The organism is Marinomonas transparens (assembly GCF_016463975.1).
GTDB lineage: Bacteria > Pseudomonadota > Gammaproteobacteria > Pseudomonadales > Marinomonadaceae > Marinomonas > Marinomonas transparens.
On record NZ_JAEMNX010000025.1, the window covers coordinates 1 to 57,671 of the forward strand.

The following is a 57,671-nucleotide window of genomic DNA, read 5'->3' on the forward strand; positions in this document are numbered from 1 at the left end:
CTTGGCAAGGTTGTGCTCTACCACTGAGCTATTCCCGCAAACACTTCTCAAACAACACAAAATATGATTAAAATACGGCCAGCCTTGCGAAAGGATGGCGTCCCATAGGGGGTTCGAACCCCTGTTACCGCCGTGAAAGGGCGGTGTCCTAGACCTCTAGACGAATGGGACAGCGTTATAATCTTGCTGTGTGAGCGGGTGCGTATATTACTGTTACTATTTTTAAAATCAATAGTTTTCTGCATTAATTTAAGTAACTTACACAAAAAAGCACTTTATAAATCAATTGAATTGGAGCTCTTATGTTAAACAAGCAATTTTTTTTAACCCTCACGCTTTCGGCGGCTTTATTGACTGGCTGTTCAACCACTCATTACATAAACATAGTGCCGCAAGTTAATGTAAAAAATGAAAGCGTATCTAATGATAGAGTCATTAATGTCACTACCGATACCAAACTTACTAATGCTATCGGCTCAATTAAGACTGGACTCAGTGAAAAAGCAGACATTTTTACCGTTAACGACGTAAAGCTAAGTGTAAAAGAAAGTGTTATCGCTGGCCTTCGCAGCTTAGGCTTCACTCCTGATCAAGGCGTGCTACCAGCTTCAGAGATCCAGATAGACATTACAAAAATGAGCTATAAAACCAAAGTAAATGCTTTAAAGACAGTCGCCACACTAGATTTTGAAATCAAGGCGACCGTGATAGCAAAAGGCAAAACCTATAAGGCTAACTACGGTTCTCAAAAAGTAGACGAATACGGCACCATGCCGTACCAAAAAACCATAGAAAAAGACATGAACGATCTGGCAAGCCAAACGGTTAACCGCTTACTTAGCGATCCCAACATCATTATTCTGTTAAAAGAATAGAAAAAAACAAAAAACCGCTCCATTTGCTTGAAGCGGTTTTTTTTATGCTCTAACACTTTAAGATTCACCCTCTTCCTTGAAAGATAAAGATGCCGAGTTAATGCAATACCTCAACCCTGTCGGTTGCGGGCCATCCTCAAACACATGACCAAGATGCGCGTCACATTTATTACAAACCAATTCCACTCGCTGCATCATCCAAGTGTTATCGCTTTTTTCGGTAATATTATCTTTATGGGCATCATAAAAGCTGGGCCAACCTGAACCAGAGTTGTACTTGGTTTCAGAGTCAAACAAAAGTGCACCACAGCAACGACAATGATACTTACCCGGTTCATATAGTTTCTCATACTCACCAGTAAAAGCCCGTTCAGTACCATGTTTGCGAACAATATTAAAAACCTCTTCAGGCAATTCTTTTTTCCACTGCTCCTCTGATTTAATAATTTTTTTGCCCGTATCTTGATTGCTCATTTTAAATGCTCCCACATAAGGTGTAGAGTTAATATATTTGTCCTTCGCCTTGTATTATCAAGGTCAATTTAAAAAAGGGCTATTTAACACAATCCCTACCTAGGTCTGTAGTAAAGGAACGCCAGTGCAAATTCGCAAATCAAACAAGCTCGCCAACATCTGTTACGAAATTCGTGGCCCTATCCTCAAAGAAGCCATGCGCATGGAAGAAGAAGGCCAACGTATTCTTAAGTTAAACATAGGCAACCCTGCGCCATTTGGTTTTGAAGCCCCAGATGAAATCCTAGTTGATGTCATTCATAACCTTCCTACCGCGCAAGGTTATTGCGAATCCAAAGGGCTATTTTCTGCTCGCAAAGCGGTTATGCAAAAATATCAAGCTATGGGCGTTAAATCTGCTGACATAAGCCATGTCTGGATGGGCAATGGCGTCAGTGAACTTATTGTGATGGCCATGCAAGCCTTACTCAATGATGGCGACGAAATTCTCATTCCAGCCCCCGACTACCCTCTTTGGACAGCCGCTGCCACCTTGTCTGGTGGTTATGTCAGACACTACTTATGTGATGAAGGTTCCGGTTGGCAGCCGGATATTCAAGATATCCGCTCAAAAATCTCCAATAAAACCAAGGCTATTGTCATTATTAACCCAAATAACCCAACAGGGGCGGTTTATGAGAAAGCGATACTCGAATCTATTGTCGAGCTAGCGGAAGAGCACAATATTGTGATTTTTTCTGATGAAATTTATGACAAAATCCTCTACGACGACGCCCAGCATATTCCTACCGCCACTCTAACGGAGGGGCGCATTCCTTGCATTACCTTTGGAGGGCTATCTAAAGTCTATCGTACCGCAGGCTTTCGTTCCGGCTGGATGCTGCTTACTGGTGACAAGAGCCGTATAGGAGACTATGTTGAAGGTTTGGACATACTTAGCTCAATGCGACTCTGCGCTAACGTTCCTGCCCAGCACGCGGTACAGACAGCCCTTGGAGGCTATCAAAGCATAAATGAGCTAATCGTCCCCGGTGGCCGCTTCTATGAGCAGCGCAATGCGGCTTGGGCAGCCTTAGACTCAATTCCGGGCGTCCATTGCCATAAACCAGAAGGGGCTTTATACCTGTTTCCTCGCCTTGACCCAAAAATGTACAACATCCAACACGACACGGATCTCGTGTTGCAATTTTTATTAGAGGAAAAAATCCTAATCGTTCAAGGTACCGGCTTTAACTGGCCCACCCCCGACCATGTGCGCTTTGTTTTCCTTCCCCATGTGGAAGAGCTAAGTCCGGCCATGGATCGTTTCGCGGCCTTTTTAGCTCGATTAAGAAAGCGCTAGCATTCATGAATGCTTGAAATTAAATAATCAAGCCCTACTATGCTCCTTAATAAGCCTTTAAAGGAGCATAGCAATGCGTATCATTCTATTTCTACTCACAAATTTAGCTGTCATGGTCGTGGCAGGTATTGTACTCAGTCTATTAGGCGTCAATGGCTATATGACCAGCAATGGTCTAGATTTCACCTCATTACTTATCTTTTGTGGTGTGTTTGGTTTTGCTGGTAGTTTCGTCTCATTGTTACTGTCTAAATTTATGGCAAAACGAGGATCGGGCGCTGTTGTTATTGAACAACCACGCAATCATAAGGAAGTTTGGCTGCTAGATACGGTAAAAGAGCTTTCTCAAAAAGCAGGCATTCAAATGCCAGAAGTGGCCATATTCCCTTCCCATGATGCCAACGCCTTTGCAACAGGCTGGAATAAAAATGCGGCGTTAGTGGCAGTTTCTAGCGGCATGCTAGATCGCTTCTCCCCAGATGAAATCAAAGCCGTACTTGGACACGAGATAGGGCACGTCGCAAATGGTGACATGGTCACCCTGTCTCTGGTTCAAGGCGTGGTAAATACCTTTGTCATGTTCTTTGCTCGTATTGCCGCTTATGCCGTCGATCAGTTTTTACGCAAGGATGATAATGAAGGTTCTGTTGGCTGGGGTTATTATATTGCCACCTTTGTATTCGAGATCGTTTTCGGCATTCTGGCCTCCATGATTGTTATGTGGTTCTCACGCTTTCGTGAGTTTAGAGCAGATGAAGCTGGAGCCCGACTAGCTGGTAAAGGCGCAATGATTGCGGCTCTTGCTCGCTTGCAACAGGAGCATGAAGAAAGCCATATGCCAGATTCGATGCTAGCTTTTGGTATTCGACGTGGAAAAACACCAACCCTAGGTGAGCTATTCTCAAGCCATCCACCTATTGAAGAGCGTATCAAGGCATTACAATCTTTGTAGGCAACTAAGCAAAGCCCATAAAAAAACCAGCAATCAAGCTGGTTTTTTTATGAAATCCAATGAACACTTTTATTTATTTTCTTTATTTTTTTGCGACTCTAAAATAAAGGCCGTTAATGGAATGCCAACCTCTTTTCCATCATCGAGAAAACGCACTCCATAGACATAAAAATATTCCACCCCCATTTTTGATAAAAACTCATTATCGACCAAGGTGGATTGAACCTCTTCGAGCATCTGAATTTCTTGGGAGCGTACCTCACAATTTATCTTCATTATGTGACTATGGGGGCCAATATTCACATTGAAGATCGCACGCATTTTTTCATTAACCGTGGCGAAGTCGTCCTTACTGATAAGTTTCATTCCACCTAGACTCAAGTCGATGATAATACCAGATGCCGTCTCTCTTATAGACTCTTTAGAATCATTACTCTCAAGGCTACAAATAAGTCGAGTTTCTACACGTACCGCCTGACGAACTTCCGACGCCTCCACATAGGAAGGGTAAGCGATATGTAAATGTGCTGCTGGCTCTAGGTAGCTTTTGGCTACCTTGCTGGAAAAACCACAGACATGCGTATCCAGCATTAAGCGGATATTGACAATTTGATTATCTCTAACCAATATATTTTTGCCATTTAATTTAGGGCAAGACAAGATTAGTGAACTACCAGGTATATTCCCCAACACTTTGACCATATGCCGTCCAGGGGGGGAAATAAATTCCAACTGCACATTTGTTCCTATCGGGACGTCTAAATCGCCCAGATCAACCTGCATCATGCCTGCCATGCATCTACCTTAGTTTTTGCTTTGGTTATAAAAATCATATGGAAAAGCCTGTCGCCTTTAAAAGACCTAAAGAGGGGGCATCACTATCCCCCCTAACAAAACACGTATTAAATTCGTCTCTTTCTACATAATGCTTTCGCAGCCAATCAAAAACATTAAGCTCTTTATTTTCCCGGAATTTAAAACGTAAACGCGCATCATCTCTTGCTACATCATAGATAGCATGAGCGCTTCTAGCGAGAATTTCTTCATTTTTAGTTGAGCGATTATCAATATTTATGACAGGTAACCAGCCAGGGCTTATCGCACTGTCTTTTGCCATTAGGCTTTCGTCGTGTTTTAAAAAATCACAAAGAGCCTGGTAAACCATCCATGTACCTTTTTCACGCCCCTGCTTGCTGTATCCAGCAATATGTGGCGTTGCTATATCCACTAAATCTACAAGGGTTTGGTTTATCTTTGGCTCACCATCCCATACATCAACAATAAGATTGATATCCCCATGGCGCTCATGATGTAAGCGAATCAACGCCTCTTCATCGATAACGCCACCACGCCCCGCGGAAATAATGGTTACACCTGAAGACAACTGGCTAAGCTCTGCTGCACCAAACATTGCTTTTGTCGGATAATCGCCCTGAGAGGTTAGTGGTGCATGCAAGGAAATCACCTCACAAGCCAGAATATCATCCAACGAAACAAAGTTTACACCACTAATCGCCTTCTGCTTATAAGGATCATAAACACAAACATCACACCCTAATTGCGCAAACCGTTGATAGACAGTTTCCCCCACATTGCCATAGCCAACCACAGCAATTTTTTTACCTAGCCAACTTAGCTGCTTAGTCAAATACAAATAGCTCAAGCCACTAAATACATAATCCGCTACCGCATTAGCGTTACAGCCTGGCGCACTACTAAAAGCAATGTTCGCCTCAGCCAAGTAATCTTTATCAATGTGATCAACCCCTATGGTAGCACTGCCGACAAAACGTACAGGACTTCCCTCTAACAACTTTTTAGTCACCTTAGTAACAGAGCGAACCAAGAGCACATCGACATCTTTAAGTTGCTCATTGGTTAGGGTGCGACCATTAACTAATTCAACCTGCCCTAGATGGGAAAATAAGATTTCCGCATTGGGCATATTTTCATCTGCAATAATTTTCATAGCACTGCTGTAAAAACTCTTCAAATATTAGGTCTGGACACCGTTGTGCCAACAAATGCTTAGAAAAAATAAGCGCCCTTTTGGGTAAATTAGAAATAAGGTATTTACCCACTTGTACTTTTACCGCCCGCTCAAAATGCTGTGGGTCATAATCAGGCATAGCCAAATTATCCACACTAACACGAAAGGCTAAACCTGCTACCCAATGTAAAATGCATTCAACTGCTTGAGGTTTGACTTCAACCGCTTCAAATTCACCTTGTGCTTGTGCATTGCGTGAGTCTGGCTCATACCAATAACCATAGTCCTCTAATTCACGCCTCTTTTGGCCAGCAATGCACCAGTGACTAATTTCATGCAGCGCACTTGAAGGGTAATCAAGACGAAAATAGATAACCGCCGAACTGGATTCGTCGGCTGGTCTATAAAGGGGCTCATCCGCTCCGCCAATTAGGCAAGTATTAAAACTTGAAAGAAAACAGGTATTAAATGCTTCCACCAGCTGTTTCGAATTCACCAACTGCGGGCTCCAAAAAGGGAAAATTATCCCACAAGTTAAAAAAATGCGCCATGCAAAGTGACAGCCTTCACATGGCGCATTTCAGTTAATTTATTCACAACTCTATTGATTTAAAAATAGCCTCTCAAAAGCCTCTTGTTAGCCGCGGAAATAACCTGCTGGAACAAATGGCATAGCGGTCAGTTTGAGCGGAATACTTTTCCCACGCACACTGGCAAACAACGCTTCTTCTGTGGCGAGAGAAGCCGATTCCACATAAGCCATGACAATAGGCTGAGAAAGACTTGGTGAAAAGCCACCACTAGTCACTGTGCCCTTTACTTGACCCGCTTCATTAACTATTTCAACGCCTTCACGAACAGGCGCTCGCCCTTCCACTAGGTAGCCAACACGTTTTTTTGCGGGTTTGTTAGTAAACTGAGGCAGGATTACGTCCGCCCCAGGGAAGCCACCGGCACGCTCACCACCAGTACGACGCACTTTTTGAATTGCCCAGTTTATAGAAGCCTCTACTGGCGTGGTATTAGTATTAATGTCATGACCATACAAACATAAGCCAGCTTCAAGGCGAAGAGAATCACGAGCCCCTAAACCAATCCACTCAACTTCATCAAAAGACAACAAAACTGACGCCAAAGCTTCTGCATTTTCATTAGGCACAGAAACCTCATAGCCATCTTCACCCGTGTAACCAGAACAGCTCACCCAAAGCTCAATGCCTTGCCAATCAAGCTTTACACTTTGCATAAAGGTCATGGTCAAAACATCGGGAATCATTCGAGCAAATACTTCGCGTGCTTTAGGTCCTTGAATAGCTAATAGTGCCCTATCTTCGATCACTTCCACTTCACAATCAGTAAGGGAGGCTTTGAGATAAGCAATGTCTTGGTCTTTACAAGCGGCATTAACTACCATGAAGATATCATCCCCCCAATTCGCAAACATCAGATCATCGGTGATACCGCCTTGTTCTGTGGTAAACATACCGTAACGCTGCATGCCTTGCGCAAGTCCCAACACATCGACTGGCAAAATCGTTTCAAGGGCCGACTTTACCTTTGTCCCTTTTAAAATAACTTGCCCCATATGCGAAACATCAAACAAACCCACTTGCTCCCTTACCCACAAGTGTTCCTTTTTCACGCCAAGTGGATACTGTACTGGCATTTCATAACCAGCAAATTCAACCATACGAGCATCAGAAGCGAGATGTTGAGCATAGAGCGCGGTGCGTTTCATAGAGTAAACCTCAATAAGATATTGCCTAGAATATGTTTCCAATTGGAAACAGAGTATCTAAAAACGACATTCTTTGACAAGCACTAAGATAGCTTTATTTAAAGATAAACAACCTAAAACAGCCAACTACCGCCGTACATAAGTTATAAATAGCTGAATGCTTGGTCAAACATATTGAATTAATATAGTTTAAGTTTTCTCGGTCTTTTACTGTTTCCAATTGGAAACTTTTTGATTATGATAGACGCAAATTGACTCACAGTAACAATGACCGATACTCTCAGAAAGATGATCTTTTTTCATCCTCTTAGGGCGTCTTAGTGGTATTATACGCAGGAACCAACCTTTGTCTTATTAGGCATACCTGTTTACTTAAGAGGAACTACTCCATGGCCAACACCGAAGCCTTTTTCAGCCAATCCTTAGCTGAACGCGATCCAGAACTTTTTGCCACTATTGTTGAAGAACAAGAACGCCAAGAAACTGGTATCGAATTAATTGCTTCTGAAAACATCACATCCAAAGCCGTTCTAGAAGCTCAAGGCTCCGTTTTAACGAACAAATACGCGGAAGGCTATCCAAACCGTCGCTACTACGGTGGTTGTGAAGCAGTAGATGTTACTGAGCAGTTAGCCATTGACCGCGCTAAGCAGCTCTTTAGCTGTGAATTTGCCAACGTACAACCTCATTCAGGCGCTCAAGCAAACGGCGCAGTAATGCTTGCCTTGCTGCAACCAGGCGATACCATCCTTGGCATGTCATTGGACGCTGGCGGTCATTTGACCCACGGTGCGCCACCAGCACAATCAGGCAAATGGTTTAACGCGGTTCAATACCAAGTAAATCCAGATACCCTATTAATCGATTACGACGCCATTGAAGCCCAAGCCTTAGAGTGCAAGCCAAAAATGATCATCGCTGGCGGCTCTGCAATTCCTCGTGTTATCGACTTTAAACGCTTCCGAGAAATCGCCGATAAAGTGGGCGCTTATCTGTTTGTTGACATGGCACACATTGCTGGCCTTGTTGCCACAGGTGCTCACCCATCGCCATTACCACACGCCCACGTAGTAACCACCACCACCCACAAAACCTTGCGCGGCCCCCGTGGTGGAATGATTCTTTCTAACGATCTTGATCTTGGTAAGAAAATCAACTCTGCGGTTTTCCCCGGTTATCAAGGTGGTCCATTGATGCACGTCATCGCGGGCAAAGCCGTTGCTTTCGGCGAAGCATTAAAACCAGAGTTTAAAGTTTACATCGATCAAGTCGTTGCAAATGCTAAAGCTTTAGCGGAAGTCATGATGGAACGCGGTTGTGATATTGTTACTGGTGGTACTGATAACCATCTAATGCTGGTTGACCTTCGCCCTAAAGGCTTGAAAGGCAACATGGCTGATAAAGCACTAGAACGTGCTGGCATCACCTGTAACAAAAACGGTATTCCTTTCGACACTGAAAAACCCATGATCACGTCCGGTATTCGTATCGGTACGCCAGCCGCAACATCTCGTGGCTTTGGTGTAGAAGAGTTCCGCAAAGTTGGCCACCTGATCAGTGATGTTCTAGATGGCTTGGTTGAAAAGCCAGAAGGCAATTCAGAAGTTGAAGCGCGCGTACTTGCTGAAGTTAAAGAACTTTGCAAACGCTTCCCACTGTATCGCTAAAACTCTATCACTAGAAACAATCTACCCGAGAGCCATTGCTCTCGGGTATTTTTAAAAAGAGGGATTATATAATGAGCTCTATTCCAGAAAACTTAAAATACGCTGAGTCCCATGAGTGGGTTTTAGACAATGGTGATGGCACAGTAACCGTTGGCATCACTGACCATGCTCAAGATCTGCTAGGCGATGTTGTTTATGTTGAATTACCAGAAGTAGGCTTAGAAACAACAGCCGCAGAGCAATTCTCTTTGGTTGAATCTGTTAAAGCTGCTTCCGATATTTACGCACCAGTATCCGGTGAAGTTATTGAAATTAATGACGCCCTAGAAGATGCCCCTGAGCTTATTAATGAATCACCCTTTACAGACGCATGGATTGCCAAAATCAAGCTAAGCGACAGCGCTGAACTTGACAAACTGCTTGACGCAGCAGGCTACTCAGCCTCAATCGAATAGTTTCACTATTAAGCTCTCTTGCTTTTCCGCAAAAGAGCTTATTCTCCAAGATTTTATCCTTATAGGTGACTGAACCATGACTTCGTGCATCCGCGATTTGTTAAGCAATGATGAATTTATAGCGCGCCATATAGGCCCAGATTCTGCAGAACAGGCAACTATGCTTGCTGCTATTGGCATTGACTCTCTTCCTCAGTTAATAGAGAGAACAGTTCCTGAAGCGATTCGTCAGGCAAATCTCGACCTTTCTGCACTACCAACCAGCGAAAACGATGCACTGGTTCAGCTAAAAGCCATTGCCAGTAAAAACAAAGTGGCTCGCTCTTTTATTGGTATAGGCTACCACGACACCCATGTTCCCTCTCCTATTATAAGAAACCTATTAGAAAACCCAGGCTGGTATACCGCTTACACTCCTTACCAACCAGAAATTTCTCAAGGTCGATTGGAAGCGCTATTAAATTTCCAACAAGTGATTATCGACCTGACTGGCATGGAAATCTCTAATGCCTCTTTATTAGATGAAGCCACGGCAGCAGCGGAAGCCATGACGCTGATGAAGCGCTCTAACCGCAAGAAAAATAACAACCTGTTTGTTGCCGATCATTGCTTACCACAAACCATTGATGTGGTAAAAACTCGCGCTGAGCTGCTAGAAATTGATGTGATTGTTGACGACATCGCTAACTTCGCGAATCACGATGTGTTTGGGGCTATTTTCCAATATCCGGGTATCGATGGTAGCGTCAATGACCTTAGCCCTGTTATCGCACAAGCCCACGAGCAAGGTGCATTAGTCAGCATCGCTGTCGATCTGCTTTCACTCGTATTATTGAAGTCTCCCGGCAATATGGGTGCCGACATTGTTTTTGGTAGCGCACAACGCTTTGGCGTGCCAATGGGCTTTGGTGGGCCACATGCCGCCTTCCTAGCAACCAAAGACGCTTTTAAACGCTCTATGCCGGGTCGAGTTATCGGTGTTTCTAAAGATAGCCATGGTAAACCCGCCCTTCGCATGGCAATGCAAACTCGCGAACAACACATTCGCCGAGAAAAGGCCACATCGAACATTTGTACCGCTCAAGCACTGCTCGCGATGATGGCGGGATTTTATGCGGTTTATCATGGGCCAGTTGGCTTGAAGAAAATTGCGTTACGCGTTGCTTCTTTGACCCATTGCTTTGCGAAAGCGATACAAGCCAAAGGTTTCACCACCAACTCAAGCTATTTCGATACCTTGATCATAGATACGAAAGACCAAACAGACAGCATCATAGCCAAGGCTGAAGCCAAGTTAGTGAACTTTTACAAAGCTTCTGCCACTCAAGTGTCGATTTCTTTCAATGAAACTATTACGCCTGCCGATCTTATTGACCTAGCAGATTGCTTTGGCATCACATTAAGTGAAGATGAAGTCACGGAAGCGTCAGCCGCTCAAGGCTTCGATGCTGCTCTATTACGTCAAGACGCTATCCTGACTCACCCAGTATTTAACAGCCATCATAGTGAAACAGAATTGATGCGCTACATGCATCAGTTGGAAGTGAAAGACATCGCCCTCAACCAAAGCATGATTCCGCTGGGTTCTTGTACGATGAAACTAAACGCCGCGTCAGAAATGATTCCAGTTACTTGGGCTGAATTTGGTCGTATTCATCCCTTTGCGCCAAGCAATCAAGTATCTGGCTACCATGATTTGCTTAAAGAGCTGATCGACATGCTGTCGAAAGCCACAGGCTATGACACAGTTTCTCTGCAACCAAATTCCGGTGCGCAAGGAGAATACGCAGGCTTACTCGCTATAGATAAATACCATAAGTCACGCGGCGACCATGACCGTAATGTCTGTTTGATTCCAAGTTCTGCCCACGGCACCAACCCAGCCTCCGCAGCTTTAGCGGGTATGAAGGTCGTCATCGTCAAATGCGATCAGGATGGCAATATAGACCTAGCAGATCTTGCTGAAAAAGCAGAAAAACACGCAGCGCAACTTAGTTGCATCATGGCAACCTATCCATCTACTCATGGTGTATTTGAAGAACACATTCGTGAAGTATGTGACCTAGTTCATAAATTTGGCGGTCAGGTCTATATCGATGGTGCAAACTTAAACGCACTAGTAGGTGTTGCGCCTCCAGGTAGCTTTGGTGGTGACGTTTCTCACCTTAATCTGCACAAAACATTCTGTATTCCTCATGGCGGTGGCGGTCCCGGCATGGGGCCTATTGGTGTAAAATCTCACCTTGCCCCTTTCTTACCGGGTCACGCTGTTACGCCAGTATTAGACATGGCAGAGCAGCACGGCGCCGTATCTGCAGCCCCTTATGGTAGCGCAAGTATTCTAGTCATTACTTGGATGTACATCAAAATGATGGGCGACCGAGGACTACGTGACGCTACTTTCAATGCCATCTTAAACGCTAATTACATAGCTAAACGCCTAGATGAACATTACCCAGTACTTTACACAGGGAAAAATGGCGCGGTGGCTCATGAATGCATTATCGATATTCGTCCATTGAAGGCGGAATCAGGTATCAGCGAAGAAGACATTGCGAAACGACTAATGGATTTTGGTTTCCATGCGCCAACCATGTCGTTCCCTGTCGCTGGCACCCTAATGATAGAACCAACGGAATCAGAAAACCTAGAAGAATTAGATCGCTTCTGTGATGCAATGATCCAAATCCGCAAAGAAATCGGCAAGGTACAAGATGGCGAGTGGTCATTGGAAGACAACCCATTAATCAATGCACCACATACTGCAGACAGTCTACTAGACATGGAGTGGACGCACGCCTACTCACGTAAAGACGCGGCTTACCCGCTGCCTTGGATCAAAGCTCGTAAGTATTGGCCTCCTGTTGGCCGTATCGACAATGTCTACGGTGACCGCAACCTATTCTGTGAATGCCCACCGATTGATAGCTATGAAGATTAATTCTTAGTCGTGATAAAAAGCTACAACACAAAAGGCGAACCCAAAATGGCTCGCCTTTTGTGTTTATTCACCTTCAAAGCTCACCTGCTAGGAATATTTCGCAACCAGCTTACCATTCATCAGGTTTTGCCATTCTTGGTCTATGGGAGCTTCAAGTAAAAGGCGCTCACCATTTAACATGATATCTAAACGAGTGGCATGCAAACACAATCGCTTAAACCCTAATGCCTTAGTTTCTTTAAGGGAATCTGTGGGGGCATATTTATCATCACCAACAATTGGATAGCCCGCATGCAATGTATGAACACGGATTTGGTGAGTACGACCCGTTACCGGCTCACATTCAACTAGGCTATAACCTTCAAACTGACGAACTAACTTAAAACGCGTTAGGCTTTCTTTTCCATCCGTATGAACCTTCACTACTCGCTCACCCGATTTAAGCTCATTTTTTAAAAGTGGTGCATTCACTTGCAACTTACGTTTTGGCCAACTGCCGTACACGAGCGCCAAGTAAGTCTTTTGTATGCCCTCTTTATCACGCAATGCCGTATGCAACTCTTTTAATACCGCTCGCTTTTTCGCAATCATGATGAGACCAGAAGTATCCCTATCGAGACGGTGGACAAGCTCAATAAATTTTTCGAGCGGTCGCATTTGTCGAATCACTTCCACCAAACCAAAGCTCAAACCGCTACCGCCATGAACCGCTAACCCCGAAGGCTTGTTAACGACAATTAAACCTTTGTCTTCATAAATAATTCGAGATTCAATTTCCCCTTTTAACTTATCCGATAACATTGGTTTTTCTGAGGCTGGAGCAATGACTATTGGAGCAATTCGCACCACATCCTCATTCTGTAGACGGTAATCCGGCTTGGTACGTTTTTTATTAACGCGAATTTCACCTTTCCTCAGTAGGTTATAAATTTTACCTTTAGGCACTCCTTTTAGTAATGTAACCAAGAAGTTATCTATTCTTTGGTCGATATTATTGTCGTCAATTGTGACGTAACGAACCGAAGGGCGTTCTGTTAATTTTTGTTCTGAATCCGACATAACCAAAGATTGCTTTCCTTTATAATTGAAGCACTTAGATTTTACTGTTATATTCACACTCGCAAAGGGTAAGAGGCAACAAAACACCTCGAAGATATGATGCAAAGAATTGAATGAAAATTGCCGAAGCGACACTTCGGCCCTCTATCTTACCTCTGTAACAGTTAATCTTAAATAATAAACCGCATGATTCGGATAAATCCGCTTCAGTGGAAGGAATTCTCGTTAATTGCTCGACAGCGCGTTCGCGTCGTTCATAAAAAAAGCAACAAAGAGACTGGTAAAGAAACTATTTGCTATTAATTACGGCAGCGACCGCACAAAAGCGTTTAATTATAAAATGAACGTATCGCGTACTCCTCTCGCCCGAACACTACAAATGGCCTACTCTAGACCTGAGCCAGATATTTTATTGGTGCCACCTTCCTACTGAACAGTTGTTCGTCTCAGCTAACAGAGTTCACAACTAAATGATTAGAATGCTAATAAATGCAACTCAACAAGAAGAGTTGCGCGTTGCGCTTGTCGATGGACAACGTCTGTATGATCTTGATATTGAATCCGGTTCTCGCGAACAGAAAAAATCGAATATCTATAAAGGCCGCATTACTCGTATAGAACCGAGCCTAGAAGCTGCCTTTGTTGATTTCGGCGCTGATCGCCACGGCTTCCTCCCTCTTAAAGAAATTTCTAAAACCTACTTTTCTAAAAAATCGAATCACGAAGGCCGCATAAACATCAAAGATGTCTTAAGCGAAGGCCAAGAGGTCATCGTTCAAGTAGACAAAGAAGAGCGTGGCAATAAAGGCGCAGCGCTAACAACCTTCGTTAGTTTAGCTGGCCGCTATTTGGTACTTATGCCAAATAACCCTCGCGCAGGTGGTATCTCTCGTCGTATCGATGGCGATGATAGATCCCACTTAAAAGAAGCCATGTCTGGACTTAACACCCCTGAAAACGGTGGTTTGATTGTTCGTACCGCAGGCGTTGGCCGCTCTACAGAAGAGCTACAATGGGATTTAGATTACCTAGATACGCTTTGGAGCTCTATCACCAAAGCCGCTTCAGAGAAGCCTGCTCCTTTCTTGATTTACCAAGAAAGCAACATCGTTATCCGCGCCATTCGCGATTACCTTCGTGAAGACATTGGCGAAGTATTGATTGATGAAAAAGACGCTTATCAAGATGCTATCAACTTCGTCATGCAAGTCATGCCGCACTTTAAGTCTCGCATCAAGATGTACACAGATTCTACTCCGCTGTTTAACCGCTTTCAGATCGAAACTCAGATCGAAACCGCCTTCCAACGCGAAGTACGCCTCCCCTCTGGTGGCTCGATTGTCATAGACCCAACAGAAGCTCTCGTTTCTATTGACATCAACTCCGCCCGCGCAACAAAAGGCGGCGATATAGAAGAAACCGCCCTGCAAACCAACGTCGAAGCGGCAGACGAAATTGCTCGTCAATTACGCCTACGAGACATCGGTGGTTTGGTCGTCATCGACTTTATCGATATGACACCAGTACGCAACCAGAAAGAGGTAGAAACGCGCATGAAAGATGCGCTGGAAGCCGATCGAGCAAGAGTACAAATAGGTCGTATCTCACGCTTCGGCCTATTAGAAATGTCTCGTCAACGCCTACGCCCTTCCCTAGGTGAAACCAGCGGTATTGTGTGCCCTCGCTGCAATGGCCAAGGCTTTATCCGTGACGTTGAATCTCTCGCTCTTTCTGTCCTTCGTTTGATTGAAGAGGAGTGCTCAAAAGAACGCACAGCACAAATTCGAGCTGTCTTGCCTGTTTCTGTCGCAACCTTCTTACTGAACGAGAAGCGCACGAACATCGCCAAAATCGAAAAACGTAACAGCGTTCATATCATCCTTGTGCCGAATCCACACATGGAAACACCACATTTTGAAGTTGAGCGTATTCGTGATGACAGCACGGTTGTATCGCAAAATGAAAACAGCTACACCTATGTTGAAACACCAGAACAGCCACCTTATGAGCCTCGTCAAGTAAATGAGAACGTACGCCCACAGGCTGCTGTCACCAGCATTGCACCAAAAGCCCCTGCTCCTGCCCATACAGCACCAACGGCAGCCCATAAAAAAGCAAAATCAGCCACTAATAAGCCGAGTCTAATTACTCGCATTATGAAGGCACTATTTGGGGAAGAGCAAAACAAACCGGCGAAAAAAACGGTTAGCAAAAAACCTTCCCCAAGGACTGCAAGTAACGATCGCAGCACAGAAAAAACCAAAAACAATGATCGCGGCAATCGCAACAATAATAAGCGCAATGTGAAACACCAAAACGCTGATCGCGATAATAGCAAAGAAAATAATCGCTCTACTCGTCAATCACGTCGCGAGCAAGCGGAAGCAAGCAAAGGAAATTCTCGTCGCAATAATAACCGCGGTAACAAACAAGATAACCCGGAAGTTAAAACAGAAAGACAGGAAGCCGCAGTAAAAGCACCGGCTCGTAAACAAAAAACAGTCCCAGAAGTTGCAGAGCGTAAGCGCAATCGCAATGAAAATCGCCGTCGTAATGGCAAACTAAAGGAAGAAGCTGTTGAAGCAACAATACTAAAAGAGCAAGAAGATAACGCCCTTTTAGAAGCCGCTAAAAATGCAGAATCTAACCGCGGCGCTGAAAACATGGATGGTGACACAGGATCTCAAGAGCGTCGTTCACGTCGTTCACGTCGTTCGCGTCGCCCTCAAAAAGAAGAGACTAACGCAGAACTAGAAACACAAGTAGATGCATCACCTCAAGCGTCTACCTCCGAAAAAACTAGCGAAGTAGTGACGGAAGCAAAAGCTCCTGAAAGCACGCCTGTAGAAGCAACTCAGGCAGAACCTGCAACTGTGACTGAAACACCAGCAGCTGAACCAACAGAGACCAAGGTCTCAGCAACCGAAGAAACTGAAGCGGTTACGAACGAAGCCTCTATCACTCTTCAGCCAGTTGATGAAGTTCCAAGTGCTAAAGTGGAAGCACCTGCAAAGAAAGAAAAGCCAAAAATGTCTGTCAAAGCACAGATAGATGAAGCTGCTCAAATCGATGTGGAAGCAACCCCTATTGCAATCAAAGCAGAAGCTATAACTGAAGAGACCTCTACTCAGCAAATAGAAGAGACAGTAGCAGAGACGAAAGCACCTATTGAAGAGACTGTGAAAACGGAAGAAGTCCCTCAGGCTCAAAAAGAGGCTGAAATCGAAGCTCCCGTTATAGAAGCTCCTGCTATAGAAGAAAGCAAAGCAGAGCCAGTAGCGACACAGGAAAAAGCAGAAGTCGAAGTAAAACCAGCTCGCCCTACTCGTGCCCCTCGTCGTGGACGTGGTAAACCTGTAGTGCAAACACCAACAGAAGCGAAAGCCCCTGTTGAACTACCAGCGGCTATTTTGGCTCAACAGGAAAAGCTACGTTTAGAGCAAGAAGAAAAGCGTAAACAAAGCACTTCACGCCGACGCCCTACTAGTCGAGTCAAAAATGACCCAAGGCTGGCTCGCCAAGCAGATTCGGCCGCAGATGTAGCCCCTGAAGCTGAATAACAGTTAATCACTAAAATAAAATTTAGCGATTAAAATAAAAGACTAAGAGCCCGCCAATGCGGGCTCTTTTGTGATTACAATATAGGACTTGTAATGAATATGAGTCATAGCAAAATAAACAGACAATGAAAGATTGCGGATATGCCTTACCATGATTATTGATTTTTCTCGTTTCAAGGACTGGACTCTTGTCGGCGACTTATTCGGCGGCGTAACGACAGCAATCGTATCTCTTCCTCTCGCCCTTGCCTTTGGCGTTGCCTCTGGCGCAGGCGCTGAAGCCGGACTATGGGGAGCTATTCTAGTTGGCTTTTTTGCCGCTTTATTTGGTGGCTCAACCAGTCTAATTTCCGAACCAACAGGCCCAATGACCGTCATTATGACAGCGGTTCTTACCAGCATGATGGCGAGCAACCCCGAAAGCGGAGTTGCCATGGCTTTCACCGTCGTCATGATTGCTGGCCTATTCCAAATTACACTCGGCTATTTAAAGCTAGGAAAATACATCACCCTAATGCCCTATAGTGTCATTTCAGGTTTTATGTCTGGCATCGGTGTTATATTAATCATTCTACAACTAGCCCCCTTCCTAGGGCACCCATCACCTCCTGGCGGCGTGATGGGAACATTGGGGGCGCTACCAAACCTCATTATGGAACTGAAGTTCTCGGAGCTCTTTTTAGGCCTCTTAACATTAGGGGTATTATTTTATTTACCTAAAAAATGGCGCCGCTATATTCCACCACAACTGGTTGCCCTCGTCGCTATAACATTGGTATCTGTCATCTTATTCAATGAAAACGATGTGCGCCGCATTGGCGACATTCCTTCTGGTTTACCCTCTATTCATTGGCCCCACTTTGAAAGCAGTGTCATCATGGAGATGGTCATTGATGGCCTAGTACTTGGCACCCTAGGCTGCATAGATACATTACTGACGGCCGTCATTGCTGATAGCCTGACCCGTAAAGAACACGATTCAAACAGAGAGTTAATTGGTCAAGGCACCGCAAACCTTTTCTCTGGTTTATTAGGTGGCTTACCCGGTGCCGGTGCCACCATGGGAACCGTCGTGAATATCCAGTCTGGTGCAAAATCTCCTCTTGCAGGCATTGTTCGCGCCTTTATCCTATTGCTTGTCGTACTGGGAGCGTCACAGCTAACCAGCCCCATTCCAATGGCAGTATTAGCCGGTATTGCACTGTATGTGGGAATTAACATTCTTGATTGGAGTTTTTTAAAACGAGCGCATAAGGTGGCGTTATCACCCACTATTATCATGTATGGTGTGATGGCGCTCACTGTGTTTGTTGATCTTATGGTCGCCGTCGGTATCGGTGTCTTCATTGCCAATATTTTAACCATAGAAAAGCTCAGCCGACTTCAATCAGGCAATGTCAAAGCCATTAGTGATGCGGATGATGATATTCCTCTTACTGAAGACGAAAGAAAGCTACTTGATGAAGCCGATGGGCGCGTCCTTCTCTTCTACCTATCTGGCCCAATGATTTTTGGTGTCAGTAAAGCCATTGCGAAGCATCATAACCGAATTCATAACTACCAAGCCGTAGTATTAGATCTAAGTGCCGTTCCTATGATGGATCTGACGGTGGGACTAGCATTAGAAAATGCCATTAAAGACGCTATAGAAGCCCATTGTGCTGTTTATATCTTTAGTCCGAATGGACAAACGACTGAGCGTCTAGAGAAACTAGGTGTACTAAAGCGCTTACCCCATAACGCTTTTTGTGATTCTCGCAAATCAGCCCTAGCACAAGCGGTAAAAAGCTTAAACTAAACATGCAACACCATATTTTTTAAGCAATAAAAAAGCCGCTAGAAAGCGGCTTTTTAAAATACAAGCTATGCTCATTGACGCGTCAAACGATCATTACCTAACACAATAGGCATAGAAGATCGATATGGGTTGATGTCCAAACCACCACGTCTAACGTAACGAGCATAAACCACCAATTTTTCTGGCTGACATTTTTGCATAATATCTATGTAGATTCGCTCTACGCATTGCTCATGGAAGTCCGTATGCTCTCGAAAAGAAACAATATATTTCAATAAGCTCTCATGACTAATTCGTGTGCCTTTATAGTCAATAAACACCGACCCCCAATCAGGCTGATTGGTAACCGGACAATTTGACTTTAATAAATGACTAACTAAACGCTCCTCTACCTGACCCGATTGGGTATCAATCTCAAGTAAATCTGCATTAGGATGATATTCAGAAGTCTCAACATCCAAATCATCGATACAATAATCTGGCGTAAGTACCACCAAAGACGCCATAGAATCCGCATCACGAATGACAACATTTACCGCTGCCCCTGCCGCATTGGACAAATCAGTCTCCAACAGCGCTTGCACCTCTTCCATTGAGTCATGACGCATCTGATTAAAAGAGTTTAGATACAATTTAAACGATTTAGATTCAATAATATTTGGGGAGTCATAGGGAAAACGAAATTCAGCCAAAGCCACTCTTGGCTTTCCTTTAGCGTTTAACCAGGATAATTCATAGGCGTTCCAAATATCTTCCCCATGAAAAGGAAGACGGTCAGATTCAACGCCCATTTCAGACCATTTATCAACTCTCGCAATTGGGTAAAGCAGCCCTGGATTGTACTCAGAAACATAGTCTGTTTGCTGACCTAAGGGTAAAAAGCCCATATAACACTGTCCTCAATTTCTAATGCCTTTGCCTTGATTAAGCAAACGCAGACCGTACCAAAACAACACAACAATAAACAAACTCACGATAATCAGCGCCGAATACACATTAATATCGGAAACGCCGAGAATACCGTACCTAAATGCATTCACCATATAAAGAACAGGGTTCAGCATAGACATTTTCTGCCAGAAATCTGGCAACAAATCAATGGAATAAAAGACCCCGCCAAGGTATGTGAGAGGCGTCAAAATGAATGTCGGTACAATAGACACATCATCAAAACTTCTCGCATAAATAGCATTAACAAAACCACCAAGAGAAAACATAATGGAGGTTAAGCAAACAACCAAAACCGTCAAAAACAAACTTTGTAATGCTAAGTGAGTAAAAAATAGCGACAACACAGTAACAATTAACCCGACACACAAACCTCGCGCTACACCACCTAATACATAGCCCACTAAAATGACCCAGTTAGGCGTTGGTGACACCAGTAATTCCTGAATACTATGCTGAAATTTAGCAGAGAAAAAAGACGACGCGACATTCGAATAGGAGTTCGTAATCACCGACATCATAATCAAACCGGGGATAATATACTGCATATAGCTAAAGCCACCCATTTCACCGATTCGATCACCAATTAAATTGCCAAAAATAGCAAAATAAAGCGTCATTGTGATGGCTGGCGGCAGTAAGGTTTGCGGCCAAATACGGGTAAATCGACGAATTTCTCTAAGTAAAATAGTAACAAAAGCAATCCAAATTTCTGAGTTTTTCATTAAGTTACCCTTTAATTAATTTAACGAAGAGCTCTTCGAGTCGATTCGATTTATTACGCATACTGATGACATTCACCGATACCTCATCCAAAGCCTTAAAAATATCATTGATAGACTGACCTTTAATAACCTCAACCTCGATGCTCGTTGCATCTTTACTAGTTACTACCGAATAACCCGGCAACTGCCAATTTTCTGGAAGCTTATTATCAAGGTCTAAAATAAAGGTTTCTTGGTTTAATGTTTTCAATAAGGCTTTCACGCTAGTATTTTCAACGATTTCGCCGCCATTAATAATGGCGATATTGCGACACAGTTGCTCAGCTTCTTCTAAATAATGCGTGGTCAAGATGATGGTTGTGCCCTGCTCATTAAGCTTTTTAATAAACGCCCACATAGAGCGACGTAATTCTATGTCCACACCGGCGGTAGGCTCATCTAAAATCAGCACCTCTGGCTCATGAATCAACGCCCTTGCAATCATCAGTCGTCGTTTCATGCCTCCTGATAACATGCGAGATTGCACATCCCTCTTATCCCACAGGTCCAACTGTTTTAAGTACTTTTCAGCACGAACTTCTGCCACGCTCTTACTGAGCCCATAAAACCCTGCTTGTGTAACCACAACATTAAAAACAGTCTCGAACACATTGAAATTAAACTCTTGCGGTACAACGCCCAAATATTTCTTTGCTTGAGCAAAATCGGTATCGATATCAGTACCAAACACAGACACCTTGCCTGATGACTTATTGACCAGAGAACATAAAATACCAATCGTTGTTGATTTTCCCGCCCCATTAGGACCAAGCAATGCAAAGAAATCGCCTTTCTCTACTTTTAAATCGATCCCTTTAAGTGCTTCAAAACCACCTTCATAGCGCTTTTTAAGGTCACTAATTTCAATTGCATATGTCATAATTGAAGTTCTCGTACGGCAACGGCCGATTTAGTCATTACTTATAAATAGGGTTTTACGTGGAATCACGCACACAATATATCTTTAACGCTTTTGCTGATTTGCGCCAACGCATCGCAGAACATGCGCCTTTTGATCAAGCGGACATGGCTGAAGAAGAATTAGACTTCTTGGAAAAATGGGACTCGCTCACTTCAAAAATTGAAGCAAGTGACCCCAGCTACACTTTCGAGGCCCAAGAAGTGTTATCCCGTTTTATTCGCTGTTACGCAAACCTAGTCCCACTAATTAAAAGAGAGTTACTTTGGTTTGTTGGTGGAGAATGCCTGCATTTCTTAGGAGATGAGGAAATCGCTTTGTATCAGCAACTTGAAGATCATCTTTACGAATTAGATAAGCAGCAAAAAAGCTATGATATAGCGAAGGAAATCAGCCTTCTGCGCGGCCACTCCACTCAAGTTCATTAATCTAATAGATGGACGGATCATCCGATCCGCCCATCTAATTAGTATGCAAATTTCTTAAATACCAAAGTACCGTTGGTGCCACCAAAGCCAAAAGAGTTATTTAAAACTGTATCGATTTTTCTCTTTTGCGGCGTAAAAGGTACATAGTTTAAGTCACAACCTTCACCGGGCTCTTCTAAATTAATGGTTGGCGGTGCCACCTGATCTCGAATCGCCAAAATAGAAAATATCGACTCAACCGCACCGGACGCGCCTAATAGATGCCCAATCATAGACTTAGTTGAGCTAATCGCAACATCTTCTGCATCTTCGCCCATCACCAATTTAACAGCATTTGTCTCCGCTAAATCCCCTGCAAGCGTCGAGGTCCCATGCGCATTGATATAATCAACGTCACTTGGCATTACATTCGCATCTTTTAAAGCGGCATTCATCGCTGCCGCCGCGCCTTCACCTGTCTCTGGCGGTGCTGTCATATGATGAGCGTCATCACTCATGCCAAAGCCAGCCAATTCAGCATAAACCGTTGCGCCACGGGCAATCGCATGCTCGTACTCTTCTAGCACAAGAATACCGGCACCATCCCCCATAACAAAACCATCTCTGTTTTTGTCCCATGGACGACTGGCTGACTTAGGGGCATCATTTCTGGTGGATAAGGCACGCGCAGCACCAAAGCCGCCCATTCCTAAAGGCGTGATGGCCATCTCTGCACCACCCGCAATCATCACATCAGCATCACCATAGGCAATCATACGCCCCGCCATACCAATGTTATGAGTACCTGTTGTACAAGCTGTCACGATAGAAATATTCGGCCCTTTAAAGCCGAAACGTATCGCAACGTGACCTGAAATCATATTAATAATCGCGCCTGGCACAAAAAATGGAGAAATACGTTTTGGCCCTGATTCATTCAATAACTCTAGGTTCTTCTCAATCATTGGCAATCCACCAATACCAGAACCTATTGCACAACCTACACGATTTAAATCGGCAGTTTCAGCATTTAAATTGGCATCTTCCAGCGCCTGAACAGCCGCCGCGATACCATATTGAATAAAAAGGTCCATTTTGCGCGCTTCTTTGAAACTCATATACTGAGTCGCATCAAAATCTGTCACTTGCGCAGCAAAACGTGTGGAAAACTGTCCGGCATCAAAAGAGGCGATCTCCGATACACCGCTCTTGCCTTCCAATACGCTGTCCCACGTATCCTTCACATTGTTGCCAAGGGGTGTCACCATTCCCATTCCTGTGACTACAACCCGACGACGAGACATAGGATTCCTCCAGTCATTCCCTTTTTTACTTAAAGGGCTATTAATAAGAAAAGCCGCTGTAATAAATACAAGCGGCTTTTCGGGAAACTCAGATCACCAAAATATTACAAGTTAGCGTTGATGTAGTCGTTCGCTGCTTGTACAGTAGTGATTTTTTCAGCTTCTTCATCTGGAATTTCAGTATCAAATTCCTCTTCAAGAGCCATAACTAATTCAACTGTGTCTAGGGAATCGGCACCCAAGTCATCAACGAAAGAAGCTGAACTAACAACCTCTTCTTCTTTAACACCTAGTTGTTCGCAAACGATTTTTTTAACGCGTTCTTCAATGCTACTCATTAGAAATTCCTACTCTACTCGTTAACAGCTCAGTGTAAGCTATTATATAAAATTCGGTCACCTATAACAGGCGGGATTCTTAATCTGAACCGGAGACGTATTTTCGTTGAATTGAATATAAAATTCAACCCAAATTACGACATATACATGCCACCATTGACATGTAATGTTTCACCAGTGATATATGCAGCGCCTTGCGACGCTAAAAACGCAACGGCGGCTGCAATTTCTTCTGGTTGACCAAGGCGTGATGAAGGCACTTTTTCGACCAATTTGGCCTTATGTTCTTCAGGAAGCACCTTAGTCATGTCTGTTTCAATAAAGCCTGGCGCAACGCAATTTACCGTTATACCACGGGAAGCAATTTCAGCCGCTAGCGAACGACTAAAACCTTCTAGACCTGCTTTGGCAGCAGAATAGTTAGTTTGACCGCCATTCCCCATAGAACCTACAACCGAACTAATACTGATAACACGACCAAATCTTGCCTTAGTCATACCACGCAAGCAAGCTTTTGTGACACGAAATACAGAGGTAAGATTAGTATTAACCACTTGATCCCACTCATCTTCTTTCATGCGCATCATAAGATTATCACGAGTTATGCCAGCATTATTAACCAAAATGGTTGGCGCACCGAATTCAGCATTAATTCCCTTTATAACCGCATCAACAGAGTCGCTAGAAGAAACATCTAGCACCCAACCTTTGCCTTTATCACCCAAGTATTCACTAATACTCTGCGCGCCAGAATCGCTAGTCGCGGTTCCGATAACAGTAGCTCCCTGCTCAACAAGAGCCATAGCAATCGCTTTACCTATGCCTCGTGTCGCCCCAGTAACCAGCGCAATTTTGCCCTCAAGACTCATGATTCTCTCCCATTCATCATTTCAACAAATAAAATTCTTTCTATACAAATACTAAGCAGACAATGCCGCTTCAAATCCAGCCAAATCCCCTAAAGAGGCGACAGCTATGCCTTTAACAATTCGCTTATTCAAACCACTTAGCACTTTACCTGGACCACACTCTAATGTTGTGGTCACACCTAACTCTGCAAGCAAGGCAACAGACTGAGTCCACTGCACAGGCTCGCTGAGTTGAGAAACTAGATTGGCTTTGATCACAGCTGCATCAGAAACTGCTTTCGCGCTAACATTTTGTACTAATGTACAGGTTGGTTCATTAAATTGAATAGACTCTAATTTCTCGGCTAATTTTTTACCCGCTGGAATCATCAGTTCACAATGGGAAGGAACACTGACTGGCAAAGGCAAAGCACGCTTAGCACCAGCTTCTTTGGCATTAGACATTGCTTCTTCTACGGCGGCAACGTGCCCAGCAATAACCACCTGACCGGGTGAATTAAAGTTTACCGCACTAACAATGCCAGCAACCTTTTCGCAAGCGGCAACCACTTGATCATCAGCCAAACCAATGATGGCCGCCATCGCACCTTCACCAGCAGGAACAGCCGCCTGCATGAATTCGCCACGCAATTTAACCAACTCAACTGCATCAGTAAACGCAATCACACCAGCACAGACAAGCGCCGAATATTCACCTAAGCTGTGGCCCGCAACAAAAGCAGGCACTTCCCCACCCTGCTGCTCCCAGAGACGCCACAAGGCAACACTAGCGGTAAGCAAGGCTGGTTGTGTTTTGTCCGTTTGACTTAATCGTTCGGCATCATTTTGCACAAGGTTCCACAAGTCGTAACCAAGCACCTCAGACGCTTCAGCGAAAGTTTGACCAATTATTTGGTGTCTTTCAGCCAAATCGGCCAACATACCCAATTGCTGAGAACCCTGACCCGGAAAAACAAAAGCTAATTCAGTACTCATTTAACCTCCTGGTTATAAAGCTTTATTACAAAGTCGCGCTTCAACCGCAGAAAACAAATCCGCACGCGCAATATCTACTCCATATTCAATTGCACCGATCATCGCAGATAGATCAGAACAACCATGACCTTTTACCAAATTGCCACGCACCCCTACTAAGCAAGCCCCATGCCTGCGTTCAGTTTGGTAAAAAGTCTCAAATAGGGTTGAAGCCCCCTCGCCCAACTCTTTTAATTGCCCCATCAAAAAAGACAGCAAGCCTTCAGATGCCTTTAATACGGCATTACCTACCATACCATCACAGACGATGACGTTTTTTTCGCCACGAAATAACTCAGTCCCTTCCGCATAGCCTAAATATTTTGGCCAGCTTTTATTAGCAAGAATTCGATCCGTCTCTCTAATAACTGAACTACCCTTAGAATTTTCTACGCCGACATTAAGCAAGCCAACCCTTGGCACTTCATCACTTAATACCTCCACATAAGCAGCGCCTAACTCAGCAAAACCTTCCAACATAGAAGGAGGACAGTGCACGTTAGCACCAAGATCAACCAAGCAACGTAGCGGGTTAGTATGAAGCTCGCGAATTAAAGCAGGATAGAGTTTAGGACGTAACACCCCCAAAATATGCCGAGCAAGAGCAACCATGGCACCAGTATTGCCCAAAGTTACAACAACATCTGAGTCTTTCTGAGACAAACTCATTAAGGACCGATAAAGCGAACTGTTTTTACGACGAAATAAGGAGCGAACAATTTCTTCATCGCCAGCAATAACATCGGAACAGGAAATAAAAGACAGTCGTTCATGGGACAACGGAAGCTCAAGATCAGAGCTTGGGGAATAATAGATGGTAATAGCTAAGTCATGATATCGAGAAAGAACCTCAACAGCTCCCTCGAATGCAACGCGGGGACCTAAGTCCCCGCCCATAGCGTCTAAAGCTACCCTAATCATGGGTATCTTAGTTACTCACCTTTAGGGGTGATAACTTGACGTCCACGATAAAAACCATCCGCAGAAACATGGTGACGACGGTGAAGTTCACCAGTAGTCTGCTCTACAGAAAGTGTTGCGCTAGTCAAAGCGTCATGTGAACGGCGCTGGCCGCGACGTGAACGAGTCACTTTACTTTTTTGTACTGCCATTTTTGGAGCTCCTAACTTTTACTTGGCCTTTAATTGGGCCAATATACTAAATGGATTCGGTTTTTCGTCATCCGGTGCGTCATCGGTAGACGAGGCATACTTTACAGCTGTTGGGTTGCAACCACTTTCTTCGTGATAAGCGACAATGGGTAAGGCAAGTATAATTTCTTGCTCCACCATATCTGCTAAGATTACTTCACCATCGGTCATGACAACAGGGTCATAATCTTTCGGTAGTTTTTTGGCATGATCTTCGTCATAAACAAAGCCCAATGCCAAATCTAACGCCAGATCATAGGGAACCGCTCCCATGCAGCGTTGACAAACAACTTGCACTTGAGCGCTTAATGATCCGGAAGCAATGTAGCGCTTATCCTCATCAACTCTAAAGTCTAGATGAATAAAAGCATTACCCTCATCAGAGGCTAAAATAGCACACAGTTCCTTAAACTGGTTAAGGGGTATGTACCCTTCAAATGCCGACTCGTGGTTGGCATATTTGCGAGGGTCAAAATATTTAGGTAATGAGTCATTCAACATGGCGGCAAATAATATGGCTAAGGGCCTGTATTGTCAAAGTCTAAGTGCATTATGAGGCATTTTTTTCACCGTTTTTCGCCATAACTGACAAAAAAAAGTAGAATCCGCGTTTATTACACTAAAACAGTCCACTATTTATAAAAAAGGCATAGCAAAAGTGATGCAAAAAGCCCCACAAAAACAGCTTGTTTTGGCTTCCTCTTCCCCTTACCGAAAGTCATTACTTGAACGCCTACAAATCCCTTTTGAGTGCCATTCACCTGATATTGACGAGTCACCATTCGACGGCGAATCAGCAGAAAACCTCGTCAAGCGCCTAACAATCAGTAAGGCTCAGGCAGTACAAGCGGACAAGTTAACGATAAACGACATTAACAAGCTCATTATTGCTTCTGATCAAGTTGCCGTTCTAAATCAACAAATTCTTGGTAAACCACTTAATAATCAAAACGCTATTCAGCAACTAAAAAATTTTAGTGGTAATAAGGTAAGTTTCTTAACTGGCTTATGCGTTCTCAATCAACAAACGCTCAATTTCCAATATGAACTAAATCAATATCATGTTTATTTTAGAAAGCTAACAATAAGAGAAATTGAAAACTATATTCGTATAGAGCAACCACTAGACTGTGCTGGTAGCTTTAAATGTGAAGGGTTAGGTATTAGCCTGTTTGAAAAAATGGAAGGAGAAGATCCGAATAGTCTCATTGGCCTCCCCCTTATTTCTCTATGCCGCTTACTGAGGCAACACCAAATCAATCCCCTAGGCTAATTCTCTAGGGGAGAATCATAAACAAAAGCAATGCGATCAAAGCCCAGAGACTCACGCCCTAAATCCGCTAAATTAATAAAGCGCACCTTACTGCTTAAACGATCACCAAGACCAGCCTCAACATTTGATATCATCCGATCCCCCCGCTCTATTGCGCTCAACAAACCGTTTTTTTGACTCGTTACAAAAGCAACCACCTTCTGATCAGGCAATAAATCACTTAAAAAGCGACGAATCCTAGGAAGGTCTGAGGCATCCATTTGAGCAACAATACCAAACTCTGAATCTTGCGCCTCCGTTGCCTTTACTTCATCTAAGCGCACCATGACATCACCCGCACCACGACGGTTAATGTACATGATCTGATAGGCACCTTGACGATCCTTAACAACCAATAGAGATTGATTTTGATCTGCACCATACAATAAATAATCTTTGAAAAAATTATTAGCCCAAGCATTACTGCTGCCACAACTTCGGCTTTCACACTCAAATAAAATAGACTGCCCATCAGCGACTAAAAGTGCTTTGTAATGAGCATAAACATCAGCTAAAAGCGCATTGCGATCTATTTTATAAAGCGAGCTAGAATATTCTCCTTTCACCCTAATTACTGACTCAGGCTCCCAACCACGACCAGCACGACTAATCTTACTTAATGGCACCTCAATTAACTGATCGACTTTAGAGTTACTTTTGACTAACTGAGCACCACGATAGGGCTCGCTTTCTGACAAATCAGCGTAAGAGAGACTACTCAGTAAAATAGATAAAAACAAAGCGCCACGAAACTTAACCATGCAATCTACCTCTCACCATTAGATAGGTGGATTAATTCATTAATTTTGATCAATAAAATATTGAACTTCAGCCGCAACAGCGGACACAGTATCTGGCTCAAGATGAAAATGATGATTTCCTTCTAGCCACTTCAATTTTAACCACGAAAATTGAGCTGCACGACTAGACACTATGTCATCACCCTCGGTATAGATACCCTCTTTAGCCATCAAGACTAAGCTCGGACACTTAATACCCTGCAAAAAAGCTTCGACGCTGGCCTCATCCATACGATACGGAGATGGAAAGCTTAACTTACCATCGTGACGCCATGTCCAGTCGCCCTCAGACGTTTGCTTGCTGCCACGCTCCACTAATAGCTTTGCTGCACTTTTAGATAAAGAAGTGAACCCATTCATTCTAGCCAACACCATATCGTCTTGAGTTTGATATTTTGTATTGTGATCAGGGCGGTGTTTTACCATTTTTTGCACCGCACGCTGCAAGGTCACCACTCGATCTGCAGGAGAGCTCACCACAGGCCCCATGCTGTCCAATACAATCAGACCTCGTACTTTGTCCGGCACAATAGCCGCTACCAACATAGCAACCGAACCGCCCATACTATGGCCAATCAACCAACAGGGCTGACTGGATTGATTCAATATGGACACCACATCCAAAACATAATCCCAGAGGTGGTAAAAGCTACCAATAGGACGATGCTTCGATAAACCATGGCCAGCATGATCAACAGCAATATGAGTATAATCCATCAAATAAGGTGACAAATTAGAAAAACTGGCGGCATTATCTAACCAGCCATGTAAAGACAGCACTTTTAGCTCTGATGTTTTTTGAGGTAACCACTGCAGTCCTGCAATTTCAGTATGTGCAAGCCTATAAACTATGTCATTTCCCATATTTTTAACTTACTTTATCCTCAACAACATTTGCATTAAGAAGGAGAAACAGACCAGCGATACTGACAGCAAGCCGTAGCAAACAATTCTCCTTGCACAGCGGCAAGGGTTGCCGTGGTCATTGCAAAGTTCGCAGGCAAGGGCTCATCAACTAACAAATCAACAAATTGATGGGCAAAAGGCTGATGAGTCACAATCAAAATGGATTGATAAGGCTGCGAGTTCAGCCACAAGGCCACCTCCTCTCCTTTACCACTCGGGGTAATCAAAGGACAGGTTTCTGCTTTAATTAAGCTTCCTAAGGCCTCTAGGAAGCATTGAGCCGTTTGCTGCGCCCTTAAATAAGGACTAACAAAAACCGCATCAAACATTTCACCCTTTGCCTGAAAAACCTGAGCTGTAGACTTTACTTCGTCAAAACCAAAATCAGTTAAAGCCCGTAGCTCATCTTTGTTATAACCATAAGATTCGGCTTCGCCATGGCGCAGAACATAAAGGTGTTTAGTCTTGCTCATCCGACTTTACCTGAGGCCATGGCTGAAATGGAAACGGCTTCTCTTCTGTTTCAAAAGACATAAACTGAAAAATTTGCAGAATAAAGCTCGTAACACGGCTCAACCAAGACAATAAAACGATCGGCTCATATTTTGAACCAAGCTTCACCAAGCTCACTAAAATCAAAAGAATACCGAAAACGGTAACGGCCACATTCAGCACAACCCAATACACCAACATGAAAACTAATCTGAACCAAAAACTCTGATCTGTATAACCCGGTTTAGCCATGTTTATTCTCCTCTTTTGTCGCAAATTCGACATCCCATTTTTGCCCACCAGTCATCATTGAACCAATCAATGACTCTAGCTTGGCTTTCTCAAATAATAGTTTAGACAAGCCTTCCGCCAAAGGCATATAAAGACCATGCTTTTCCGCCTCGGTAACGACCATCCTCAAGGTATTTACCCCTTCCGCCACTTCACCTATCTCTTCAATCGCTTGCTCTAGCGTCTTACCTGAACCAATCAAAAAACCCACACGATAATTACGGCTCAATGGTGAGGTACAAGTAGCAATCAAATCTCCCACTCCAGCCAAGCCCAAAAAGGTCATTGGATTAGCACCAAAATGAACGGCAAAACGACTCATTTCAGCTAGGCTACGAGTAATGATCATCGACATGGTGTTTTCACCCACCTTCATCGCTTTAGCAAGGCCGCAAACAATGGCATAAATATTTTTTAACGCGCCCGCCAATTCGACCCCCGTACTATCGGTATTTTCATAAATCCGAAAAGTCGGCGACTTGAGTAGCTCAATTACACGCAATCGAACCTCTTCATCAGGACTCGCAATAACCGATCCAGTAATTTGACCAACAGCAATTTCTTTTGCCAAGTTTGGCCCACTTAATACACCTATTTTTTGCGTAGCAGGGTTTCGACGCAAAATATCACTCATAAGTTCAAAACGATTTGGATTAAATCCCTTAGTCGTGCTAATTAAAATCTTATCCTCTGTCAGCAAGGGTTCAATACGCTGCACAACTTGTTCAAAAGACTTCGACGGAATCGAAACAAAAACGGTATCACTCTCACGAATGGCTTGCTCTAAATTACTGGTTGCTAATAACTCCTGATGCAGAGGTGCATTAGGTAGGTAGCGACTATTTAGGCCCGTGAGATTAATTTCCTCGACTTGTTGCTCGTTACGCATCCACTGGCTAACCTGATGATCGTTGTTCGCCATTATGTTCGCCAAGACGGTACCAAAACTGCCGCCACCCAATACACAAACCGAATGTTTCATTATGAGTATTTCTCTTAAAAACCAATTTATTAAAAGTATTTAATTATACTAAGACGAGCAACTAACTTCTAAAGATTGAGCCCAATCTGGGGCTCTTTGCGCCAGCACATCAGACGACTCATGCTCATCAAATGGATGACTCAATACGTTTAGCAGTCGGCGAAATGGCAAATAATCGCCTTGCTCCGCCGCTTGAGTCACTTCATAAGCTAAGTAATTTCGTAGAATGAATTTTGGGTTAGTTTGCAACATTAAATCACTGGTATCAGCCCAAGCAACAACGACCTTACTACGCGCCGCCTGATATAACGCCAGCCATTCAGACATGCGCGCCCTATCAATAACCTCATCTAAAACACACGAAAAATCATTCTCTCCTATTCGGCTAAGTAAGCGAAAAAAGAGGGTATAGTCCATTTTTTCAGCTAGCAGTATAGTAAATAATTTCGGTAACAAAACATGCAAATCGTTTACATCACCAAGCCCCATTTTAGCTAGCATGAGTTCATCGTAATGCGTCTGTAGCTCTGGCTCATAGGTCTGCAAAATAGCAACCAGTTGATCGCGCGTTAGATGATTTGAAAAGCATCGCATCAAACAATTTAAATTCCATAAGCCAATTCCGGGCTGGCGAGAAAAAGCATAGCGCCCTTCATGATCTGAGTGGTTGCATATCCAATCCGGCTGATAGTCTTCCATAAAGCCATAGGGACCATAATCAATGGTCTCGCCAGTAAAGGAAAAATTATCAGTATTCATCACTCCATGCTGGAATCCAACGGCCTGCCATTTAGCTATCATGCGAGCCGTTCGTTTTACCACCTCTATTAACATGCTTTCTAGCGGCGATTCGGCTTCCAAGCAAGCAGGATAATAATATTCAAGACAATACTGAATAAGCGCATCTAGCTCTTCCTGTTTACCTTGATAGAAAAAGTATTCAAAGTGACCAAAGCGAATATGCCCTTGCGCCGTACGCAATAGCATGGCCCCAGGTTCAGGCGTTTCCCGATAAACCGCTTCACGGCTATCATAAAGTGCTAAGGCACGGGAAGAAGGAATTGATAAAGCCTGCATAGCTTCACTGGCAAGGTATTCACGAATACAGGAGCGTAATACCGCACGACCATCTGCACGACGGGAATATGGCGTTGGTCCTGCTCCTTTCATATGTAAATCATATAAAAGGCCATCTTGGCCACGCAACTCACCCAATAGAACACCACGGCCATCTCCCAATTGCGGAGAAAAACCGCCAAATTGATGGCCAGCATACACCATGCTCAAGCTATTTAGGACAGCTTGCTCGCCGCTCAAGATGGATTTCGTTGTAGGGGATTTTATATCAATAGAAAGGAAGGCTGCGACAGATTGATTAAACTCAACCAAGCGCTGCTCTAGAAGTGGCTTGATGAGCGTTTTAGAGAAAAATGCCTCACCTAAACCTGTAAAGTTGTGTTCTAAATTCATCGTCACTCGCTTTAAAGAAACTGCCGAAAAGAACTTTTAACAGCAGTCTCTTAACATAGGTTATGCAGATGTATTCACCATGTATTCACAACGGATGCTTTCACCAACCACTTTTTCAATTTCAGGAATCATAAAAGCATCATCTTCACTGGCAAAGCTAACGGATCTACCCGTTTCACCACCACGACCTGTTCGACCAATACGGTGCACATAATCTTCCGGATCTTCTGGCAAGGCATAGTTTACAACCAGCTCAACATTATCTACGTGGATACCACGGCCAGCCACATCTGTCGCCACTAGCACCTGAATAATGCCGTCTTTAAAGTTCTTTAAGGTTTTAACGCGCTTATCTTGGGCAACTTCACCCGATAAAATAGCGCAGTTAATGTTCGCCTTACGAAGACGCTCATATAAATCACGCGTTTCATCTCGGCGATTGGCAAAAATAATCGTACGCTGACCACCATTTTCTTCAATAAGCTGCTTCAACACAGGCCATTTTTGATCCGCTTCTACGGTATAGATAACTTGATCGATATTTTGATTAGTTGCTTCTTTTGGCACAACCGAGACTTCTTTAGGAAAGTAAGTCCATTGACGAGCAAGCACCTGAACATCTTTCGGGAAAGTAGCGCTAAACAACATGGTTTGACGTGTTTCTTTTTGTGGCGTCATACGAATGATACTTTTCACATCCGGGATGAACCCCATGGACAGCATGCGATCCGCTTCATCCAATACCAAACACTCAACCTTATTTAGTTGAACTTTCTTACTACGGGCAAAATCTAATAAGCGTCCCGGCGTTGCCACCAAGATATCAACATTTTCAGTTTGCAGTGCGATTTTTTGCTTTTCGTAACTTAAGCCACCAACCAGAGTAACAACGTTCAAATGACAATTTGACGTTAACTTAACAGCGTCATCAGCAATTTGTAGGGCCAATTCACGGGTTGGAGCGATAATCAATCCACGAGCGACATTATTAGCGCGTTTTTCTTCCAAAGGATAATCAAGAAAGTCACTGATCATGGCGATTAAGAAAGCCGCTGTTTTACCTGTCCCAGTTTGTGCTTGACCTATAATGTCATAGCCCAATAGGGTCATAGGCAAAGTTTCTGCCTGAATCTCACTGCAATATTCAAACCCCATTTCCGATATTGACTTTAAAACGCGGTTAGGCAAATTCAAATCATGAAAGCGAAGCTTCCCATCGACTTCGGCAACCGAAAAGTCTTCAATAGACCAACCAGCATTAGCATTTTTCGCACTAGACACAGCATCATTATTTTCACTGGCAAGATCGGAGGTATTTTCTTCGCTATTGCGAGGTTGTTTACTCGGACGGCGGGCGCGTTTGGGCTTTGACGTACTTTCTGATGGTGATACTTGACTTTGGTTTTCCATATTGGAATTTTACGCTTCTTTTATGTTGTGAAATTTAGATAACTTGGCGTGAAGTGTACCTAATCGCTGAGGTTTTATCACCCCTTGCTTATCTTTCATAGCGATACGGCGGCAAACTGCTGATAAGTTGCGATCCATAACGTTTGGTCTTCAGACGTATATCTAAAATATGTATCTCACCAGAGTCAGTTTCACTCCTAAGTAATCGCCCCGTTGCTTGAACTAAACGCAACGATGCATCTGGAATCGTAATCTCCATAAAAGGGTTACCCCCTCTTTTTTGAATCCATTCCGCCAGTGTTGCCTCAACAGGGTCATCGGGAACCGCAAAAGGAATCTTAGCGATATAGACACAGGTCAGATAGTCTCCCGGTAAATCCACCCCTTCAGCAAAACTGGCAAGCCCTAACAGCAAACTGCCTTTACCATCATCAATGCGCGATTTATGGGAGTCCAAGATGACACGCTTTGACTGTTCACCTTGCACCAATAAAATTTCTTGCAAGCCAGGAGACAAAGACTGCGCGACTTCTTCCATCTGTCGGCGAGACGAGAACAGCACCAAACTGCCTTTATCCGCATTTACCTTTTCATTAAGGTATTTAATAATTTCAGCCGTATGCAAGTCCGCCTTGTTAGGCTCATTATCCATATTAGGAACAATCAAACGACCCTTGCCCTGAAAATCGAACGGACTCAATACTCGTAAATATTCGCTTTCATTGGGCACACCAGAACGCATATTAAAACGATGAAATTGATTCAACGCCGTTAAGGTGGCAGAGGTTACCACAGCCCCAAAACACTTGTCCCACAACTGCTGCCTCAGGGTATTTGCCGCTAAAATTGGCGATCCTCCCAGCTCTATATCCTGCTCCATACCTTGACCCGAAAGCACTAACCAACGGGCATTGGGCGGATAATTTTGATCATCCGACGCGGAATACAAACGCCATAGGGAAATACATTGCTCTAAGCGTCCAAGAATCACGCCTAGAATAGGCTGCCAAGTTTCTGCCGTTTCAGGTGTAATCCCCATACCTTCGTTTTGCTTGGTTTTTTTACACTCGTCCTGAATACTTTCAATATTATTAAATAGCTTTTGATAGGAGGTTTGTAGACTGTAAGCCAGTTGACGTAACTCATCAGGAACCACACCAAACTCAAACCTATGCTGATTGTTATCCTGATCAAGACCCAAACCTTGAATGTAAGGCGCCAAGCCTTGCTGAGCGTATTGAACAAAGTTCACAATACTTTGTATCTGCTGCGGAATTTTAAGCAGTAGCTGCCCCGTCAAGCTGACATCATCAGTCAACTCTTGCTTTAGATTGACTAGGTTTTTCTCTAACTGTCGCAGCCAAGTTATGCCTTGCTGCAAACGCACTTCATGACGAAAGTGGCCAATGGCTTTATCAGGAAGATGATGTCCTTCATCAAAAATGTAGATGGTTTCTTTCGGTGCCGTCAAAATCACACCGCCACCAAGAGATAAGTCAGCCAATACTAAATCGTGGTTGGCAACAATGACATCCGCTGTTTCTATCTCTGCCCGGGCTTTAAAAAATGGGCAAGCAGAATAATTAGCACAATTACGGTTGGTACATTGCTGATGGTCAGTGGTGAGGCGCCGCCAATCTTGGTCACGGATAATCCCCGCCCAATTGTCCTTATCCCCGTCCCACTCGTTTTTACCTAATGCAGCATCCATTTCCTGATAAAGCGCAGTATTAACATCATCAGATTGCAAATGCTGTTCAAACAAGCCTGCAAACATATCGTCAATAGCTTGCTCTTCAGATCCCAGAAAGCCCTCTAGATTATTCAAGCAAAGATAACGACCTCGTCCCTTAGCCAAAGTGTATTTAAAGCTTAAGTCTGTATGTTCTAGAAGGTTAGGTAGCTCTTTATGAAGAATCTGCTCCTGCAAGGCGACCGTCGCGGTAGAAATGATCAACTTAAGATCACGGGCCTTAGCAATTGGAATGGCGGCCAAACAATAGGATAAAGTCTTCCCTGTCCCTGTCCCAGCCTCGACCACAGCAACATGCTTCTCATCCAAGCGATTACCTTCGCTATCCTGTTTGATATTACCCAGAGTACGGGCGATTGCACCTATCATTTGGCGCTGCCCAACCCTAGGTTTATGCTGCTTAGCCTCCAAAGAAGAACGGTAAGCGAGATGTATTTGTTTTTTTAGTTCGTCTGAAAGCATTTAATTTATTGAGAATAGTTGATAATGCTGTATATAATAACAGTTACTGTATAAACAACCAGACGATCCTATGATTAAATTAACTCAAAGACAATCTGACGTACTAGAAACCATTCGCGAATTTATTGATGAAACTGGGTTTCCTCCGACACGTGCAGAAATCGCTAATCGCTTAGGTTTTAAGTCCCCTAATGCGGCGGAAGAGCATTTAAAGGCCTTAGCAAAAAAAGGCGCGATTGAAATGCTCCCCGGTGCTTCACGAGGTATCCGCTTAGTTGAGGAATCCTCCAATGACGAAGAGGATAACCTTGGCTTACCTGTCATAGGTAGGGTTGCCGCTGGTTTTCCTGTCTTAGCACAGGAGAATGTCGCCTCCCATGTGAACATTCCAGCATCCATGTTTTCCCCTAAAGCAGATTATTTCCTTTCCGTGTCTGGCACCAGCATGAAGGACATTGGCATTATGGAAGGCGACTTACTTGCCGTACATAAAACCAATACCGTTCGTAACGGCCAAATTGTCGTTGCTCGAATTGGCGATGAAGTCACCGTTAAACGCTTTGAACAAAAAGGCCGTATTGTTCGCCTAATGCCAGAAAACGAAGAGTTCGACGATATTATCGTTGACCTTGAAAGCGAAGAGTTTGCTATTGAAGGCTTATCGGTTGGCGTCATCCGCCAAAACCTATAAACCCTCCTTAGCTAAATCCAAAAAAAGCGAAGCCTACAGCTTCGCTTTTTTATTAACTTATTCACTCTTGCTAATGCAATATTTTCGGTCGAAGATCGGCGTCCTCAGGGTATTCAAACTCCTCTCCAAAAACAGATTCGTCCGAATACACAAAATCGATACCAGCATGGAACATGCATTTGGCCAATTCAAAGTATCGTTCTTTTAAATAGGACTTGGTATCGTCTGAAATTTTCAAGGTGGCCAAGGGCACGGATTCCTCACCCTCTTCACTGGCCGGTCTAAGCACTATATCACCGTTATCCAGCTCAACAATTTCTAGGTAAGACTCTTTCATATTCAATACTCTGATGACTCTTCTCTAAAACGCAATACAAGTTCAACCAATTTAGCCAAATACAAATCGACAGAAGCGCCAGAATCACCACCACGGCCAATAAGATTATCATTAACAATATGTGCTGCCGAGCGACATTCTAACTGCACAAGATAAGCTTGCTGTAACTGGGAACACCAGGAGTCGGGGCGAGACAATAAGTCAGACAACTCACTTAATACAGGAATGACAATCTGCTTAGCGCTTGCTTCAGCGAGCAACTCTGTAATCTCAAAAGACGATGACAAGGAGTAAGAAGAACGCACTTCTTGCAACAAGCCATTAAGAGCACTCCTTAATTGAAAAATCGCAGAACTTTCTAGCCCTGCACTCAGCCATTTTTCTTCACTTGCTTGACTCTGCTGAAGAAGGCGTCGTGCAGTATCTAGCTTCTGATTAGTCGCGCTGGCTAAACTGACACCGCTCATTTCTTTTTCTTACCTTCCTCGATCACCCATTTAGAACCAACGAAGAAGGCTTTCCAGCCTGTTGGTTTGCCCTCTTCTTCCGTCATAACATATTGCTCTTTGGTCTTACGACTATAACGAATGATAGTAGGACGGCCTTCAGAATCTTTTACTGGCGCTTTGGCAAAAAAGTGATATTTAGGGTCTATTTGATCCATATAAGGTAGTAATTCTTTTACCAGCGGCGCACGAGTCTCACGTTTACGAGGAAACTGACTCGCCGCTAAAAACAAACCTGTCGCACCGTCACGAAGTACATAATGGTCTTCTACCTTCAGGCATGCCAAATCTGGCATGGGCACAGGGTCCATCTTAGGTGGCGCAGCTTCACCGCTCTTCAACAATTTACGGGTATTTTTACACTCTTCATTGGTACAACCGAAATATTTACCAAAACGACCCGTTTTAAGCTGCATGTCAGCACTGCATTTATCACACTCAAGCAAAGGACCATCATAGCCTTTAATTTTGAATGTCCCTTGCTCCACTTCATAGCCAGAACAAGAAGGGTTATTACCACAAACATGCAATTTACGGTGCTCATCCATCAAGTAACTATCCATGGCTGAACCACAAATTTGACAGCGATGTTTATTGATAAGTGCTTTTGATTCACCCTCATCATCATCCACGGCAACCGCTTCATCACCACGTACAAGGTTAATGGTCGCTTTACAACGCTCTTTAGGTGGTAAGGCGTAACCAGAACAAGACATGAACACGCCGGTACTCGCGGTACGTATTTGCATAGGGCGAGAACAAGTAGGACACTCAATATCTGTCGGGGTCGGCGCATTCAACATCATGCCGCCTTCTGGGCTTTCTGCCTTCGCCAACACACCACTAAAGTCTCGATAAAAAGCGTTCAGCGCCTCTATCCAGTTCTCTTTACCCTCAGCGATTTCGTCCAACTGTTCTTCCATTTTCGCAGTAAAACTGAAGTTCATTAATGAATGAAAACTATCTACCAAACGCTCGGTAACAATATCACCCATTTTTTCGGCATAGAAACGACGATTTTCTACGCGCACATAACCACGATCTTGAATCGTAGAAATAATCGCAGCATAAGTGGAAGGACGACCTATGCCACGCTTTTCAAGTTCTTTTACTAGGCTAGCTTCACCAAAACGTGCCACAGGTTTAGTGAAATGCTGCTCTGGTAACAGCTCACCAAGGGTTAAATACTCACCCTTAGCAATATCAGGCAAAGTATTATCTTCCCCTTTCTTGACCACGGTTTGCATGGCACGGGTGTAACCATCAAAACGCAATATACGACCCTTAGCTTTAAACTCATACTCACCACTGGTCACCGTCACCGTGGTTGAGGTGTATTGAGCAGGCGTCATTTGACACGCCATAAACTGACTACGAATTAAGTCATATAGACGATGGGCGTCTTTTTCCATGCCCAATAAATCATCCACACGCACCGTCACATCAGAAGGGCGAATCGCCTCATGGGCCTCTTGAGCCCCCTCTTTACTGCTGTAACGAATCGCTTCATCAGGTAAATAAGCATCACCAAAATTAGAGGCAATATACCCTCTTAGCGCTTCAACTGCCTCTGCACTCAAGTTAGTGGAGTCAGTACGCATATAAGTAATGTAACCACCTTCATACAGCCGCTGAGCCAGCATCATGGTCTTTTTAACCCCGTAGCCCAGACGCGTACTAGCCGCCTGTTGTAGGGTTGAAGTGATAAATGGTGCAGAAGGTTTACTACTGGTCGGTTTATCTTCTCGATTGCTGACGAGATATTTTGCACTGTCTAAACGCGCAACATGTTCATCAGATTGTTGCTTATTTATCGGACGATATTCTTTGCCTTGATATTTGACTGCTTCAAATTTAATGGTTTCTTTTGAAGGCGTAGCAAGCAACGCATCCAGCTCCCAAAACTCATCGGGAACAAAAGCGCGTATTTCTTTTTCACGCTCAACAATCAAACGGACGGCAACCGATTGCACTCGACCAGCCGATAAACCACGAGCCACTTTTGCCCACAGCAAAGGCGACACCATGAAGCCCACCACGCGGTCTAAGAAACGACGCGCTTGCTGGGCATTAACTCGGTTAAGATCCAGTTCAGAAGGTGTCTCAAACGCCGCCTTGATGGCTTTTTTGGTGATTTCGTTAAACACGACACGTTTATAGCGGCTGTCATCACCACCAATGGCTTCTCTTAGATGCCACGCAATTGCTTCCCCCTCGCGGTCCAAATCGGTCGCGAGATAGATGGTGTCAGCATTTTTTGCTAAACGTCTTAATTCTTCAACAACCTTCTCTTTGCCCGGTAGAATTTCATACCGTGCCTGCCAGTTATTTTCTGGATCAACCCCCATTCTGGAGATCAATTGCTGACGAGATTTGCGACTTTTATGTTCGATCTTTTCTTCTGGACTCATTTTACGTGTTAAAGCCGCTTGCTTTGCACGCTCTTGAGGTGTTGATGTCGCTGTTGTGCCAGAAGGCAAGTCACGAATGTGTCCTACACTCGATTTCACAACAAAGTCATTGCCTAGGTATTTATTGATGGTTTTCGCCTTAGCAGGCGATTCCACGATAACTAGTGATTTTCCCATTGAACTGTGTAAGCCTTTTATGAAGTACGTCTGCAAATCCACGTTGCACGTAGTTTAGTCTTTCGGTGGCTGATATTAAGCAAACACCTTTTATATAACAAGCGATCCCTGTATTGTTTCACATATTAAATCTTGCTGAGCTTGGTATTTCTTATTTAACATACTGAATTCATTACCGAAGGACAATCATGGCCACCCTGCAAATTTTAACGATTACACTTCTAAGTATCATTGTCATAATATCCGTAATTGTAGGCTCTCGTGCACACCAAAAAGAAAAAGAAATCACGGCACGCCGTTTTAAACAGCTACAACTTTCCAATCGAGCTGACCGTGTTGAGCAACATATTCGCGGCATTAGTAACATAAATACCGACACGATAGCTACTGATGTGCTTTATGATTTTTACTTAGACACGCTCCGTGAGCTTCTACAATATACTGACGACTCAGAAAAACTTGATATACGCATAGCCCAAGCCGAAGATGCACGCAACGCTGACCCCATTGAGTTCAACCCAGAACCAGAAGCCCTAAGCTTTCAGGAAAAAGCCCTCTATAAAGAGCGCCTCACCAAGCTTGCTAAAATGTTACTGTTTTTACGCAGAAAAGGCAGAATTAGTAATACCCATTATCAAGCATGTTACGACTATATGCGCTGGCTGAATCTATGGGTTCAATTAAACCGTCAAATTGTCCAAGCCAACAAGAACTTTGAAAGTGGAGATCATAAGGTAGCACAAACACTTTACAGCATTGTTTTATCTCACCTTAAAAGTGACTCTATTGAACGCCCTGAGAAAAAACAACTTCAGACCTTTGTTACAGAGAGAATTAGAGACATTCTTTCTCCCACCATAGCGGCCATGCAAAACAGTGAAAACCCAGAAGAGGCCCTTAGCCAGTTAATTCAAAACTTAGAAACTGCACCAGACCCCTCTGTATTAGATGCTTTAAACGATGAAGCCGATAAAACTTAGGTCGTAATAGAAAAATCTACTGCAGATAAAGACACCAAAAGCGTTTTCAGCTGTTCTAGCTGTGTCTCATCACCAGCCTCGTTCCAATAAAAGGTAACAGCCTCTGGTGCTATTTTGATCGCTACCAACAAAGCCCCACAATTTTTTAGAATGGCTCCAGACTCTTCATCTAAAGTGAATGCCTTACTCGCCCACCACCCCTCCAACAAAGAGTGATATTTCCATACCTCGTAGGGTAATAACCACACTTTTTCCGGAAATGTTGCTATTGCTTTAGGGCGATAAAGCGAATATCCGCAAACTTTATGCGTATTCAATGACTTATCCCACTTGTCAGGAAGGTCAATTGAGGTAAGCTGAACAACAAGATTCAGTTTACGCGCCTGCATCCGCAATGCCATACGGCGGCGCTCATTTTTAGAAGGCAAAATCCATAACGCAGAGCCCATGAGGGACAATGTAATAAAAATAACAATGAAAGTGATCATTTATAATATCTCGTCGAATTTTGAACTAAAATAACTATATAGCCACATTTGGAGGTGTTCTATGCTGTACCACAGAATTATACTTGCCGTTGACCTGACTGACGAAAGCATCAAGGTTGCCAATAAAGCCGCATCCCTATGCCAAGCCACTGGAGCAGAACTCACCATACTGCACGTTATCGAATCTTTAAATTATGCCTATGGCGGTGACGTCCCAATCGACATCACAGATATACAAACCCAACTCCAAGAAACCGCAAAAGAACGCATGTCGATTTTAGAAGCTCAAATCGATGTTGCAAAAAAAGAAACTTGTGTCACACAAGGAGGTATAGAGAGCGAAATCCATCGTATCGCTGAAGAAAAGCAAGCAGATCTTATTGTCGTCGGTAGCCACTGTCGTCATGGCCTTGCTTTACTGCTTGGGTCCACGGCTAACGGTGTTCTACATGGCGCACCATGCGATGTACTCGCGGTACGCGTCACTAAAGACTAATTTAAAAGCTCTTCACACAGTATTAGGCACCTAAAAAGGCGATGCAGATGCATCGCCTTTTACAGAACTAGTTTCTCGTCCAAGTCGTCCCTTCTCTACTATCAAGAAGTTCAATCCCTTTACTATCCAGTTCATCACGAATTTCATCGCTACGGGCAAAGTTTTTATCTTTACGCGCTTGCGTGCGTTCATCAATCAGTGCCTGTATCGCTTCTTCACTTAAACCTTCAACAATCGTACTGTTTTGCAAAAAATATTCAGGATCCTGATAAAGCAAACCTAGAAGCTCAGCTAAACTTTTCAATTCAGTCGCCAAAGCCGCCGCTTTTTCTGGCGCTTCTGCTTTCGCCTTGTTCAACTCTCGTACCAATTCAAACAAAACTGAAACAGCCACAGCCGTGTTAAAATCATCTTTCATTGCCGCTTCAAAGCGTACTGTAAAGTCCGTCGCCTCATAACTTGATACAAGAGTCTGACCACGCAACGCCGTATACAAACGCTCCAGCGCTACCTTTGCTTCATGTAAGCTTTGATCCGAATAATCAATCGCACTACGGTACTGACTAGACACCATCAGATAGCGAACCACTTCAGGGTTAAACTTAGCCAGCACATCTCTAACCGTGAAAAAATTACCGAGTGATTTAGACATTTTTTCGTTATTTACTCGAACAGCACCACAGTGCATCCAGTAATTAACATACTCTTTGCCAGTTGCTGCTTCCGATTGTGCAATCTCATTTTCATGGTGAGGAAACTTGAGATCTGGACCACCACCATGAATATCAAAATGACTACCAAGGCAGTTTGTCGACATAGCAGAACATTCAATGTGCCAACCAGGTCGACCGGCTCCCCAAGGAGATTCCCAAGACACTTCACCAGACTTAGCCTGTTTCCACAAAACAAAATCTGCAGGATGTTCTTTTGATGCTTCCACATCAATACGCGCACCCGCTAACATCTCATCCAGCTTACGATTATTTAACTTACCGTATTCAGCAAATGCTGTAGCACGATAATACACATCTCCAGAAGCCCCCTGATAAGCAAACCCCTTTTCAACCAGAGTTTGTATCATAGTGATAATTTCTTGCATGAATTCCGTTGCTTTGGGTTCACGGTCAGGCATTTTATTGCCTAGCTTCAGCTCGTCTTCTTGCTGAGCAGCAATCATTCGTTCGGTCAGCGACTGAGTCGTTTCATTATTTTCTTGCGCACGCTTAATGATTTTGTCATCCACATCCGTGATATTGCGCACGTAATTTAAATCATAACCAAGGTGGCGAATAAAGCGCGAAATAATGTCAAAAGAAATCATCGCTCGGGCGTGGCCAATATGACAAAAGTCATACACTGTGTTGCCACACACATACATGCCAACTTTTCCCTCAACAATTGGTTTAAAGACTTCTTTTTTGCCTGAGAGAGTATTGTATATTTTTAGCATGTTCGTTTACTTTCCTTTTGCTTCTATTTTGGCCCATGAATCACGTAGAGTGACAGTTCGATTGAAGACAATGCCCTCTTCCACCAAATCACGACAGAAATAACCTTCCCGCTCAAACTGAAAACCTTGCCCCTTGTCTGACGACACTAGAGACGGCTCAGCTTTTACATTCGTTAAAACCGTCAAGGACTCTGGGTTAATAAAGTCTAAAAAGTTTTTGCCCTCATGATTGGCATCTGGCGCTTCTTCATTAAACAGGCGGTCATATAAGTTTACCCTTGCATCGACCGCATGCTTTGCACTGACCCAATGAATCACACCTTTTGGCTTATAACCTTCAGGGTTCACACCCAAGGTATTTTCATCGTAACGACAACGCAGCTCAACCACCTCACCATGCGCATCTTTAATCGCTTCATCACAGGTAATAACATAACCACCACGCAGGCGAACAGCACCTTCTAAGGTTAAGCGCTTCCACTTACGCGGCGGCACTTCAGCAAAGTCTGCTGCATCAATGTACAACTCTTTGCCAAAAGGCACTTCACGTGTTCCAGCGGCTTCATTTTTAGGGTGATTGTTCACCATGAAAATTTCTTCTTTGCCTTCTGGGTAATTCGTTAATGTCACCTTAATAGGGTTTAACACAACCATGGCACGATTAGCGTTAGCATCTAAATCTTCACGGATAGCATGCTCTAGCATGCCGAAATCCACCACACTGTCTGATTTAGTCACACCAATTCGCTCACAGAAGTTGCGAATAGAAAGCGCAGTATAACCACGACGACGTAGACCAGAAATCGTCGGCATACGCGGATCATCCCAGCTGCTTACGTGTTTCTCATCCACTAACTGTTTTAATTTACGCTTACTGGTTACCGTATAGTTCAAATTCAAACGAGCAAATTCGATTTGTTGCGGGTGAAACGTCTTTAATGTATCCAATACCCAGTCATATAAAGGACGGTGATCTTGGAACTCCAAAGTACAAACAGAGTGCGTCACTTCTTCAATGGCATCAGAAAGACAGTGAGTAAAGTCATACATTGGGTACACACACCACTTATCACCCGTTTGGTGGTGATGCACATGACGTACACGATAAATAATAGGATCACGCATATTGATATTCGGACTTGCCATATCAATTTTAGCGCGCAACACGGCTTCGCCATCTTTATACTTACCATTTTTCATATCCATAAAAATGGTCATGTTTTCTTCAACAGTACGGTCACGATATGGACTATTCTTACCCGGCTCTTTCAATGTGCCACGATAGTCACGCATTTGCTCTGCGTTCAACTCGCAAACATAAGCTTTGCCTGCTTGTATAAGCTGCACAGCAAAATCAAAAAGCTGATCAAAATACCCAGACGCAAACTTAATGTCGTCTTTCCACGAAAAGCCAAGCCACTCAACATCGCGTTTAATTGACTCTATATATTCAACACTTTCTTTTTCAGGGTTCGTATCGTCAAAACGAAGATTACATTGGCCGTTATAGCGTTGTGCTAAGCCAAAATTCAAGCAAATAGATTTAGCATGGCCAATATGTAGGTAGCCGTTAGGCTCAGGCGGAAAACGGGTTGTGACAACACCAGCGTTTTTACCTGATTCGTTATCTTTATCAATAATTTGGGTAATGAAATTACCGGGTTTTGACGTTTCTGACATGTTGTTGTAAATCCTGATAAATGTGCGTCTAACAGACGTTGTTACTTTAACCTACGAGTATATCTGATTTAGGTTTCATAGGGGCGCTAGCTGGGAAAAAATTCTATAGCCCAACGAGGTATTTGGAGATAAAAAACACTAAAACACCAACCACTATGGTCAATAACTGCTGTTGACGCCAAATACCCACTAAAAAAGCTGCCGCAGCACCAAGCAACCAAGGATTATTTAAAGCCACATTCAGCTGCTGATTGGGCATAACAATCATAGGAGTAATTATGGCCGTCAACACGGCCACTGGCACATACCTTAGCGCCTTTTCTAGCCATTCTGGCATGCTCACTTTGTGAGCACGGGCAAACAACACAAAGCGGATTCCAAAGGTCACCAAGAACATACCTGCAATCACGATAACACTGTCAACTGTTGTCATCGGACAACCTCCTCAGCTTTATCCAACTGACATTTTCCTAGTCGTAAATCACTTAAATAACCTACTAACACACCAATCATGGCGGCAACCAACAAACCTAGATTATTCGGCAAGCCAACCAACAACACAGAGGTCACGGCAGAACTAAGCAGTGCAAGAACAAATGGCTTACTTTTCAAATAAGGCGTAATGATGCCAATAAAAGTCGCCACCATAGCAAACTCTAACCCCCAGTCACTCATTCCGGGAATCAACTCACCCGACATAACACCCAAGAAAGTCGTGACATTCCACATAAGATAAAAAGACAAAAATGAACCTAAATAAGCTTGATGCCCGTTTTTTTCATCCACTACTCGCGTCCCGTATAAAGGCCGAACGGCAGCATAGGTTTCATCGATCAAACCAAACCCCATTATCACACGTACTTTCATCGGTAAGTGTTTAACAAACTTAACCAAGTCCGCAGCGTAAAGTAGGTGCCTAAGGTTGACCACAAAAGTCGTTGAGATAATGACCCAGAGTGGCGCATGAATAGAAATCAAACCGATGGCAACAAACTGCGCGGAACCAGCAAACACAACAGAAGACATTGCCATGGCAAACCATGGGCTTAGACCATAACTAGAAGCCAATGAACCAAACAAAAGGCCAAATGGAATACCGCCCACTATCATAGGAATCGAAGCCACTGCCCCTCGTCTCATTTCTTTAAACAAACTCATAGGGACTTCTCCAATATTTTTTCCATATAGACATCTGCCCTTTCATAAAGGGAAGGCTTTGGAGCCGGCATTTCAACAAAACCATTTTTTTCATACAGTCGTTTGGCTGCTTCTAAACAAGAAGCGGTTTCAAGAGTCATTTTTTCAACCCCCATTTGCCGTGCTTGCGCAATGGCTTGATCCATCAATCGTTGTGCAATACCTTTACCTTGAGCATGTTCTGCTACGGCTAACTTCAACAGTGCAGTGCTATTCGCTTGAGAATCGGGCAACATAGCAAGCGTACCTAATGCCCTCTCACTGCCCTCTCTAATCGCCATCCACACAAAACCCGATTTATCTATAATAGAAGCCTGAGGGTCTTCTAAAACTTGATAGTCAGCTTCAATCACCTGATCTGGAAAATAGCTTTCTAACCAATGCATATTCAAAGCAAAAAAAGCAGATTGATGGGTTTCCTTGTATGGAATGATATTTACTCTACTTAAACGATCTATCACCATTTCAGTCAGTTCATTGCCAAGTAACTGCCTTTCAACTTGTTCAAGGGCCTGTAAAAAGTTTGCAGAAGGTATATTTATGACGCCATCCAGCACCACTTTCATTTCCTGCAAAATGGGCTCAACTTGAGCCATTGCTTGATGGCCATCAGCAGACAGCTTCAAATGCGAGCGCCTTTGATCACAAGGATCCAGCTCTTTTTCTAGCAAGCCTTCTTTTAGCATCTTTGTCACTTGCTTGCTTACGGCAGGGTGACTAACTTTCAACTTTTCAGCCATATCCATCACCGACATTGCACCAGACAATTGCAGCAAACGTAAAATTGGAAAGTAAGTGCCTGAAATTGGAATGCCGTATTCTTGATAAATCCCCTGAACCTCTTGAAAAAGGTGATCACTTAAACGCTTTAAGCGACTCCCCATAGACAAAACCCCAAACCGCTCCATCACATCTCCATATTTGCTTTAATAAATATAAGTAACCAGTTACCTATATTTATTAAAGCAAATAAAATATCGCCTAACAAGCCTCTAAACCAACACGCATATAAAATTCATTGCTAACTTCTGCTACAATCCAGCGCTTAATTAATACTCCAACCCATTAGAAAATTTGGCTAAGGAAAATGAAATGAAAGAAAAGGCTGTGGTTGTTTATTCAGGTGGAATGGATTCATACACTGTATTGCATACGGCCATTAAAAATGGACTAGATGTTTACGCTTTGTCCTTTAATTACGGACAAAAGCACAGCAAGGAGTTGGATGTCGCCGCGAATGTTTGTCGCGAATTGACTATTCCCCATAAGGTTGTCGATATTACTGCCATTAACAGCCTAATGACTGGCTCATCTTTAACCAGCGACATAGAGATCCCAGAAGGCCATTACGAAAATGACAACATGAAATCCACAGTCGTGCCAAATCGCAACATGGTACTTCTATCTATGGCAATTGCTTACGCGGTCTCTTTAGAAGCTGGAAAAGTTTTTTACGGTGCCCACTCAGGCGATCACCATATTTACCCTGATTGTCGTCCGGAGTTTGTTGAGGCAATGAATGCCGTATCCAAAATCGCCAACTACCAATCTGTGGAGATTGTTACGCCTTTCTTATATTCCTCTAAGGGTGACATACTAAAAGCAGGTTTAGAAATGCAACTGGACTACAGTAAAACCTGGACCTGCTACAACGGCAGAGAACAGGCTTGTGGTAAATGTGGTGCTTGTTATGAACGCCTAGAAGCATTTGATGAACAGGCTTTCCAAGATCCATTAGTCTATGAAGCTTAAGCATAACGCCTTCAATCAATAAGCCATCAGATGCCTTTCGCTAATTGTTTAACACATCCAAGGTGGCGTCTAAGCCTACAAACACATAAAATGCTTAACATCGACTAGATAGCTGCCTTTTGAGCGGCGAGCTAATTTTTATAAAACCACTGAAAACAAGGATCTTCACATGATCGTTTTACACACAAACCACGGCGACATTCATATTGAACTAGATTATGAAAAAGCCCCTAAATCTGCGAAAAACTTTGAAGAATATGTCACTTCTGGTTTTTACGATGGCCTTATTTTTCACCGTGTTATTAATGGCTTCATGATTCAAGGTGGCGGGTTTGAGCCAGGTATGACGCAAAAAGAAAGCCGTAGCTCAATCGAAAACGAAGCAGACAATGGACTTAAAAATGCCGTTGGTACTTTGGCCATGGCACGCACTATGGATCCACACTCTGCCTCTTCACAGTTTTTTATTAACATCGCTGACAACAGCTTCCTAAACCACCGCAGCAAAACATCTGATGGCTGGGGCTATGCTGTATTTGGTAAAGTGACTGCAGGCATGGATGTCGTTAATAAAATCAAAGAAGTAAAAACAACCGTTAAAGCAGGCCATCAAGATGTCCCTGCGGAAGACGTCATCATTGAAACAGCCGAATTAATCAAAAACCCAGCTTAATGATTCGCTATTTCATCTCTGATCTGCATCTTAGTAATAAACGCCCAGATCTAATTCGGGCGTTTATTCAGATGACAGACGAACTCATTGCTAAAAATGCAAAAGCTGAGCTTTATATTCTTGGTGATTTTTATGAAGCATGGATTGGCGACGATTTTCACGCTGACTGGAATACTCAGATTGAAACAGCACTAAGCAAGGTCACACAATCCGATATCTCATTGTTTTTTTTGCATGGCAATAGAGACTTTCTAATAGGCAAAGCTTGGCTTGAACGAGTCGGTGCAAAGTTAATCACGGAGCAAACCACCCTATCCTGTGATAAACATTCTATTCTTCTTACCCACGGGGATGAATACTGCCTAGAGGATATCGAATACCAAACCTTTCGGGCCATGGTTCGCTCTGCTGCTTGGCAGGATCAAATTCTAGCCATGCCATTAGAACAGCGCATTGCCATGGCAGCCAAACTACGTAATGACAGTAAATCCATGTCAGCCGATAAGTCATCTTCCATTATGGATGTCACGGAATCATCCGTTCAGCAATCGCTTAAACTACACAATAGCAAGACACTGGTCCATGGGCACACACACCGCCCTGCTACGCACAAACACAAACAGTCTTTACGCTGTGTATTAGGTGATTGGGACAAATACATTTGGCTCGCCACGATTGAAAACGATCAATACATTCAATCAAAAGCGTCAGTCGAGGATTTTTTCGCCAAAGGCATAAATGGCATGCAAGAAGCGCATAAAGAAACACTCCAATAAACTGCCCACTGCTAATGACACAATAAAAAGCCAGCCTCTCTCAAGTTAAAAGTGCTGGCCCTTATTTACAACATTATTACAGGTGTAAAAGCTCTTTTACCCATTCCGTTTCAGCGACATTGCGAGATTGGCTAAACTCCACATTACGCTGATGTAACATAGCAATCGCACGAAAAAAGGCATTATTGATAGTCACTGGATTAAGCTCTACCCCAAAAGTATCCCACCAGTATCGCTGGGCCTTACTAGTCAATAGCTGATAAAGAAAATCTAACTCTAAAGAACCTTCATAAATCACATTAAAATCAACAATAGGATCGTGTTTCGCAATTTCTAATGCGAGCCAATAAGTCAAATCTGATAACTCTTCACTCATTTGCATCCCCATAACATCCCCCAACCTTAGGCTTAATGCTATGAGTTTAGTCTTTGAAGAAAAATATACCGTGTCGATTCACTGTAGGTTTGTGGTATTTTGTAACTTAAGCTGCGATTGGTGGCGGTCCACTATGAACGCGAAATTCAGTATCAGGCTCGACAATCAATTGATGCTCGACCTCTCTAAAAAAAGCCACTCGATCATCTATCGATTCACCAGAATATTCCTGCGCAAGGGCGAGATAATCTTCAAAGTGACGAGCTTCGGATTTCAGCAAAGAGATATAAAATTTAGAGAGTTCTTCATCCAAATGAGGGGCCAAGGCTGCAAAGCGCTCACAAGACCGCGCTTCAACATAAGCCCCTACAATCAAGGTATCAACCAGCCTTGCAGGCTCATGGGTTCGAATATGCTTACGCATACCATTAGCATATCGAGAAGCGGTTAAATGTTCATAAACCACACCACGATTGCGCATCAACTTATGTACCTGCTCAAAATGCAGTAATTCTTCACGGGCAAGACGAGACATCTTATGCAACAGATTATCTCGATCTACATAACGATACATTAAGTTCATCGCAGTTGAAGCGGCTTTTTTTTCACAGTGAGCATGGTCATTTAAAAGTAAGGTCTGATTCTCCAAGGCCCAATTCACCCATGCTTCAGGGGATTTACATGGAAGAAATTCAACAAGCTCAGGATATGCTGATAACATTACTCTACCTTTTTATCTGAAAAAACGTGATTATACTCTCTATTATACTCTTAGGCAGCAACGTCTTGATTTGGATACCAAATTTCTAATGAATGATTTTTATGACCCACAAAAGTTAAAAATTGGACAACACGTTGGCGTTGAGCTCGACCCATACGTTTTAAACTACCCAGTAGATGATAATAAAACCACCTGGGTCGTTGATCAGGGCGGTCGACCTTTTGTGTTACGCTTTTTTCAACCAAGCAAAGGCAAGGTTGAAGACTTCCTGCAGAATGCTAGGAAATATGCCAACGTAAAACATCCCGCAATTACTCCTAGCTACCCACCTTTTTACTCTAATTTATGGGTGTTTTCTTGTTCCGCCGTTTGCGGCGGCGAAAACCTTTATAGTTTCTTAGGAAAATACCCAGACGGTGCACCGCTTAATGTTGTCGTCAGTCTATTTGAATCTATCGCCAAAGCGCTTGATCAATTACACAAAAACAAACTATTTCATGGTCATCTAGACCTTAACTCTATTCACGTTGTAAACGGTTTAGGTGTTATGACAGGCTTTGGCACCCATCACTGGATGACCCGTATTTCAGAACATGAAATGGACCCACGCTTCGCTCCGCCAGAATATCGTCAAAAAGAGCAGAAACGAACCCCTGCGGTAGACCGTTATGCTTTTATGAAACTGCTTATGGCCTCCCTACTTGGTGAGTCCATACTCGATAAAGATTTTGCCAGTAGCCTGCCAAGCTCGCATCCTAATCTCAGTAAGAATACTTGGCAATCACTGCTCAAATGGAGCAAAGAAAATGAGCGCCATCGTCCCAAATCATTAGTCGAAGTAATGAGAATTCTTCGTGCCAACCTCTATCGACCAGAAGAAAGTAACAACCCAGAACAAGAAAATAAAATCACCGAGTACACCAGAAAACTAAACAAACTTCCTAAAAAGATACTCATTATTGGCGGTCTAATTGCTACCAGCGCTGTTGCTGCTCTTATTCTATGGCCAGCTGATGCGCCTATTGAGAAAAAACTCGTTGCCCAAGTCCAGAAAACTGCGGCAGCTAAAGCTGAAGATTCTTTTGATACCCTTCCACAAGTACTAGAAGAACCATTGATATCTGGCGGCAAAGCACCAAAAATCGAAAAAATTGCTCCCGCCAATTTTAAAATGGGAGACCAACAAAGAATCGGGGATGATAACGAGTACCCAGTACATGAAGTTGATATTCCGCGCGGTTTCTACTTTAGTAAATATGAAGTCACTTTTGATCAATACGACAAATTCGCCAAGGTAACAGGTCGAGCACTTCCTCCAGATAATGGTTGGGGTAGAGGTAAACGTCCTGTCGTCAACGTCAACTGGTATGACGCTAAGGCCTATGCCTCTTGGGTATCAGAGCAAACAGGACAGGAATATCGTCTCCCAACAGAGATAGAATGGGAATATTCTGCAAGAGCCAACTCAGATACCTCTTTCTGGTATGGCAATAACGTCAAACCAGGCTACAGTGTTTGTGATAGCTGTGGAAGCCAATGGGATGGTGTTTCTACTGCGCCAGTTGGCAGTCAAGCCAGTAATCCACTAGGCTTATTTGATATGCATGGCAATGTTGCCGAATGGGTTGAAGATTGTTACCACGATAACTATGAGGGAGCGCCTTCAAAAAACCAAGTTTGGTTAGCTGACAGCTGTGAAAGCAGGGTTCTGCGAGGCGGCTCATGGTTTGATATCCCAAGAGTTGGACGCAGTGCAACACGATACCCAGCAGAACCCAACCTAAAAGCAAGCAATTGGGGGTTCCGAGTGGTTCGCATTATTCAGCAAAACGACAAATAAGCTAAATCAGAATAATTCCGCTAAATGTCACCTATTCGAAATTGTTATGGTGCACATTAAGCCTTAAGAGTATTTTTTCTATAAAATAAAGCCACAAATCAGAGAGTGAAATAGTGAGGTTTCGATATACCAAGAGCCTAGGAAAACAGGCCCTGATCGCAACCGCCCTTTTCATACACAATCTTATCATCAATTATTATTCAGAGGTCTAAATGAGCCTGTATTCAGAGTACTTACAAGAAATAGAAGATCGAAAAGGACAAGGCTTACACCCTAAGCCAATTGATGGCAGTGATTTGTTAGCAGAAATTATTGCTCAGATTAAAGATTTAGGTAATGCGCACCGTGAAGATTCACTTAATTTCTTCATTTATAACACACTACCAGGCACAACCAGTGCTGCGGGCGTTAAAGCGGCATTTTTAAAAGAGATTATCTTAGGTGATTCTCAAGTAGCCGAAATTACGCCAGAATTTGCTTTTGAACTGTTGTCACACATGAAAGGTGGCCCTTCAATTGGTGTACTTCTTGATTTAGCATTATCTGACAACGCTGCAGTGGCAAAACCTGCAGCAGAAGTTTTAAAAACACAAGTATTTCTATACGACGCCGATTTAGCTCGCATTGAAGCTGGTTTTAAAGCCGGTAACGCAATTGCTAAAGAGTTATTAGAAAGCTTTGCCAAAGCGGAATTTTTTACTAAATTACCTGATGTTGAAGAAAAAATTGAAGTAGTCACCTACATTGCCGGTGAAGGTGATATTTCAACAGATTTACTGTCTCCTGGCCATCAAGCGCACTCTCGTGCAGACCGTGAATTACACGGTAAATGTATGATTACTCCTGAAGCTCAAGAAGAAATCCAAGCACTACAAGCTAAACACCCTAATGCAAAAGTAATGCTTATTGCTGAAAAAGGCACTATGGGGGTTGGTTCTTCTCGTATGTCTGGTGTAAACAACGTTGCACTTTGGGCGGGTAAACAAGCGAGTCCATACGTACCCTTTATTAATATCGCACCAGTCGTTGCAGGTACAAATGGCATTTCTCCAATCTTCTTAACAACCGTTGATGTGACGGGTGGTATTGGTCTTGACCTTAAAAACTGGGTTAAGAAAGTTGATGCAAACGGAAGCACAGTTGTAGACGAAAATGGTGAGCCGGTATTAGAAGAAGCTTACTCAGTTGCTACAGGTACTGTATTAACTATCGATACAAAAGCTAAAAAGTTACTCAATGGTGATAAAGAATTAGTTGATGTTTCTTCAGCTTTTACTCCACAAAAAATTGAATTCATGAAAGCCGGTGGTTCTTACGCTGTTACTTTTGGTAAAAAGATTCAAATTTTTGCAGCTGAGGCTTTAGGTGTAAAAGTACCGCAAGTATTTGCTCCTTCAAAAGAAATTTCTATAGAAGGGCAAGGCTTAACAGCGGTAGAAAAAATCTTTAATAACAATGCGGTTGGTGTTTTGTCTGACACACCATTACATGCAGGTTCGGATGTTCGTGTAAAAGTGAACATTGTTGGTTCTCAAGACACCACCGGCCCAATGACTTGCCAAGAATTAGAAGCTATGGCCGCTTCAACTATTTCACCAATTGTTGATGGGGCATATCAGTCTGGTTGTCACACAGCATCAGTTTGGGATAGCAAAGCGAAAGCCAACATCCCGAAACTAATGAGCTTCATGAACAAATTTGGCCTTATCACTGCACGTGATCCTAAAGGGGTTTACCCTGCGATGACAGACGTTATTCATAAGGTATTGAATGATATTACTGTTGACGATCGTGCAATCATCATTGGCGGTGACTCACATACCCGTATGTCTAAAGGTGTTGCATTTGGTGCCGATTCAGGAACCGTAGCGATTGCATTAGCAACAGGTCAATCTGCTATGCCTATTCCTGAGTCTGTAAAAGTTACCTTTAAAGGTAACATGAAAAGCCATATGGATTTCCGCGATGTTGTACACGCGACTCAAGCACAAATGTTGAAACAATTTGACGGCGAAAATGTTTTCCAAGGCCGTATAATTGAAGTGCACATTGGTACTTTATTAGCTGACCAAGCATTTACATTCACAGATTGGTCTGCTGAAATGAAAGCAAAAGCGTCTATCTGTATTTCACAAGATGAAACGTTAATTGAATCACTTGAGCTTGCTAAGAGCCGTATCCAGATCATGATCAACAAGGGTATGGAAAACGAAGCGAAAACACTTCACGGCTTGATTGCATTAGCTGATAAGCGTATCGAAGGCATTAAGTCTGGCACGACTCCAGCGTTATCACCTGATGATAATGCTAAATACTACGCTGAAGTGGTCATTGATTTAGATGTTATCGATCAACCAATGATTGCCGATCCTGATGTAAACAATGAAGATGCCTCTAAACGTTACACCCATGATGTTATTCGTCCAGTGTCATATTACGACGGTAAGCCAGTTGATTTAGGTTTTGTTGGCTCATGCATGGTCCACAAAGGTGATATGCAAATCATTGCTCAAATGCTACGCAACATTGAAAAACAAAACGGTAAAGTTGAATTTAAAGCACCATTAGTGATTGCACCGCCAACCTATAATATTGTTGATGAGCTTAAAGCGGAAGGCGACTGGGATATTTTACAAAAGTACGCTGGCTTTGAGTTTGATGATACAAATCCTAAAGGTGCGGCACGCACTAAGTACGAAAACATCATGTACCTTGAGCGCCCTGGTTGTAACTTATGCATGGGTAACCAAGAGAAAGCGGAACCAGGTGATACGGTTATCGCGACATCAACACGCTTATTCCAAGGTCGTGTTGTAGCAGACACCGCGGAGAAAAAAGGTGAATCACTACTTGGCTCTACACCTTTGGTTGTACTTTCAACGGTACTGGGTCGCTTCCCTTCCATTGAAGAATATAAAGGTGCAGTTGAAGGTATTGACCTTACTAGCTTTATTCCACCGACTGAAGAAATGGTCTCAACACCAGAATTTATTCCTGTTAGTAACCTTTAGTAGGTCGAATTAAGCTCGACTAAATGTCAATGAACACAAGAATGATCACTGTGTTTGCAATACAAAGTTGTGCCCTAACTCAAGGGCACAACTCTATATACAAACTAATTGACCTTCTATCCGCTCCAATATTTTCAAAAAACCATTAACCACCCCCTACCCCCCTTCTTCTAGTACTTGCTTGTCATCTCATAACGAGGCAGCCTTGTCTTTTGACAGGCACAAAAAAGCCCCGCTATGCGAGGCCTCTCCAATGTTTGTATTTATAGTGACTAAATGACTTCACGCTCAACCAGCTCATCAAATTCTGCTTGTTGCTGTCGCTCGATTGGACTTTCGACATCTTGAGCATTGATATGATGTTGGCGGCCCTGATGTTTGGCCTTGTATTTAATAAGTTGCTTCTCTAGTTTTCCAACTAATAGATCCAAGGCAGGCTTGAGTTGTTTGTCTGTTTTAACAGTGGCAAAAAGATCATGGCCAGGAATATGCACACTGGCTTCAACGATTAATTCATGAATCTCATGCTTCTCCGTATTCAAAATCACTTTGATGCTGGTTATCTGATTGTTGATTCGCGCCAAGTGATCCATTTTTTCTTTAACTAATTCTTGAACTTCCTCACCAGATTGGACATGGTGACCGCTAATATTCAATGTATACATAGAGAATTTCCTTCTGTTTTAGTCAAATGTTTTCTTTACGCCGTTTCTGATCTCCTTCGTTATAGTCATACTTATAATCTATGGATGAAGTGAACGGATTTCAATAGCACAAACGTAAATACTTGTTCAAGATCATGATTCCATTCAATCGTTTCTTCAAGCGAACCTAAAAACAATAGCAAATACTTTATTAATCAATATCATACCTCACCAAAGCGAACAACTTTTGTTGCTTCGAAGCTATTTCGTTACTGTCTTGCTATGGCAAGTACGACACACAGAAAATATCACCCTAATTAGAGCTTAGTTCATCTTAGTTACTCTGACCGATTCAAAGCCATCATAGCTAATGAAAAATAGCTCAACCGACTAAACTGATCACAAAAAAAAGACGCTAGTGGTTTAACCACTAACGCCTTCTAGGTATTTACTAAAAGTCTATTTTTATCAATCTTCCAGAAGAATACGTAGCATACGACGTAGAGGCTCTGCAGCCCCCCATAGAAGCTGATCGCCAACAGAAAAAGCGCTGATGTACTCAGGCCCCATGTTTAGCTTACGAATACGACCAACAGGCACATTCAAAGTACCCGTTGCAAAAGTCGGTGTTAGGCGCTCCATCGACGCTTGTTTTTCATTAGGAACAACACTTACCCAATCATTATGCTCTGCTAGCATGCCTTCAATATCTGCTACTGGGATATCTTGGTTCAATTTGATTGTGAACGCTTGGCTATGGCAACGCATAGAACCAATACGAACACACAAACCATCCACCGGAATAATCTGGCTAGTATTACCTAGTATCTTATTGGTTTCCGCTTGAGCTTTCCATTCTTCACGGCTTTGACCATTGTCTAATTGGGAGTCAATATAAGGGATCAAACTTCCCGCTAATGGCACACCAAATTGATCAACAGGCATCGAGCTTGAACGCATTTGCTCTGCGACTTTACGGTCGATATCCAAAATGGCGCTTGCTGGGTCTGCCAGCTCAGAAG

55 protein-coding genes and 1 tRNA gene (1 of these 56 running past the window's edge) are annotated in these 57,671 nt (G+C 43.3%); 18 read left to right on the top strand and 38 right to left on the bottom strand.

All coding sequences use genetic code 11. The features are described from left to right. Window positions 1-95: 95 nt before the first annotated feature. Window positions 96-171: transfer RNA gene (locus I8J31_RS17305), tRNA-Glu, on the bottom strand. 131 nt (window positions 172-302) lie between these two features. On the opposite strand from I8J31_RS17305, the gene I8J31_RS17310 reads away from it, so the two are divergent. Then, complete coding sequence (locus tag I8J31_RS17310) at window positions 303-875, top strand: YajG family lipoprotein (RefSeq protein WP_199469847.1); 573 nt, start codon at window positions 303-305, stop codon at window positions 873-875. Window positions 876-932: 57 nt separating this feature from the next. Here the strand turns inward: I8J31_RS17310 and msrB are convergent, their stop codons facing one another. Beyond that, window positions 933-1,349 carry a peptide-methionine (R)-S-oxide reductase MsrB gene (msrB, locus tag I8J31_RS17315; protein WP_199469848.1) on the bottom strand — a complete coding sequence of 139 codons (417 nt, stop codon included), beginning with the start codon at window positions 1,347-1,349 and terminating at the stop codon, window positions 933-935. Between the two features lie 124 nt (window positions 1,350-1,473). Between msrB and I8J31_RS17320 the strand changes: the two genes are divergently transcribed. Next, window positions 1,474-2,691 carry a pyridoxal phosphate-dependent aminotransferase gene (locus I8J31_RS17320; RefSeq protein WP_199469849.1) on the top strand — a complete coding sequence of 406 codons (1,218 nt, stop codon included), beginning with the start codon at window positions 1,474-1,476 and terminating at the stop codon, window positions 2,689-2,691. Between the two features lie 73 nt (window positions 2,692-2,764). Next, complete coding sequence (htpX, locus tag I8J31_RS17325; protein WP_199469850.1) at window positions 2,765-3,643, top strand: protease HtpX; 879 nt, start codon at window positions 2,765-2,767, stop codon at window positions 3,641-3,643. Window positions 3,644-3,712: 69 nt separating this feature from the next. Here the strand turns inward: htpX and I8J31_RS17330 are convergent, their stop codons facing one another. From I8J31_RS17330 to gcvT, 4 genes are all read right to left on the bottom strand, one after another. After that, window positions 3,713-4,438, bottom strand: coding sequence for a flagellar brake protein (locus I8J31_RS17330; protein WP_199469851.1), 726 nt, complete (start codon window positions 4,436-4,438; stop codon window positions 3,713-3,715). A gap of 34 nt (window positions 4,439-4,472) precedes the next feature. Continuing rightward, window positions 4,473-5,612, bottom strand: coding sequence for a 4-phosphoerythronate dehydrogenase (locus tag I8J31_RS17335; protein ID WP_199469852.1), 1,140 nt, complete (start codon window positions 5,610-5,612; stop codon window positions 4,473-4,475). Next, window positions 5,593-6,129: an elongation factor P hydroxylase gene (locus tag I8J31_RS17340; RefSeq protein ID WP_325101222.1), complete on the bottom strand. Its 537-nt coding sequence runs from the start codon at window positions 6,127-6,129 to the stop codon at window positions 5,593-5,595. Before I8J31_RS17340 ends, I8J31_RS17335 begins: the two co-directional genes overlap by 20 nt. A 141-nt stretch (window positions 6,130-6,270) precedes the next feature. Beyond that, window positions 6,271-7,371 (bottom strand): glycine cleavage system aminomethyltransferase GcvT, encoded by a 1,101-nt coding sequence (gene gcvT / locus I8J31_RS17345; protein WP_199469854.1) that lies wholly within the window; start codon window positions 7,369-7,371, stop codon window positions 6,271-6,273. 389 nt (window positions 7,372-7,760) lie between these two features. Here gcvT and glyA point away from each other — a divergent pair, with 389 nt between their 5' ends. The 3 genes from glyA to gcvP all read left to right on the top strand — a co-directional run bounded on the left by glyA (window position 7,761) and on the right by gcvP (window position 12,434). Further along, window positions 7,761-9,038: a serine hydroxymethyltransferase gene (gene glyA, locus I8J31_RS17350; protein ID WP_199469855.1), complete on the top strand. Its 1,278-nt coding sequence runs from the start codon at window positions 7,761-7,763 to the stop codon at window positions 9,036-9,038. Between the two features lie 71 nt (window positions 9,039-9,109). After that, complete coding sequence (gene gcvH, locus I8J31_RS17355; RefSeq protein WP_199469856.1) at window positions 9,110-9,493, top strand: glycine cleavage system protein GcvH; 384 nt, start codon at window positions 9,110-9,112, stop codon at window positions 9,491-9,493. A gap of 76 nt (window positions 9,494-9,569) precedes the next feature. After that, on the top strand, window positions 9,570-12,434 hold the full coding sequence (gcvP, locus tag I8J31_RS17360) for an aminomethyl-transferring glycine dehydrogenase (protein WP_199469857.1): 2,865 nt from the start codon (window positions 9,570-9,572) through the stop codon (window positions 12,432-12,434). Window positions 12,435-12,521: 87 nt separating this feature from the next. On the opposite strand, the gene I8J31_RS17365 is transcribed toward gcvP, so the two are convergent. Continuing rightward, a complete protein-coding gene (locus tag I8J31_RS17365) occupies window positions 12,522-13,493 on the bottom strand; it encodes an RluA family pseudouridine synthase (protein WP_199469858.1) in 972 nt (323 codons plus the stop codon). 470 nt (window positions 13,494-13,963) lie between these two features. Between I8J31_RS17365 and rne the strand changes: the two genes are divergently transcribed. Beyond that, window positions 13,964-17,053 (top strand): ribonuclease E, encoded by a 3,090-nt coding sequence (gene rne, locus I8J31_RS17370; RefSeq protein WP_199469859.1) that lies wholly within the window; start codon window positions 13,964-13,966, stop codon window positions 17,051-17,053. Between the two features lie 151 nt (window positions 17,054-17,204). Continuing rightward, the gene (locus tag I8J31_RS17375; protein WP_199469860.1) at window positions 17,205-18,851 is read left to right on the top strand and encodes a SulP family inorganic anion transporter; all 1,647 of its coding nucleotides are present in this window, start codon (window positions 17,205-17,207) and stop codon (window positions 18,849-18,851) included. Window positions 18,852-18,922: 71 nt separating this feature from the next. Here I8J31_RS17375 and queF read toward each other — a convergent pair whose 3' ends face one another. Genes queF through I8J31_RS17390 form a run of 3 tightly spaced genes read right to left on the bottom strand, consistent with a single transcriptional unit; the run spans window position 18,923 to window position 21,443 of the window. Further along, window positions 18,923-19,738 (bottom strand): NADPH-dependent 7-cyano-7-deazaguanine reductase QueF, encoded by an 816-nt coding sequence (gene queF / locus I8J31_RS17380; RefSeq protein WP_199469861.1) that lies wholly within the window; start codon window positions 19,736-19,738, stop codon window positions 18,923-18,925. 12 nt (window positions 19,739-19,750) lie between these two features. After that, window positions 19,751-20,524 carry an ABC transporter permease gene (locus tag I8J31_RS17385; RefSeq protein ID WP_199469862.1) on the bottom strand — a complete coding sequence of 258 codons (774 nt, stop codon included), beginning with the start codon at window positions 20,522-20,524 and terminating at the stop codon, window positions 19,751-19,753. Window positions 20,525-20,528: 4 nt separating this feature from the next. Next, window positions 20,529-21,443 (bottom strand): ABC transporter ATP-binding protein, encoded by a 915-nt coding sequence (locus tag I8J31_RS17390; RefSeq protein ID WP_199469863.1) that lies wholly within the window; start codon window positions 21,441-21,443, stop codon window positions 20,529-20,531. A 59-nt stretch (window positions 21,444-21,502) separates the two neighbouring features. Between I8J31_RS17390 and I8J31_RS17395 the strand changes: the two genes are divergently transcribed. After that, window positions 21,503-21,910, top strand: a complete 408-nt coding sequence (locus I8J31_RS17395; protein WP_199469864.1) for a PA2817 family protein — start codon at window positions 21,503-21,505, stop codon at window positions 21,908-21,910. A 38-nt stretch (window positions 21,911-21,948) separates the two neighbouring features. Here the strand turns inward: I8J31_RS17395 and fabF are convergent, their stop codons facing one another. The 7 genes from fabF to I8J31_RS17430 all read right to left on the bottom strand — a co-directional run bounded on the left by fabF (window position 21,949) and on the right by I8J31_RS17430 (window position 27,066). Next, window positions 21,949-23,193: a beta-ketoacyl-ACP synthase II gene (gene fabF, locus I8J31_RS17400; protein ID WP_199469865.1), complete on the bottom strand. Its 1,245-nt coding sequence runs from the start codon at window positions 23,191-23,193 to the stop codon at window positions 21,949-21,951. A gap of 104 nt (window positions 23,194-23,297) precedes the next feature. Beyond that, on the bottom strand, window positions 23,298-23,531 hold the full coding sequence (gene acpP / locus I8J31_RS17405; protein WP_115896560.1) for an acyl carrier protein: 234 nt from the start codon (window positions 23,529-23,531) through the stop codon (window positions 23,298-23,300). Window positions 23,532-23,665: 134 nt separating this feature from the next. Then, window positions 23,666-24,400 (bottom strand): 3-oxoacyl-ACP reductase FabG, encoded by a 735-nt coding sequence (gene fabG, locus I8J31_RS17410; RefSeq protein ID WP_199469866.1) that lies wholly within the window; start codon window positions 24,398-24,400, stop codon window positions 23,666-23,668. Between the two features lie 51 nt (window positions 24,401-24,451). Further along, window positions 24,452-25,375 carry an ACP S-malonyltransferase gene (fabD, locus tag I8J31_RS17415; RefSeq protein WP_199469867.1) on the bottom strand — a complete coding sequence of 308 codons (924 nt, stop codon included), beginning with the start codon at window positions 25,373-25,375 and terminating at the stop codon, window positions 24,452-24,454. A 12-nt stretch (window positions 25,376-25,387) separates the two neighbouring features. Next, window positions 25,388-26,335 (bottom strand): fatty acid synthesis protein, encoded by a 948-nt coding sequence (locus tag I8J31_RS17420; protein WP_199469868.1) that lies wholly within the window; start codon window positions 26,333-26,335, stop codon window positions 25,388-25,390. Between the two features lie 11 nt (window positions 26,336-26,346). After that, complete coding sequence (rpmF, locus tag I8J31_RS17425) at window positions 26,347-26,526, bottom strand: 50S ribosomal protein L32 (RefSeq protein WP_013661159.1); 180 nt, start codon at window positions 26,524-26,526, stop codon at window positions 26,347-26,349. Window positions 26,527-26,544: 18 nt separating this feature from the next. Further along, on the bottom strand, window positions 26,545-27,066 hold the full coding sequence (locus I8J31_RS17430; protein WP_199469869.1) for a YceD family protein: 522 nt from the start codon (window positions 27,064-27,066) through the stop codon (window positions 26,545-26,547). Between the two features lie 160 nt (window positions 27,067-27,226). Between I8J31_RS17430 and I8J31_RS17435 the strand changes: the two genes are divergently transcribed. Continuing rightward, window positions 27,227-27,838, top strand: a complete 612-nt coding sequence (locus I8J31_RS17435; protein ID WP_199469907.1) for a Maf family protein — start codon at window positions 27,227-27,229, stop codon at window positions 27,836-27,838. Here I8J31_RS17435 and I8J31_RS17440 read toward each other — a convergent pair. The 8 genes from I8J31_RS17440 to dinG form a co-directional block, all read right to left on the bottom strand. Continuing rightward, a complete protein-coding gene (locus tag I8J31_RS17440; protein ID WP_199469870.1) occupies window positions 27,835-28,638 on the bottom strand; it encodes a DUF4892 domain-containing protein in 804 nt (267 codons plus the stop codon). The two genes, I8J31_RS17435 and I8J31_RS17440, sit on opposite strands and share 4 nt — an antisense overlap. A gap of 39 nt (window positions 28,639-28,677) precedes the next feature. Then, complete coding sequence (locus I8J31_RS17445; RefSeq protein ID WP_199469871.1) at window positions 28,678-29,541, bottom strand: alpha/beta fold hydrolase; 864 nt, start codon at window positions 29,539-29,541, stop codon at window positions 28,678-28,680. 35 nt (window positions 29,542-29,576) lie between these two features. Continuing rightward, a complete protein-coding gene (gene sixA, locus I8J31_RS17450) occupies window positions 29,577-30,056 on the bottom strand; it encodes a phosphohistidine phosphatase SixA (RefSeq protein WP_199469872.1) in 480 nt (159 codons plus the stop codon). Further along, entirely contained in the window at window positions 30,043-30,327 is a 285-nt protein-coding gene (locus I8J31_RS17455) for a DUF4389 domain-containing protein (RefSeq protein ID WP_199469873.1), read from the bottom strand. Before I8J31_RS17455 ends, sixA begins: the two co-directional genes overlap by 14 nt. After that, on the bottom strand, window positions 30,320-31,348 hold the full coding sequence (locus I8J31_RS17460) for an NAD(P)H-dependent glycerol-3-phosphate dehydrogenase (protein ID WP_199469874.1): 1,029 nt from the start codon (window positions 31,346-31,348) through the stop codon (window positions 30,320-30,322). Before I8J31_RS17460 ends, I8J31_RS17455 begins: the two co-directional genes overlap by 8 nt. Window positions 31,349-31,396: 48 nt before the next feature. Next, complete coding sequence (locus I8J31_RS17465) at window positions 31,397-32,818, bottom strand: protein adenylyltransferase SelO (RefSeq protein WP_199469875.1); 1,422 nt, start codon at window positions 32,816-32,818, stop codon at window positions 31,397-31,399. A gap of 60 nt (window positions 32,819-32,878) precedes the next feature. Beyond that, window positions 32,879-34,228, bottom strand: a complete 1,350-nt coding sequence (locus I8J31_RS17470; RefSeq protein WP_199469876.1) for a DEAD/DEAH box helicase — start codon at window positions 34,226-34,228, stop codon at window positions 32,879-32,881. 88 nt (window positions 34,229-34,316) lie between these two features. Continuing rightward, on the bottom strand, window positions 34,317-36,443 hold the full coding sequence (gene dinG, locus I8J31_RS17475) for an ATP-dependent DNA helicase DinG (protein ID WP_199469877.1): 2,127 nt from the start codon (window positions 36,441-36,443) through the stop codon (window positions 34,317-34,319). Between the two features lie 70 nt (window positions 36,444-36,513). On the opposite strand from dinG, the gene lexA reads away from it, so the two are divergent. Continuing rightward, window positions 36,514-37,134 carry a transcriptional repressor LexA gene (lexA, locus tag I8J31_RS17480; protein WP_199469878.1) on the top strand — a complete coding sequence of 207 codons (621 nt, stop codon included), beginning with the start codon at window positions 36,514-36,516 and terminating at the stop codon, window positions 37,132-37,134. A 70-nt stretch (window positions 37,135-37,204) separates the two neighbouring features. On the opposite strand, the gene I8J31_RS17485 is transcribed toward lexA, so the two are convergent. The 3 genes from I8J31_RS17485 to topA are packed head-to-tail and all read right to left on the bottom strand — an operon-like array spanning window position 37,205 to window position 40,565. Continuing rightward, the gene (locus tag I8J31_RS17485) at window positions 37,205-37,471 is read right to left on the bottom strand and encodes a hypothetical protein (RefSeq protein WP_199469879.1); all 267 of its coding nucleotides are present in this window, start codon (window positions 37,469-37,471) and stop codon (window positions 37,205-37,207) included. A gap of 2 nt (window positions 37,472-37,473) precedes the next feature. After that, window positions 37,474-37,938 (bottom strand): DUF6586 family protein, encoded by a 465-nt coding sequence (locus tag I8J31_RS17490; protein ID WP_199469880.1) that lies wholly within the window; start codon window positions 37,936-37,938, stop codon window positions 37,474-37,476. Further along, window positions 37,935-40,565: a type I DNA topoisomerase gene (gene topA / locus I8J31_RS17495; RefSeq protein ID WP_199469881.1), complete on the bottom strand. Its 2,631-nt coding sequence runs from the start codon at window positions 40,563-40,565 to the stop codon at window positions 37,935-37,937. The genes I8J31_RS17490 and topA overlap by 4 nt, the downstream gene beginning before the upstream one ends. Window positions 40,566-40,753: 188 nt before the next feature. On the opposite strand from topA, the gene I8J31_RS17500 reads away from it, so the two are divergent. After that, window positions 40,754-41,545 carry a DNA topoisomerase I gene (locus I8J31_RS17500; RefSeq protein WP_199469882.1) on the top strand — a complete coding sequence of 264 codons (792 nt, stop codon included), beginning with the start codon at window positions 40,754-40,756 and terminating at the stop codon, window positions 41,543-41,545. Here the strand turns inward: I8J31_RS17500 and I8J31_RS17505 are convergent. Next, window positions 41,542-42,033, bottom strand: coding sequence for a hypothetical protein (locus I8J31_RS17505; protein WP_199469883.1), 492 nt, complete (start codon window positions 42,031-42,033; stop codon window positions 41,542-41,544). The two genes, I8J31_RS17500 and I8J31_RS17505, sit on opposite strands and share 4 nt — an antisense overlap. A gap of 61 nt (window positions 42,034-42,094) precedes the next feature. Here I8J31_RS17505 and I8J31_RS17510 point away from each other — a divergent pair, with 61 nt between their 5' ends. Further along, window positions 42,095-42,529, top strand: coding sequence for a universal stress protein (locus I8J31_RS17510; protein WP_199469884.1), 435 nt, complete (start codon window positions 42,095-42,097; stop codon window positions 42,527-42,529). Window positions 42,530-42,596: 67 nt separating this feature from the next. On the opposite strand, the gene cysS is transcribed toward I8J31_RS17510, so the two are convergent. The 5 genes from cysS to I8J31_RS17535 all read right to left on the bottom strand — a co-directional run bounded on the left by cysS (window position 42,597) and on the right by I8J31_RS17535 (window position 47,740). Next, window positions 42,597-43,979, bottom strand: coding sequence for a cysteine--tRNA ligase (gene cysS / locus I8J31_RS17515; RefSeq protein WP_199469885.1), 1,383 nt, complete (start codon window positions 43,977-43,979; stop codon window positions 42,597-42,599). A gap of 6 nt (window positions 43,980-43,985) precedes the next feature. Further along, window positions 43,986-45,659 carry a glutamine--tRNA ligase/YqeY domain fusion protein gene (locus tag I8J31_RS17520; RefSeq protein ID WP_199469886.1) on the bottom strand — a complete coding sequence of 558 codons (1,674 nt, stop codon included), beginning with the start codon at window positions 45,657-45,659 and terminating at the stop codon, window positions 43,986-43,988. Between the two features lie 103 nt (window positions 45,660-45,762). Next, the gene (locus I8J31_RS17525; RefSeq protein ID WP_199469887.1) at window positions 45,763-46,092 is read right to left on the bottom strand and encodes an AzlD domain-containing protein; all 330 of its coding nucleotides are present in this window, start codon (window positions 46,090-46,092) and stop codon (window positions 45,763-45,765) included. Further along, window positions 46,089-46,817 (bottom strand): AzlC family ABC transporter permease, encoded by a 729-nt coding sequence (locus I8J31_RS17530; RefSeq protein WP_199469888.1) that lies wholly within the window; start codon window positions 46,815-46,817, stop codon window positions 46,089-46,091. Before I8J31_RS17530 ends, I8J31_RS17525 begins: the two co-directional genes overlap by 4 nt. After that, window positions 46,814-47,740 (bottom strand): bifunctional helix-turn-helix transcriptional regulator/GNAT family N-acetyltransferase, encoded by a 927-nt coding sequence (locus I8J31_RS17535; RefSeq protein WP_233402879.1) that lies wholly within the window; start codon window positions 47,738-47,740, stop codon window positions 46,814-46,816. Before I8J31_RS17535 ends, I8J31_RS17530 begins: the two co-directional genes overlap by 4 nt. Before the next feature lie 208 nt (window positions 47,741-47,948). On the opposite strand from I8J31_RS17535, the gene queC reads away from it, so the two are divergent. The 3 genes from queC to I8J31_RS17550 all read left to right on the top strand — a co-directional run bounded on the left by queC (window position 47,949) and on the right by I8J31_RS17550 (window position 50,057). After that, window positions 47,949-48,608, top strand: a complete 660-nt coding sequence (queC, locus tag I8J31_RS17540) for a 7-cyano-7-deazaguanine synthase QueC (RefSeq protein ID WP_199469890.1) — start codon at window positions 47,949-47,951, stop codon at window positions 48,606-48,608. Window positions 48,609-48,777: 169 nt separating this feature from the next. Further along, entirely contained in the window at window positions 48,778-49,281 is a 504-nt protein-coding gene (locus tag I8J31_RS17545) for a peptidylprolyl isomerase (RefSeq protein WP_199469891.1), read from the top strand. Continuing rightward, window positions 49,281-50,057, top strand: coding sequence for a UDP-2,3-diacylglucosamine diphosphatase (locus tag I8J31_RS17550; RefSeq protein ID WP_199469892.1), 777 nt, complete (start codon window positions 49,281-49,283; stop codon window positions 50,055-50,057). Before I8J31_RS17545 ends, I8J31_RS17550 begins: the two co-directional genes overlap by 1 nt. 76 nt (window positions 50,058-50,133) lie before the next feature. Here the strand turns inward: I8J31_RS17550 and I8J31_RS17555 are convergent, their stop codons facing one another. Together I8J31_RS17555 and I8J31_RS17560 are read right to left on the bottom strand one after the other, a co-directional pair. After that, window positions 50,134-50,433, bottom strand: coding sequence for a hypothetical protein (locus I8J31_RS17555; protein WP_233402880.1), 300 nt, complete (start codon window positions 50,431-50,433; stop codon window positions 50,134-50,136). Between the two features lie 106 nt (window positions 50,434-50,539). Beyond that, window positions 50,540-51,154, bottom strand: a complete 615-nt coding sequence (locus tag I8J31_RS17560; RefSeq protein WP_199469894.1) for a MiaE family protein — start codon at window positions 51,152-51,154, stop codon at window positions 50,540-50,542. An 88-nt stretch (window positions 51,155-51,242) separates the two neighbouring features. On the opposite strand from I8J31_RS17560, the gene I8J31_RS17565 reads away from it, so the two are divergent. Together I8J31_RS17565 and I8J31_RS17570 are read left to right on the top strand one after the other, a co-directional pair. Further along, on the top strand, window positions 51,243-52,994 hold the full coding sequence (locus I8J31_RS17565; protein WP_199469895.1) for an SUMF1/EgtB/PvdO family nonheme iron enzyme: 1,752 nt from the start codon (window positions 51,243-51,245) through the stop codon (window positions 52,992-52,994). A gap of 212 nt (window positions 52,995-53,206) precedes the next feature. After that, window positions 53,207-56,005 (top strand): bifunctional aconitate hydratase 2/2-methylisocitrate dehydratase, encoded by a 2,799-nt coding sequence (locus tag I8J31_RS17570; RefSeq protein WP_199469896.1) that lies wholly within the window; start codon window positions 53,207-53,209, stop codon window positions 56,003-56,005. Between the two features lie 272 nt (window positions 56,006-56,277). Here I8J31_RS17570 and hpf read toward each other — a convergent pair whose 3' ends face one another. Beyond that, the gene (hpf, locus tag I8J31_RS17575; protein WP_199469897.1) at window positions 56,278-56,670 is read right to left on the bottom strand and encodes a ribosome hibernation-promoting factor, HPF/YfiA family; all 393 of its coding nucleotides are present in this window, start codon (window positions 56,668-56,670) and stop codon (window positions 56,278-56,280) included. Window positions 56,671-57,117: 447 nt separating this feature from the next. Further along, window positions 57,118-57,671, bottom strand: the 3' end of a protein-coding gene (gene asd, locus I8J31_RS17580; protein WP_199469898.1) for an aspartate-semialdehyde dehydrogenase. It continues 565 nt past the right edge of the window; the window shows 554 of its 1,119 coding nt (coding positions 566-1,119); the start codon falls outside the window, past its right edge; it ends in the stop codon at window positions 57,118-57,120.

Coding starts and splice junctions, on each gene's coding strand:
- I8J31_RS17520 (WP_199469886.1), bottom strand. CDS start 45,659: ATGTCAGAAACGTCAAAACCCGGTAATTTCATTACCCAAATTATTGAT.
- I8J31_RS17545 (WP_199469891.1), top strand. CDS start 48,778: ATGATCGTTTTACACACAAACCACGGCGACATTCATATTGAACTAGAT.
- I8J31_RS17500 (WP_199469882.1), top strand. CDS start 40,754: ATGGCCACCCTGCAAATTTTAACGATTACACTTCTAAGTATCATTGTC.
- I8J31_RS17555 (WP_233402880.1), bottom strand. CDS start 50,433: ATGAGTGAAGAGTTATCAGATTTGACTTATTGGCTCGCATTAGAAATT.
- I8J31_RS17335 (WP_199469852.1), bottom strand. CDS start 5,612: ATGAAAATTATTGCAGATGAAAATATGCCCAATGCGGAAATCTTATTT.
- acpP (WP_115896560.1), bottom strand. CDS start 23,531: ATGAGTAGCATTGAAGAACGCGTTAAAAAAATCGTTTGCGAACAACTA.
- gcvT (WP_199469854.1), bottom strand. CDS start 7,371: ATGAAACGCACCGCGCTCTATGCTCAACATCTCGCTTCTGATGCTCGT.
- I8J31_RS17440 (WP_199469870.1), bottom strand. CDS start 28,638: ATGGTTAAGTTTCGTGGCGCTTTGTTTTTATCTATTTTACTGAGTAGT.
- I8J31_RS17330 (WP_199469851.1), bottom strand. CDS start 4,438: ATGGCAGGCATGATGCAGGTTGATCTGGGCGATTTAGACGTCCCGATA.
- lexA (WP_199469878.1), top strand. CDS start 36,514: ATGATTAAATTAACTCAAAGACAATCTGACGTACTAGAAACCATTCGC.
- dinG (WP_199469877.1), bottom strand. CDS start 36,443: ATGCTTTCAGACGAACTAAAAAAACAAATACATCTCGCTTACCGTTCT.
- I8J31_RS17570 (WP_199469896.1), top strand. CDS start 53,207: ATGAGCCTGTATTCAGAGTACTTACAAGAAATAGAAGATCGAAAAGGA.
- I8J31_RS17470 (WP_199469876.1), bottom strand. CDS start 34,228: ATGGAAAACCAAAGTCAAGTATCACCATCAGAAAGTACGTCAAAGCCC.
- I8J31_RS17465 (WP_199469875.1), bottom strand. CDS start 32,818: ATGAATTTAGAACACAACTTTACAGGTTTAGGTGAGGCATTTTTCTCT.
- rpmF (WP_013661159.1), bottom strand. CDS start 26,526: ATGGCAGTACAAAAAAGTAAAGTGACTCGTTCACGTCGCGGCCAGCGC.
- glyA (WP_199469855.1), top strand. CDS start 7,761: ATGGCCAACACCGAAGCCTTTTTCAGCCAATCCTTAGCTGAACGCGAT.
- I8J31_RS17420 (WP_199469868.1), bottom strand. CDS start 26,335: ATGATTAGGGTAGCTTTAGACGCTATGGGCGGGGACTTAGGTCCCCGC.
- topA (WP_199469881.1), bottom strand. CDS start 40,565: ATGGGAAAATCACTAGTTATCGTGGAATCGCCTGCTAAGGCGAAAACC.
- hpf (WP_199469897.1), bottom strand. CDS start 56,670: ATGTATACATTGAATATTAGCGGTCACCATGTCCAATCTGGTGAGGAA.
- htpX (WP_199469850.1), top strand. CDS start 2,765: ATGCGTATCATTCTATTTCTACTCACAAATTTAGCTGTCATGGTCGTG.
- fabF (WP_199469865.1), bottom strand. CDS start 23,193: ATGTCTCGTCGTCGGGTTGTAGTCACAGGAATGGGAATGGTGACACCC.
- I8J31_RS17435 (WP_199469907.1), top strand. CDS start 27,227: ATGCAAAAAGCCCCACAAAAACAGCTTGTTTTGGCTTCCTCTTCCCCT.
- I8J31_RS17505 (WP_199469883.1), bottom strand. CDS start 42,033: ATGATCACTTTCATTGTTATTTTTATTACATTGTCCCTCATGGGCTCT.
- gcvH (WP_199469856.1), top strand. CDS start 9,110: ATGAGCTCTATTCCAGAAAACTTAAAATACGCTGAGTCCCATGAGTGG.
- queF (WP_199469861.1), bottom strand. CDS start 19,738: ATGGGCTTTTTACCCTTAGGTCAGCAAACAGACTATGTTTCTGAGTAC.
- I8J31_RS17385 (WP_199469862.1), bottom strand. CDS start 20,524: ATGAAAAACTCAGAAATTTGGATTGCTTTTGTTACTATTTTACTTAGA.
- I8J31_RS17550 (WP_199469892.1), top strand. CDS start 49,281: ATGATTCGCTATTTCATCTCTGATCTGCATCTTAGTAATAAACGCCCA.
- I8J31_RS17525 (WP_199469887.1), bottom strand. CDS start 46,092: ATGACAACAGTTGACAGTGTTATCGTGATTGCAGGTATGTTCTTGGTG.
- I8J31_RS17490 (WP_199469880.1), bottom strand. CDS start 37,938: ATGAGCGGTGTCAGTTTAGCCAGCGCGACTAATCAGAAGCTAGATACT.
- gcvP (WP_199469857.1), top strand. CDS start 9,570: ATGACTTCGTGCATCCGCGATTTGTTAAGCAATGATGAATTTATAGCG.
- I8J31_RS17530 (WP_199469888.1), bottom strand. CDS start 46,817: ATGAGTTTGTTTAAAGAAATGAGACGAGGGGCAGTGGCTTCGATTCCT.
- I8J31_RS17560 (WP_199469894.1), bottom strand. CDS start 51,154: ATGTTATCAGCATATCCTGAGCTTGTTGAATTTCTTCCATGTAAATCC.
- I8J31_RS17365 (WP_199469858.1), bottom strand. CDS start 13,493: ATGTCGGATTCAGAACAAAAATTAACAGAACGCCCTTCGGTTCGTTAC.
- fabG (WP_199469866.1), bottom strand. CDS start 24,400: ATGAGTCTTGAGGGCAAAATTGCGCTGGTTACTGGGGCGACACGAGGC.
- I8J31_RS17565 (WP_199469895.1), top strand. CDS start 51,243: ATGAATGATTTTTATGACCCACAAAAGTTAAAAATTGGACAACACGTT.
- I8J31_RS17535 (WP_233402879.1), bottom strand. CDS start 47,740: ATGGGGAGTCGCTTAAAGCGTTTAAGTGATCACCTTTTTCAAGAGGTT.
- I8J31_RS17430 (WP_199469869.1), bottom strand. CDS start 27,066: ATGTTGAATGACTCATTACCTAAATATTTTGACCCTCGCAAATATGCC.
- I8J31_RS17445 (WP_199469871.1), bottom strand. CDS start 29,541: ATGGGAAATGACATAGTTTATAGGCTTGCACATACTGAAATTGCAGGA.
- fabD (WP_199469867.1), bottom strand. CDS start 25,375: ATGAGTACTGAATTAGCTTTTGTTTTTCCGGGTCAGGGTTCTCAGCAA.
- I8J31_RS17455 (WP_199469873.1), bottom strand. CDS start 30,327: ATGGCTAAACCGGGTTATACAGATCAGAGTTTTTGGTTCAGATTAGTT.
- I8J31_RS17390 (WP_199469863.1), bottom strand. CDS start 21,443: ATGACATATGCAATTGAAATTAGTGACCTTAAAAAGCGCTATGAAGGT.
- I8J31_RS17460 (WP_199469874.1), bottom strand. CDS start 31,348: ATGAAACATTCGGTTTGTGTATTGGGTGGCGGCAGTTTTGGTACCGTC.
- msrB (WP_199469848.1), bottom strand. CDS start 1,349: ATGAGCAATCAAGATACGGGCAAAAAAATTATTAAATCAGAGGAGCAG.
- I8J31_RS17485 (WP_199469879.1), bottom strand. CDS start 37,471: ATGAAAGAGTCTTACCTAGAAATTGTTGAGCTGGATAACGGTGATATA.
- rne (WP_199469859.1), top strand. CDS start 13,964: ATGATTAGAATGCTAATAAATGCAACTCAACAAGAAGAGTTGCGCGTT.
- queC (WP_199469890.1), top strand. CDS start 47,949: ATGAAAGAAAAGGCTGTGGTTGTTTATTCAGGTGGAATGGATTCATAC.
- I8J31_RS17510 (WP_199469884.1), top strand. CDS start 42,095: ATGCTGTACCACAGAATTATACTTGCCGTTGACCTGACTGACGAAAGC.
- cysS (WP_199469885.1), bottom strand. CDS start 43,979: ATGCTAAAAATATACAATACTCTCTCAGGCAAAAAAGAAGTCTTTAAA.
- I8J31_RS17310 (WP_199469847.1), top strand. CDS start 303: ATGTTAAACAAGCAATTTTTTTTAACCCTCACGCTTTCGGCGGCTTTA.
- I8J31_RS17375 (WP_199469860.1), top strand. CDS start 17,205: ATGATTATTGATTTTTCTCGTTTCAAGGACTGGACTCTTGTCGGCGAC.
- sixA (WP_199469872.1), bottom strand. CDS start 30,056: ATGAGCAAGACTAAACACCTTTATGTTCTGCGCCATGGCGAAGCCGAA.